This window comes from Curvivirga sp., from assembly GCF_965219885.1.
Taxonomy (GTDB): domain Bacteria; phylum Pseudomonadota; class Alphaproteobacteria; order UBA8366; family Aestuariispiraceae; genus Curvivirga.
On the sequence record NZ_CBDCOT010000009.1, the window covers coordinates 5,001 to 62,671 of the forward strand.

Here is a 57,671-nt window from a genome sequence, read left to right on the forward strand (position 1 = left end):
CCAGACCTTAAGGCACGTTCCCACGCGTTACTAACCCGTCCGCCGCTCTCCAGTACCCGAAAATACCTTCTCGCTCGACTTGCATGTGTTAGGCCTGCCGCCAGCGTTCGTTCTGAGCCAGGATCAAACTCTAAGGTTCATGCAGAGCCTAAACTCCAACATAAACGCTCAATCCCAAATTCATTAACGTACATGTATGTTTTGTCTAAGATACACGGTCAATGCTTTCGGCCAAAACAACCTTAACACTCCTGCAACCAAACCAGTCACAGCCCGCGTATCCCTTCCTGTCTTATTCTATTTTCAAATAACAAACCAAAACCGCAAGAAAAACAACCTAACCTCATCGCTTCAGCTAAGCTACTGTTTTATCTCTCTTTTTTGATCCGCCCCAGTGTCACTCTTTAGTGTGTGCCCCCGTGGCGTGGGGCGGTTTATAGGCCTATCTACCCAACCACGCAACCCCTTTTTACAAACTTTTTTAAGTTTTTTTGAAAAAAATATAAAAACCGCAGAAAACTGCGCCTTTATAACTCATCTTTTTTGCATTCTTATTTGCCACACCGCTATGGGAGCACCCAAACGGTACAGCTTACCAAGAAAATGTCTTAAATTTTATGAATCACATCGATGAATTCTAAATTATCTAGAGTATTTTCGTATTCTTCCCTCCTTCTGATTCATATAATGTGGGTTTAAATCGTATTTTCAAAAAAATGGTACTAGGTAATAGTGAATATGAAGCTCTTAGCGAAAACAATAGAACTGATCACAAATGACCCTGTGAGAATGGAAGCACTTAAGATCCATCAATCCCTTCATCTAAACGATAGCTGGATTGGAGCAGGCTTTATAAGAAATAAGATCTGGGACCATATGCATGGATTTACAGATTATCATTATAAGAGTGATATTGATGTTCTTTATTTCGATCCAACATGTAATCTGAATGAACAAGAACTCGAGATACGATTAAATAAAACAACATTCGATATCACCTTTAGCTTGGGAGATTGGTCGATTAAGAATCAAGCTGTCATGCATAAGCGAAATAAAGATCTACCTTATACAGATACAGAAGATGCAATGCGCTATTGGGTAGAGACCTGCACATCAATCGGCATACGTCTAAACAAACAAAACCAACTGGAGATCATTGCGCCTTTTGGACTAGAAGATATCTATAACCTTATCCTGAGACCAACGCACAAATTTAAATCTAAACTAAACTTTGTTTTCATCAATAGAGTATCAAAGAAGAATTGGCAGCGTTACTGGCCGAAACTGACAGTTATAAACTAATAAGCCCGATCCATTGGACCGGGCTTATTAGAAATTATGCTTTTGCCTTTTCACTATCATCAGGCAGGTCATGATAGGCTTCGTCATAATCGACCGCCACACCATATTGAGGATCTTCAATGACGGATACTTCAATCATATCTCCCGCCTTATTAAGCAAGTGTCGGCAGTCTTCGCTTAAATGACGCAGGTGAAGTGTTTTACCCTCTTGTTGATAACGTTCTGCCAGCGCATCAATTGCTTGCAGGCCTGAATGGTCCCATACGCGCGATCCTTTAAAGTCAATAATCACATCTTCAGGATCATTCTTAGGATCAAACAAACCGTTGAAACTTGTCACACTACTAAAGAATAAAGGACCAAAGAGATGGTATTCTTTAGAGCCTTGCTCGTTAATCTCTTCACGTGCCGACATATGCTTTGCACTATTCCATGCATAAACCAATGCAGAAACTATGACACCAACAATTACCGCGACAGCCAAATCACTAATCACGGTTACTGCTGTTACAAGAACAATTACAAAAGCATCTGACTTCGGTATCTTGGTCATGATCTTAAGTGAATTCCAGGCAAATGTGCCAATCACGACCATAAACATCACACCGACCAGCGCAGCTAATGGGATTTGTTCAATCAACCCGGACGCAAATAAGATAAATGCTAATAGGAATAACGCAGCCACCGTACCGGCAATACGCGTCCGACCGCCAGACTTCACATTAATCATGGATTGACCGATCATAGCGCAACCGCCCATACCACCAAAAAAACCAGTCACAAGGTTGGAGGCACCTTGGGCCACACATTCTTTACTTGCCCCGCCATGAGATTCTGTAATTTCGGACACGAGATTAAGTGTCAAAAGTGATTCAATCAAACCAACCGCGGCAAGGATCACCGAATAAGGAAGAATGATCCATAAGGTTTCTAAAGTAAAAGGTATCATGGGAATATGGAAATCTGGAAGATCTCCTGCGATTTGTGCCATATCACCCACGCGTGGAACTGGTAGGTCTCCAAAAATCACAATAAGAGAAACAACAAGGATAGCAGCCAAAGGTGCCGGAATAAATTTCACATATTTACCCGCAGCCCAAATGATTGCCATCGTTAATGCAACCAATGCCAACATCAAGGTCATTGTATCACCAGCCATCCAGTCCATTAGACCAGTAGCTGTATCTTTCACTTTAAACTGCGTCATCTGGGCAAGGAAGATAACAATCGCCAAACCATTCACAAAGCCAAGCATAACAGGATGCGGCACCATCCGAATAAACTTACCCAAACGCAGTATACCAAAGGTGATCTGTAAGATACCCATCAAAACCACTGCAGCAAAAAGATATTCAACACCGTGTGTCGCCACCAAGGACACCATCACAACAGCCAGAGCGCCGGTAGCCCCGGAAATCATTCCCGGACGACCACCAAAAACGGCCGTAATCAAACCGACAATAAAGGCGGCATACAGACCAACCAAAGGATGAACTTGCGCAACAAAAGCAAAAGCAACAGCTTCCGGCACCAATGCCAACGCAACGGTTAACCCGGCAAGTACTTCTGTTTTTATGCGAACGGGTAAGGATAACGAATCGTTATCCGGTATACCGAGAATATTTTCTTTCACTGCAATAATCCTATCTGTGATCGCGCCATATATCGTGGCAAGAGACCTATCTTATATCCCCATAAGTATAGGTTTGATCATGAATTTAATTGGCGCGGTTATAGAGGAGCAATTTATAAAAAGCTAGCAAAATTCAAAGAAACTTATGTTAACTTAATCATGACGCGATGGTCTCATTACTATATAATGCCTATATAATAATAAGATTAGGATGATAAACCTTTGCACAACGACCTGAAAAACTTAATTGAACTCAGTACTCTTAGTGGCAAGTTAAAAGATGCCTATGAGTATTGGTGCAATCAAAATAAGTCAGATAAACTTCCCCATCGCAAAGCTATTGATCCGTTAGAGATTGTTCGTATTCTGCCTAATGTGGAGTTACTTCGTATCTTAAGAAATACGAAAGGTGAAATCATTGATTTCCAGTATGACCTAATTGGTGAAACAATTGATCACCACACGTGCAGTAACAGACATCACCAACATTTGTCAGAGATACCCCACCAAAATGAAACAACAAATCTCTTTCAATGTATGAGAGTCGCAGGAAACACCCATCGTGCAATTGCGCTTAGTATGGAGTATATGGGGCATGACCCTAGGATTGATCACGCACAAGGCATTATTCTACCCTTAGGTGGAGACACAGCAGAGGCAGAAAGCATTTTAATGGCTGTTGTATTTATCGAAAAAGCCGATTTCCCTTCATCAACAGAATAATCTTCTCCTTATAACCGTACTTAACTAATTTCTTTTTAAAATTTCTTTTGATTTTAATCGAATTTCAAGATACCTAACCTGTACCAATAAAGATTGGAAAAACATAAGCTGGAGCATGAAACAATGACACAACCGTCATTAGACGAATTACGTAAACGTATTGATGAGATTGATGATAATATTCACGATCTAATCATGGAACGTGCGGAAGTTGTGTCTAACGTTGCTGCAGCTAAAGGTATAAAGGCAAACGAATTACCTATTCGTCCTGCGCGTGAGGCAGATATGTTACGCCGCCTGAAAGCACGTCATAAAGGGCCGTTCCCCTTCGTTTCATTAGCACGCATGTGGCAAGAAATGATTGCGGCTTTCACACAAATTCAAAATAGCTATTCAATTGCGGTTTATGTAGATGAAAACCATCAGGCGATATGGGATATGGCGCGCGACCAATTTGGTGCACAAACCCCTCTTACCGCACATGGCAGTATTCGCGATACATTAAATCGTGTGTTTGAAGGTACGTCCGGTGTCGCGGTACTTCCCAAACCAACAGAGAAAAACTCCCTTGATTGGTGGACAGGTTTACTTGTGCCTAATGCACCAAAGATTATCGGACATTTACCTTTCTCTGGGACTGGATCATTACGTGGTGAAGTTGAAGAGGTATTCGCTGTCGCAGATATCCCTCTAGCCCCGACAGGTGATGATTGCACAATGCTTGTTGTTGAGACAGGTGAACAATTAAGTCGCGATGGGTTACAGGCATATCTTAAAGCTGCGGGATTACAGCCGTTTCTTGATACAGTATCTGTTGGTACTGCCTCAGAAGGTTGGTTACATCTTGTTGAGCTCGACGGCTTTATCGAATCTAACCACCCAGCAATTGAAAAATTGGAAATTCGCGATTCCGTAATGCGTACCCATATCATTGGGTATTATGCGAAAGCTGTTCTTTAGGCTTAGCCCTTCTCTATTTTCATATGAAAGAGATTTTAGGAACGGGCTTGTCGATCAAGCCCGCAAATCTACTTGTCTTTCATCATTTTCAACCCTAACCTCTAAACCAATTTAAAACACTCATAAGATGGAGTATTCAAAATGCCATTAGTTGCACGTCCTGGAATTGCCGATTGTCCGCTTTATGTGCCTGGAAGCCATGAAGTTGAAGGCATTGCAGAACCAGTTGTCCTGTCTGCTAACGAAAATCCGTTAGGCCCAAGTGACAAGGCAGTGGCTGCTTATCAAGCTGCCGCGACACAACTCCATCGATATCCCGAAGGTGGCGCCGTAGAATTACGTGATGCTATCGGTAAACGGTTTGGCCTAAATCCTGAACAAATCACATGTGGTGCAGGTTCTGATGAAATTCTGACATTCCTCACACGTATCTTTGCGGGCCCGGGTGATGAAGTCTTATATTCTCAGCACGGCTTTTTGATGTATCCAATCAATGCGAAACAAGTGGGCGCCACACCGGTACAAGCACCTGAAAGTAATTTGCGTACAGATGTTCAAGCCGTACTGGATAGCATCAATGAAAAAACCAAAATTGTTTTCATCGCCAATCCAAATAATCCGACTGGCTCCTATCTTACCACTGAAGAAATGAAGACTTTGGTTGAAGGTGTACCAGAAAATGTATTGTTGGTCTTGGATTCTGCCTATGCAGAATATGTGGAACGTAATGATTATTCTGATGGATCTCAGTTTGTAGAGAAGTATCCCAATGTTGTCATGACACGTACATTCTCCAAAATCTTTGGATTGGCTGCTGTTCGTCTTGGTTGGTGTTATGCATCACCAGAAGTTACCGATTTACTAAATCGTTTGCGTGGCCCATTTAATACAACTGCACCATCACAAGCAGCAGGTGTTGCGGCTGTGGAAGATCTTTCACATACAGATGATGCACGTGCACATAATAACGTTTGGCTTCCTAAGTTGACAAATGAGTTGGAAAAACTAGGCGCAATTGTGCCCCCATCCGTTTGTAACTTCTTACTCGCAGGATTTGGAGATGCTGACACAACACAAGCGGCTTATGACTATATGCATAAAAACGGTGTGATCACACGAATGATGGGGGGATATGGGTTACCAGAATATATCCGTATCACCATCGGTACGGAAAAAGAAAACAAGCTGCTTTTGGACGTATTACGTAACTTCAAAGGCTAATAAAAGATTAGTTCTACAAGAAAGGGCGAGAAAATGACTTCGCCAATGTTTGAAAAAGTGACCTTTATCGGTCTGGGCCTGATTGGGTCCTCTATGGCGCGCGCGATGAAGCGTGATAACCTTGCGGGGCATATTGTAGGTTCTGCGCGCAGCGAAGAAACTCGTAATAAATCTCTTGAATTGGGGTTCATTGATTCTGCGGAAGCTGATCCAGCCAAAGCAGTTGAAGATGCTGACTTAGTTGTACTTTGTGCACCTCTGGGCGCAAATGCAAAAATCGCAGAAGCAATGGCACCTGGTTTAAAAAGAGGGGCTATTGTAACGGATGTTGGTTCTTCCAAAATGAAAGTAATAGAAGATGTAGAACCTCATTTACCCGAAGGAGTTCATTTGGTGCCGGGACATCCAATTGCGGGTACGGAAAATTCAGGCCCTGCGTCAGGTTTCGCTGAGCTATTTGATGGTCGTTACTGTCTTATCACCCCTGCCGATAGCACAGATAGAGCCGCGTTTCGCAAAGTTGTATCTATGTGGAAAGAAATCGGAGCCATTGTAGATGTAATGAGTCCTAAACATCATGATCGTGTCTTGGCGATAACATCACATTTACCACATTTGATTGCTTACACAATCGTCGGAACCGCTGCGGATCTGGAAGGGCATCTTGAAAAAGAAGATGCTGATATTGAAGAGATGGTGGAAACAAATGAAGTTGTTAGGTTCTCTGGTTCTGGTTTCCGTGACTTTACCCGTATCGCCGGCTCTGACCCAGTTATGTGGCGTGACGTTTTCCTAGCCAATAAAGATGCGGTCCTGGAGATGCTTGGACGTTTCACCGAAGATTTAGTCGCCCTTCAACGTGCTATTCGCTGGAATGATGCAGATCAGCTAGAAGACTGGTTCACCCGAACGCGTAAAATCCGCCGAGAAGTGGTGGAGCAACCAGCGAGGTCTCCCTATGTGGATTGGCAAGGTGGACACCGTGTTGGGCCCGGTTCGGAAGATTAAATCAACATATTAATAATCAATTTAGTCGCACTCCTAAGTCAAAGAAGAGTGCGACTGAATTACTTAACCACTGCAATCTTCCTGCAAATTTAATCTTTGAATAATAGAATTAGCCTTATCACGATATGCAACGCCGTCATGCTGTATTGAAAATCCAATATGCAGGGTGAGCTCATTCAAAGGTTCTTCCAACACACTTAATCCATCAACATGTTGAGAACCCAGTTTTTGAAATTCAATAAACTCTTTTTCAGAATAAATAATAAAGTCCAATCGATCATTCTTTAAAAGCTCAAACAAACTTTCATCCTTAGCTTTGGTAATAGGCGGAATTAAGCCCGTCTCAACCCATTCATTAATTCTCTTCCCGACATAATATCCTAATCCCATACCCAATCTTTTGCTTCGTAGTTGGTTTGAATCTTGCCAATCAAACTTTCTTTTATCTGTCGTAATAAAAATTCGGCGTTCACAAAATACAGGCAAGGTAAAAGCGAGATATTCCTGACGGTCCGAACGATTGGCACTTAACAAAACACCATGGGTAGTACCATTTTTCGCGTGCTGAAGAACCCTTTTGAAAGGTAGCAGTGAAATTTTCAAGTCCTTATCAATTTCTGAAAATATCTTAAAGGCTTTATCGACTGCTATACCGTGAATACCATTAGCATCCTGCATAACATACGGCATCCAAACATTTGCACCTAACCTTAGAACATCATTCGCATATGCCGAAGAAGTTAAAAAAAGTGCAAAAAGCGTAATTTGGATTTGAGTAAATATCTTTTTCATCAAGTCGAACTAACATTTCATTTATTTTATATTAGACAACCCTAAATATATATCAAGAAATATTAGATCAATCTACAATCGGTCCTAATTTTGCCAACCTTAATGGACCAAGATAATACTCACCATCCACAAAACTCATAGGAACTGAGAAAAACTCTCTGACCTTACCGTTTAGTTTATTTTCGACTGGTACTGAGAAAAACTGAATACTTCCAGCAGCAAGCCCAGCGACATTACGATCTAGAACACCCTTTTTCCCTAATCCAGATAAGAAATCAGGTAAACCAGTCGTATTCGTATCTAATTTCCCTGTTAACTGTAAATCTTGGTCCAATGCAAGTTTGCCATGACCATCCATAAAGAGTTCTGCCCACCTGATCGCTGCCATAGAGATATCCAAATATCCTTGACCTTGCTGCCATGTTGTTAAACGTTCAACTGTATTGCCGTTTAATGCCAATGGACCATATGCATTTAGTTGGATTTCTATATTATCCAATGTATCAGCCAAAGGCGTCATACTACCTTGCTTGAACCTGACATCCTTGGCTGTGAACACGATCTTGTCCAAGTCGGCTAAATCAAAGTGTGAGTTATCGCTTTCTTGTGAGAGCTGACCGACAACAAAAGAAACAGGATTGATCATGCTAGCGGCAAGTGACATCTCTTGAGCAACTAAAAGAGGAGTCTCAATTTCACCTGTCTCAGGATAGACAACAATATTTTTTAACTTCAACTTTAAACGAGATGGAAATCCCATCGTCCGCTGACTTTCGTAACGAACATCTAAACCATGGTCTTTCAATCTCACTATTTCCTGGTCGAGTGTGGTCACAACCTTAAGCGCAGACCAATACCAAAAAAAGGCATAGGCAGAAAATAGAACAGCAAGAATTATCAAGCTAATTCGGATCAGCTTCTTCTGGGACAAGGACGTCCCTCCTTAACAATTAAAATAAGTTAGTCGAACAATGCGTCGATTTCATCCTGAGAAATACTTGCACCCGGTAATGCAGGACCATGTAGGCGATCGCCTTCTGGATGCTGTTCAGACTCTGCTTCAGGTGTAAGCTCAGCAAACAGCTCTTTACCACCCCAGATTTCCATCATGCCATGAATACGTTCATCAATGAAATTCATCGTATTCACAACTTTGGTGATCCGTTGTCCGGTGATGTCTTGGAAGTTACAGGATTCAAAGATTTTAATCACACGTTCTGCAATCTCATCCAGAACTTCAATTTGTGAGTCATCATTAATTTCTATACGAAGTCGATCAGCAAGAGTTTCAATCGTCTCAGCGGCTTCAATAATACCATCAGTCGCAACTTCGGTATCACTTACAACAGCAGATAATTCCATACTAGCAACATGAATTTTATCGTCATTTTGTGTATCGGCACGTAAAGCAGCGATTTCAACTTTCGTCGCTTCAATCGCATCAGAAAGTTCCTTCAGATCATTTCTTAGATTATTAGCGTCAATAATTTGCTGTTTATAGTCATCCATCACTTCTTTTGTTGGCGCAACTTCTTCTTGCTGTTTTTCAATTGTAATGGATTGAATATTTGACATTTCCTCACGTAAGGAGCGCATTTCCTTCAACAGGATCGCAAAACGTGCATCTTCATCAGCTACATCTTCCGGCTTAAACATAGTTCCACGTTTAGCTGATGAATTTGCAGCCTCACGCATAGTCTTTTCAATTCGGAACATTTTCTTTTGATTATTGTTATTCACGTTTAAGCTCCTTTAGTAGATGCAATGCCCCAATAAATCCTTTGGGAGCTCTAGTATGCCTTAAGAAGCAAATAGTTAAAATACATTTTTAATTTAATTTTACTTATACAACCAAAGATGAATACATTACTCTGCCAGCAATAGCTCAATTTGTGCTTTCAACGCTTCATATTCAGGAGCATCCTTGCCGACACTGTTTAAAGCACGATTAAACAATAATTCCGCTTTCTCTTTTTCCCCAATACTTAAAGAAGCCATGCCACTAAACCATAATGCCTCTGCATTTTCAGGGTCAATCTGTAAGATACTTCCCATTGCCTGAAGTACATCAGCAGTAGGGCGTCCACCATTTACTTCCATCAGCGCATTTGCCTTTTCAAGTAACAGAGTAATGCTTTCTCCCTCCAAACGAAGAAGATTATCATAAGCTTCAATAACCTGTTCTTCACGTTGCAACACAGTCGCTGCACGTGCCAAGCGCTGCCACCCTTCAAGATCATCTGGGTTATCCGCTAATTTTTCTGCTAGTCCATCAACCATGCCAGTGATCATGTCATCGCGTTCTTCTGCACTCATGCCACTCACATCAACACCAGCAGGTGCATTTGCGAAAGGTGCTTCTGTATTAAGTTCTGCCAGCTGATCTGAAATATCAATACCCGCAGCTTCTGCCATACGCATCGTTTCTAGATGAACAGCCGCTGTCCAACCCGCTTGTTCAGGTGCGTTTTTGATAAGATCGATCAAGATATTTAATGCTTTCCTTGGATCGCCCTTTTGATATTCAAATTGTGCAAGATAAAATACAGGTCTTGGATCATCTGCATCTAGAGACGCAGCCTCTTCGAAAAGTGCCTTTAACTGTTCATCAATATTACCATTTGCAGCTAATGCTTGCGCCTCACCATAAGCAGCAAGAACCCCAGGTGCGTAACGATCTACGCGCACCGCTTCCGCATAAGAAAATACCGCTTCATTCGGTTTACCAGCCTGCATTTGAAGAAGAGCTAAATCCAACCAAGCATCTAGCAGATCAGGATTTTCTTCTGCCTGACGCTTTGCATTGGCAATAGCAGTATCCATACCAGGATTTTGCTCAGCTAAACGTGCGGCTTCTCTTTCTCCTTCACGTTCCGCATAAGGAAAACTTGGCATGCCCGGATTTCCCAAATTCAAATAGGTAACGATAGATGCTGCAGCGACAATACCAATAAAGCTAGTAGCCATGATGATACGTAAAGATTTAGAAATATCTTTCTTACGGGCTGCCTCTTGATTGTCAGCATCCGATTGCAAGATACGACGTGCAATTTCTACGCGAGCGGCTTCCGCTTCTTCCGCTGTTAAATCACCCCGTATCTCTTCACGTTTTACTTCTTCAAGCTGGCTTTTATAAACCGCGGCATCATACTCCGCCACGCTCGCCTCTGTTTGAACGGATGATTTACACAATAAAGGCCAAACCATCACAACCATAATGATCAAGGTAAATAGGACCGCAACAATCAAAAATTCAGTCATAATTATTGATCACCTTCTTCACCAAGAATTTCTTTTAAGCGTTTTTCTTCTGCGGCAGATAATTTGCCCTTTTGAACTTCCTCAACGATCTCTGGGACAGAACTGCGTCCACGATACCAAAGCACCACAGCCAAAGTCCCTAACAAGAAGATAATGAGTGGACCGACCCAAAGGATAAGAGTTTGAATATTCATCGGCGGATCGAGCAATACGTAATTACCATAACGCGCAACGATAAATTCCAAAACCTCATCATTGCTATCACCAGCAACCAAGCGTTCGCGTACAATAATGCGTAAATCCCTTGCAAGGTCAGCGTCAGAATCATCAATCGATTGATTTTGGCAAACAAGACAGCGTAAATCTTCTGAAATCACACGAGCGCGTTCTTCAAGTAAAGGGTCATCCAGAATCTCATCTGGTTGTACAGCTTGCACTGAAAACGGCAAAAGCAACAGTGACAATATCATTATGAATTTACGGATACTCATTGGCTTAGCTCTTTCACCAGTGGTAAAATATCATCTTCCAAATGGCGTAACTGGATTGGACCGACATGACGGAAGCGGATAATGCCTTCCTGATCCACCACATAGGTTTCCGGTACACCATATACACCTAAATCAATGCCGCCACGCCCATCACGATCTATACCAATCGCCATATAGGGATCACCAAGTTCCTCCAACCAATTGCGTGCATCTTTTGGCTTATCTTTATAATTAAGCCCAATAACATTCAGGCCTTCTTTCTCCGCCAGACGCGTGATCATCGGATGTTCCGCACGACATGGTACACACCATGATGCAAAGACATTCACAACACTGATCTGACCTTTGAGATCAGCGGTCTTCAATCCCGGTTTATTTGGCTGTAAAGGCGCTAAGTTCATTTCAGGGAATGGTTTACCAATCAGCGCAGAGGGAACAAATTCTGTCCCAACTTCACTTGCACGTTGTAATCCAAAAACAAAATAAATTGCTAAACCAGCAAATAAAACAAGCGGAAGGATGAAAGGAAGACGACGCATCATATCTAAAAAACCCTATTCTGCTGCCTGAGTTTGCGAAGGAGATGTTGTACTTTCTTTTGCCTGACTTCGTTTAGGTGCACCAACACGCAAACGGCGATCACTAAGTGACATAAATCCACCCACCATTAACAAGGCACATCCCAACCATAACCAAGGTACCAAAGGCTTATGATAAACACGTGTCACATATGCACCATTTGCACCGTCACCACTGATAACCACATAAAGATCTGACCAAAGGTTACTTTCAATTGCAGCTTCTGTCGTTTCACGACCTGTAGCAAAATATCTGCGTTTTTCCGGAAAGAATTGCCAGATAGCTTTATCATCTTTGCGGGCTGTATAGACGCCTTGAACCGCTGCATAGTTTGGGCCTTGTACCTCACGAACCCCTTCGAAAGTGATTTTGTAATCTGCAATTTCAATCACATCACCCTGACGCGTGCTATTTACAACTTCCAAGGTCAACATGCTTGCACCTGTTGCACCAGCCACAATCAAGGCGACACCAAAATGGGCAATGGACATGCCCCATGCGGCCCGTGGCAACTTCCATAAACGACGCCATGTGCCAGATAGCCCTGCTTTTGGCCAACCTGCACGTTTCATCATTTCCGCAATTGTTGCCAAAGCCAGCCATGTAGCAACGGCCAGACCAATCAACGCATAAGCATCACGTCCCCATACAGCCACACCAGCGAGAACGCTTACGGCCACAGTAATCAGGAACACAAAACGCATACGTTGGATCACACCAAATAAATCACCGCGTTTCCAACTTAAGAAAGGCCCAATCCCCAATGCAATCAACAAAGGAATCATCAATGGCACAAAGGTCGCATTGAAATATGGCGGACCAACGGACACTTTATCTCCACCTGCAACTTCAAGGAATAATGGATAAAGCGTACCAAGGAATACGGTCGCCGCAGCTGCGCTTAACAACAAATTATTTAATACCAAAGCACCTTCACGACTAATGGGGCGGAACATCCCTCCGCCTTTCATATCTGGGGCGCGCCAAGCATATAAAGCAAAACTACCACCAATCGCCACAACTAGAAGCAAAAGGATAAATACACCACGCTCAGGATCATTGGCAAAAGCGTGAACAGAATTCAAAACCCCGGATCGAACTAGGAAAGTACCAATCAGACTTAAGGAGAAAGTCACAATCGCAAGCAAGATGGTCCAGCTTTTCAACGTATCGCGTTTTTCAACAACGATCGCAGAATGAAGCAACGCTGTTGCAGATAACCACGGCATAAAAGAGGCATTTTCAACAGGGTCCCAATACCAGAAACCGCCCCAGCCAAGTTCGTAATAAGCCCACCAACTTCCCAAAGCAATTCCGGCCGTCAAGAAAATCCAAGCAAGCAATGTCCAAGGACGTACCCAGCGCGCCCAAGCCGCATCTACTTTACCTTCAATCAACGCAGCAACCGCAAAACTAAAGGAAATCGAACAGCCTACATATCCTAAATACAAGAATGGTGGATGGATCGCTAATCCCGGGTCTTGCAACAACGGGTTCAGATCATTGCCTTCCAATGGGACAGGAAAGAGGCGTAAAAAAGGATTTGAGGTAAAAAGCATGAAAAGCAAAAAACCAACGCTAATCATAGCTTGAACTGAAAGAGTACGTGATTTCAAGCCCGGTGGTAAATCACGTCCAAAAACACTCACCAAAAAACCAAATAATGCAAGAATACTTACCCATAGTAAGAGAGACCCTTCATGGTTCCCCCAAACACCAGAGATTTTATAAAGTAATGGTTTTAAGCTGTGAGAGTTTTCCGCAACATTCTGAACAGAAAAATCACTAATCAAATAGGCAAAAGTCAAAGCACCAAACGCAAAGGCAACACACAAGAATTGTGCAACTGCGGTCGGAGCAGCTAGATCACGTGCCCAATCCCGCCCAGTCTGAGCCCCCCATAACGGCACTATAGATTGAAGAGTTGCGACAAAAAGCGCAAGAATAAGCGCGAAATGACCAAGTTCTGCGACCATATTTTAATTACCGTCCTCTTCCGTATGTTTCCATGTACCAGCACGTTTCATAGCTTCTACAGCTTCGGGCGGCATATAGTTCTCATCATGCTTGGCTAAAACTTCGCTCGCAATAAATCGACCTTCGCTATTCAAGGCACCAAGCGCAACAATGCCTTGCCCCTCACGAAACAAATCCGGCAATATCCCCTTGAAAGCAACTTGAACATCCGCATTATTGTCTGTCACAATAAACAGGTTAGTCACGCCATCATTAGCTAAACTAACACTGTCCTCCTTAACCAGACCGCCTAAGCGAAAATTCTGGCCAGGCTCAACACCTTGTTCAACAATTTCTGTCGGCCCATAGAAGAAAACAATATTATCTTCAAAGGCTAACAAGGCCAAAGCCACAGAAACACCAAGCATTGCCAAACCGGCAAAGACAACGGTCATACGTGCCCGTTTGCGGGTACGTGCGCGGGACATACTCATGAGGTTAAACCTCTTCTTCCTTCTCACTAGCAGCAGATGATTGTGCTGCTTTCTTTTTATTCTTTTTCATGGATTTCAACAAAGCGAGTTCGGCCTCGTTCTGGCGCCAGATAACAATCGATTGTATTAACAAACCAATCATCATCACCGCAGCCAATCCATAGACAGGCCAGATATAGGAAGCATATCCACCCATATCAAGGAATGAAGTCAAACTTGTTTCATTCATTAGCCTTCTCCTAAAATGCGGATGGTACGAATACGTGCTGCTGCAAATTCAGCGCGCAGACGGATCACCAATAACATCAGGTAAAATAAGGTAAATGCACCCATCATGATGAAGAGAGGTGTCAACATACCAGAATCAATAGTTGGGCCATCCAACCGGATAATACTTGCTGGTTGATGAAGGGTATTCCACCAATCCACAGAAAACTTGATAATTGGTAAATTCACCACACCAACCAAAGCCAAAATAGCGGCAGGTTTCACACCACGTTGAGGATCATCAAAGGCGTTTAGTAACGCAATATATCCCATATATAGGAAAAACATGATTAATACGCTGGTTAAACGCGCATCCCATACCCACCATGTGCCCCACATTGGCTTGCCCCAAAAGGCACCACTTGCAAGACAAAGGAAGGTAAATGCGGCCCCAATTGGTGCACTGGATCGTGCAATCAGATCTGCCAATGGATGTTTCCATATCAAGCTACTTGCCGCACAAGAAGCCATCACACCATAAATCATGACCGCCATATAGGCCGCAGGTACATGCACATACATAATGCGCACAGTATGGCCTTGCTGATAATCCTCAGGTGAGTTCAGCAGACTGTAATACAGGCCTGCAGTTAGCAGCCCGATAAAGCCAATGCAAAATACCGGAAACAAGGCATTTGCAACTTTCATGAATTTTGTAGGGTTCGCGAATTTATGCATGGCTCTTCTTATACTCAATCCTGAAGGATAGACAATTCATATCCTATCGATTCACCGCTTTTTGATCTAGCGCATGTTTTTTGAAACATTCTTATTATTTATTTGTAACTGCCTGTCTTACTGCTGCTGCGGCTGCCCAAGGTGCTAGAGGGATTGCCCCTGCTAACAGCGCTGCCAGAATTAACAAATGTGGTCGTATTGGAAAACTATTCAAGGCCGCATCAATCACAGTCACACCAAAAATTAAAACTGGGATAAATAAAGGCAAAACCAGTAATGCCATCAACAGCCCCGCCCGACGTGCACCAAGCGCAAGCGCGGCGCCAACGGCACCGATTAAACTTAATGTTGGCGTTCCTAATAACAAACCATACATTAACGCGGGGATACCTGACATATCCATATTCAGCATGATAGCAATGACAGGTGCCAGAATGACTAAAGGTAAAGTGGCACTCAACCAATGAGCCAGTGTTTTTGCCAAGGCTAAAATTATAAAAGGTTGTGGTCCTAGTAACATAACTTCCAAAGACCCATCCTCGTAGTCATGTGCAAAAATACGATCCAAGGACAGTAGGATAGAAAGCAACGCCAACACCCAAACAACACCAGAAGCAATGCGGCCGAGAATGGCGGGGTCCGGTCCAACACCTAGTGGGAATAATGCAGCAGCAATCACAAAGAAGACAAGAATCATATATAGATCCGTACTTTGACGAAAGCCCATCACCAGATCTCGCTTAAGCAGAGAGAGGAAAGCTTTAAACATCTAAGCCCTCCGCCTCAGCTTGTTTAGCAAGCATCGCCTGAGTTTCAGAAAACTCTGCCATATCAAGCTGTTTTACGTCAGGCACATCAATCCCAACATGTGTAGAAAGCAAAACAATCCCATCATCTGCGCGGTGTTGAGCAATTTTGTTTTCAAGTAGCTTGCAGCTTTCAATATCTAATCCAACAGTTGGTTCATCAAGTAACCAAATGGGTTTATCTTCTAAAAATAATCGAGCCAAAGTTAAACGACGACGCTGTCCACTTGAAAGCACACGTCCCTGTAAATCGGAAATAGCAGTTAAATCCATTGCCTCCATTGCAACAGGAACTTTTTCTTCCGCCCCATATAGTGCTGCCCAATATGTAAGATTCTCTCGCACTGTGAGGGGCGCTTTGATAGGATTTGCATGACCGATATATGTCATCATTTCTTCGACAGTATAATCCTCACCCAAATTCACGTCGCCGGAAAAAGCCGGAATAAGGCCTGCTAACACACGAAGCAAGCTGGATTTTCCACTCCCATTCGGGCCATGCAATACCATCGCCTCTCCCGCTTTTAATTCAAAAGAGAGAGACGAAAAAATAAGGCTATGCCCCCGAAGGCACGCCAGATCATGCACCTTAAAAACTGTCATAGGAATTGATTATACCAAGCCTGCCATTTCGCCAAGAAAGAAAGCTATTTCAAACGGTAGAAACGCAAAGATTTGACCTAAAACAAATTTATTATGAGTTACTTTTCAAGACTTTTTGAATAGCTTCAATTGTTTCATCAATAGATTTCGGCAGTAAATTATCATAAGCATGTAATGCATAGATAGGGGTTGGATCGGAGTTAGAAGTTTCATGTAAAGGGACTAAGTCCCCTGCCCTAACATCGTCTAATACGCCAATATTCGGCAGCAACGCAATTCCTAAACCTTGCTTGGCAAACGCCGTAACAGTTTCAATCGTATTCCCATGTAAACGCGGTTTAAATTCTAAACTTACTTCTTCCTGATCTCCTCCAAGTTTAACAAGATGTTCAACAATCTGCGTTTCCCGACTATGTGCGATATAGGGAAGAGATTTTAGCCAATCAATAAATTCAGGCGTTCGTTTGTCCGGCGCATGCGCCAATAAGCTAGGTGCGATATATAAAACATCATATAATTCGCCGATACGCCTCGCACGCAGGTCACTATCCGGTAATGTTCCGACAGTAATTGATAGATCAATACCTTCTGCCACCAAGTTTAATCGCTTATCATCTGCAATTACATTTGGTGTTAAATCCGGATATAGTTTTAAAAGCCGTGAAATAGCGGGAACAATAATTGGCGTAATAAAGGCATGAGGTGCAGTAATCGTCAGTGGGCCAGATGGCGTCGCCCCGAAAGCTTCCATCTCTGTTTTTGCTATTTGTGATAAAGCCAGTATCTCTTTACACTTCTGATAGTAACGTTCCCCCGCCGGTGTTAACGAAAAACGGCGTGTCGTACGCACCGCCAATTTTACATTCAATTGTTCTTCCAGACGTTTCAAATTCTGGCTGACCGCAGATTTAGCTATACTCAATTCATCCGCTGCACCTGTGATACTACCTGCCTCAACCAAGGTCACAAATGTTAAAGGTAATGTAGAAAGCATGTTTTATTGTTCTCTAAATATTAATAGTATTTTAATTTTTACATTGTTTTTCAAAACAATTAAAGCGCCTAAATATAACAGCAAAGAAAGATGAAACCTGTAACTCTTGCCTTTATGGAGCAATATCATGAAATTATTCACAAGCGCTTTACTAGCTTCAACATTGATTTTCAGTATCGCTACGCCTGCATCCGCACAAGATGCTACTGCCCGCGCTACAAATGAATATGAGTTAAGCCTAGCAGTCGCAACCGCAAGTCGCGCATGGCGCGACGCTTTCAATGCTGGTGATGCAGCTGCGGCAGCTGCCCTTTATGAAGAAGATGCTGTTATGGTCGCGAAACCTTTTGGAACCTTCAGGGGTCGCGAAGAAATTCAGGCTTTCTGGACCAACTTGGTTGAGAAAGGCTTTGACGATGTTATCTATTTTAACACTGTGACAAAAGTGGATCGTGACTTACTTTCTGCACAGGTGGCAGCCCAATGGAAAATGAATAACGCTAAAGGCATCATCACCAATGAACATTGGGTTTTACAACCTGATGGCACAGCCCTTTTACGAGAAGACCATTTCGAAGTTACGCAATAAACAAATGATAAAGGCGCTAGATATATGTTCTAGCGCCTTTGATTATACTCTAGGACAAATCTAATCCCATTTGCCAAAAGCCAACTTCCAGTCGAGTAGCATTTCGGAAAATCTTTGCGAGTTCTGCTTCACGATCTTTAGATAAATGATCACCAGCCAATTCATCTAAATAAGTAATCATGTCATCGACTGCGGCTAAATATTCTTTACCAGAATACATTTCCACCCAATCCGCATAGGGGTTGTTATTTGGCGTTAATTGTTCGGATGCCAATCGTCTTCCAATTTCGGCATATCCAATCGCACAAGGTGCCAGTGCCACATAAAGTTCCAACAAACCACCGGACATACCACATTCCATCACATAACGGGTATAAGCCATATTCGCAGTAGATTCTTCCAGATCATCCAATTCATCCTCATGAATGCCCCATTCAGCGCAATATTTTAGATGAAGCCCTAGTTCCATATCGACAATGGCAGAGACACCTTCTTGCGCCCGCTTAATATCAGACAATTTGGTACTTTTATAAGCAGCCAAAGCATGACAACGGGCAAAGTGGATCAGGAAGATGTAATCCTGCTTCAAGTAATGTTGAAAGCATTCTTTTGGTAAACTGCCCTTACCAAGCTGTTCCACAAAATCATGGTGCGTGTAAGCTGCCCAGTCATCAGGACAGCTTTCTTTTAGGCGTTGAAACAATCCCATGATTTATTTCTCCGCAAAAATATCAACAGCATATGTTTCAAGAGCAGGTGTTTCTTTAATCATACCATTTTCAATCATAAATTCAGCAAAGCGCGTATAGCGACCATGATCCAATGCAGCTGGACGCAAGGCAAAACGCGGCATTGTATCAACCCATGCACGACGATTTAATTCATTATCCAATGCTTTATCTGTCGCAATGAACATATCCAACGATTTCGCGTTATTGTTCAGCATGTAATTGGTCGCATCCTGCAGCGCCAACATGAACTTCGCCAATTTCTCTTCACCAACGCGATCAGATTTAGCTACCAAGATCAATTCGTCATATGCAGGTACACCTTCGTCTTCCACATAGAAAGCACGTCCCGGACGCTTTTCAATATCCATCTGATTTAATTCAAAGTTACGAAAAGCACCAATAACCGCATCAACTTGTCCTGCGAAAAGAGAGGGTGACAAAGAAAAATTCACATTGATCAACTCAATATCTTTCAACGTCAATCCATGTTGGTCCAACATTGCAGAAAGCAATGTATCTTCAAACCCACCGACTGAGAAACCAACCTTACGCCCCTTCAAATCTGCAATAGATTTAATCGGGCTATCTTCCAAAACAACCAAGGAGTTTAACGGGGTTGCTACGAGCGTACCGATACGAACAAGCGGCAAACCTTCCGCCACTTGCACATGTAATTGTGGTTGGTAAGAAACAGCGAGATCAGCTTGTCCTGCCGCAACCAGCTTAGGAGGGAGCGAAGGATCTGATGGTGCAATCAACTCAACATCCAAACCATATTTTTCAAAGAAACCGGCTTCTTTCGCGATGACCAAAGTTGCGTGATCCGGGTTTACAAACCAATCTAATAATACGGTTACTTTATCTGCAGCCATCGCTGATCCAGATAGAAAAACAGCAAAGCTTGCTGCGAGGAAAGCACGAAGTTTTAATTTCATTATTTTATCCTTAAACCTTATGAGGATGATGCCAGCGTGTTAATCTGGCGAGAGATTTATCAATTACGTAATAGAAAAGAACCGCAAAAACGGCGATGACGAGAAGCGCTGCAAACATCAGATCCACCTGCATGCGTGCATTGGCATGAAGCATTAAAAAACCAAGACCTTTTGAGGAACCGACCCATTCCCCGACAATGGCACCAATCGGGGCTACTGCCGCAGCAACACGCATACCCGTTGCCAGTTTTGGTAAAGCTGCCGGAATTTGAATATGACGTAAAATAGCGGTTTTCTTGCCACCCATTACTTTCGCTATGTCCAACCAATCTTTGGCCGTTTGCTGCAACCCATCATAAAATGCAGATGTTACAGGGAAATAGATGATCAAGGTAGCCATCGCGACCTTTGATGCCAAACCATATCCCAGCCAAAGCACTAGAATTGGTGCTAGCGCAAATACTGGAATAGCTTGCGAAATGACTAAAACAGGCATGAGCCAATGTCGCAAAGGCTTAAACCAAATCAGTAACATAGCACTGAGGCATCCCAGTATCGTTCCCAAAAGCATGCCCATTATGATTTCGAAGAAAGTGATAAAGCTATGTTCCAAAATAAGCTCAGCATTATCTTTCAATGCAAAGAGAACCCTCATCGGCCCAGGTAAAATATAACTTGGTACTGATGTAAAACTTACAACAGCTTGCCAAATGACGCACAATCCGATTGGAATTAAAACAAAACGAAGGGCTTTATTCATGTTTGAACCCTTTCAGCTTTTGATAATACTCCCATAAGGTCAGGATAGAGTTCGTCCACTTCCCGATCCCCAACTTGTCGCGGGGCATTTGTTGCAAGTCGCATTTCAGGTAAAAGTTTTGCCGGACGGCCTTCTAAAACATAAATCACGTCACCAAGACGTAGAGCCTCTAAGGGGTCATGTGTGACAAGCAATACGGTCCGCCCTTTTAGTAGGTCATATGTTAAGGCTTGTAATTCATGACGTGTAACAGCATCCAGCGCAGAAAAAGGTTCATCCATCAAGATTGTGGCGCGGTCTTCCATTAAAGTTCTTGCCAAGACGACCCGCTGCTGCATGCCACCTGAAAGTTGTGCTGGTTTATGCTTTATATAATCACCTAAACCCACTTTACTCAAAAGATCGCGTGCACGTTCCTCATCACGTTTATCGCCACGTAGAATACTCCCCAGCTGGACATTTTCCAAAACAGATAACCACGGCATCAAGAAGGCTTTTTGCCCCATATAGGCCACGTCGGAATTACCTGTATCAAATTCCACTTTGCCTTCAATCAGCCAGTCATCGTCAAGACTGGCAATCACACGTAGCAAACTACTTTTCCCCACCCCACTTTGCCCCAGCAAGCAAGACCACTTTCCTGCTTGCAAGGTTAAAGAGGATAAGTTCAAGATTTCCGTTTTCTGATATCTCAAACGAAAATTACTTAACCTAATATTTGGGGCTACTGTTGTCATTTCGCTACTGTTTTTAACGAGCTAAACCAAAAGGCGTACGGCTAACTTTTGCCCAATCATCGGCATTGGCCAGTGCATTACGATATGACTCCATCACTTTAGATGCCATAGGATCACCGGCTGCAAATTCATCAGTGATATTTTGGCTGGCTTCGCGTGCTTTGATCATGACCTCTTCCGGGAATTGACGTAACTTAACACCATGTTTTTCCGTCAGGTTCCGAAGGGCAATAGCATTTTCCCAATCAGATTCAGCTAGCGCGAAAGAGTTTTCCGCTTCACAAGCGCTTGTTACAATCGCCTGTAAATCCCCGGGTAGTTTTGAAAGTGCTTCTTGATTGACCAAACATTCTGCCGAACCATTTGGTTTATTGAAAGTTGGCCAATAGTAATAAGGTGCAGCCTTATAGAAACCAAAACCACGGTCACTCCAAGGTCCTAAAAACTCAACCGCATCCACAATCCCACTTTGTAAACCCGGGAAGATATCTGAAGGCGGCAAGAAAACTGGTGTTGCTCCTAACTCTTTAAAGATAGCACCACCTAACCCAACAGCGCGAACTTTCACACCAACCAGATCATCAAGGGAATTGATTTCTTTTTTGAACCATCCCCCCATTTGCATGCCTGTATTGCCGGCCATGAAAGGTTTGATGCCAAATTGTGCATATGTTTCATCCCATAACGCTTGGCCACCGCCATGATAAATCCAAGCCATATGTTCCAGCGCAGTTAAGCCAAATGGCATGGTTGTGAAAAACACAGCAGCTTTGGTTTTTCCCTGCCAGAAAAGAGACGCCGTATGTGCCATTTCAGCAGTACCTGCGCTTACCGCATCAAACACTTCCAATCCAGGCACCAATTCACCTGCTGCATAAAGTTTTACCGTTAAACGACCATCAGACATTTTAGTAATGCGGTCCGCCAAACGTTGAGCTGTAATTCCCACTCCCGGGGAATTCTTGGGCCAGCTTGTCACCATTTTCCATTCAATCTTTTCAGATGCTATGGCAGGCACCGAAATTGAAGACGCTGCCGCTATTGGCGCAGCAGTTGCAAGCGTCTTTAAAAAATTACGACGTGTCGGTAATTTATTTGTCATGTGTAAATCTCTTTATAGTATTTATTATTTAGACCAAAATTGATGAAAATGATGAACAGGCCCATGCCCCTGACCAACAGTTAACTGGTCAGCCGATTGGATCGCTTTTGCGAGATATTGATGTGCTTGGGATACGGCATCTTTCAAGTCCAATCCCTGTGCTAATAAAGCAGCGATTGATGCTGATAAAGTACAGCCGGTTCCATGGGTGTTACCTGTATGAACACGTTTAGAATGAAGTTCTTGAACGTCTCCGTTGGAATGCATTAACAAATCCACACATTCCTCCCCCGTTAAATGTCCGCCTTTCATCAAGACAGCACTAGCCCCCAGCGCCATCAAAGCTAAGCCGCATTTCTTCATACTTTCCGGATCTATTGGGGCGTCTTGCCCAAGTAGAACACCTGCTTCCGGTAAATTGGGGGTCATTAATGTTGCCAATGGCACAAGATGTCTTCTTAACGCTTCTATTGCATTGTCCTGCAGTAACTTATCTCCGCTTTTGGCCACCATTACAGGATCAAGAACAACAGGAATATTTGGTGCTTTTACCTTCAGTCGATCAGCAACGGCTTCGATAACATCGACTTGGGACAGCATACCAATTTTAATGGCATCTACCTTCAAATCATCTAGAACAGTATCTATCTGACAGGCGATGAAATCGGCGGGTACATCATAGATGGCTCGCACCTCAGTCGTGTTTTGCGCAGTTAATGCAGTGATAACAGAAGCCCCATAAGTACCTAGAGCAGACATGGCTTTCAAATCAGCCTGAATACCAGCTCCACCGCCACTATCTGACCCTGCAATGGTTAAGGCGATTGCGGTTTTATTTGTCATTTTTCTATTCCTTTTTGGAAAAACGGGTCAATCTTTTGTCTTAGCCGTTGAGTCGCTTTCATTGGGTCAACCTGCCCACATATGGCAGAAACCACTGCTAATCCATTTACACCAGTTGCAGCGACCGCTTCACAATTGCTCTCATCAATACCTGCAATAGCAGTAGTTGGCAGATCGCCATTAGCCCTAGAAACTTTGAGCATGTCCAATAACCCATTCACACCAAGTGGGGTGTCAGGATTAACTTTACTTTCAGTGGGAAATACTCCACCTATTCCCAAGTAATCCAACAACTCAATTGGTGCAGCTTTGATATGAGATTCATTTTTAACGGTTAGACCAACAATCGCGCTATCCCCCAACAACATACGTGCTTGCTGGATTGCTTCATCACTTTGACCTAGATGCACTCCATCCGCTTTAGCCTTTTTTGCAACATCGGGACGATCATTTACCAAAACTGGAATCTGAAACTCTTTCGCTACGTTCATCAATGAAACAACATTCTGAACTTGTGTGTCTGTATCACTATGTTTGTCACGATATTGTATAAGGGTAATACCGCCTTCCAACGCCTGTCTCACGACTTCCAACATCGGATAATGTACACAGTTTTCTGGTCCGATAACCAAATACAAACGTGGATCAAAGCTCTTACCCATTGATAGAACCTCTTTTATAAAAACTGTAAAGTTGATCAATAAATATTGTTTGGAAACCAGCTGGGCCTGCAGAATGGAGAGCCGCAAATTCGCCAGCCTTAGCGATCATTTCCAATGCAGCACAAACAGCTTCGAACCGATTGTCACTTACCCCTAAATAGGTTGCTATTACTGCAGTACCGGCGCAACCAAGTCCGGTCACATGGGCCATCATTTCATGCCCTCCCGTTATTGGCGCATAAAGCGTTTCCCCATTTGGATCCAAGGCAAAAACTTCATCGACTTTCCCAGTGATGGCGATAACAGCATCTGTCATTTCCAACAACTCATCGACAGGTATATTCAGTGCGGCTATTTCTAGTGAATTCGCACGTATCAAAGCTGGCTTGAAAGACAGAAGTTCTTTTGCAAATGCAAGACGTTTAGGTGCACGATTAATGAGTACAGGATCAAGTATCCATGGGATATTTTGCTCATTCGCAGTTTCGACAGCCCTTAGAATGGCTTCCTTTCGATTGGCATCTAATGTCCCTAAATTCACTAATAAGGCATGCGCGCTCGACGTGAAATCAGTCACTTCATCCGGATCAATCGTCATACTTGGCGTAGCCCCAACCGCGAGCAACGCATTCGCAGTCAAATTCTGAACCACAGAATTGGTCAGACAATGCACTTTCGGCGATTCTACTTTGATTTGCCTCAGCAAATATTCCAGTTCTTTTTCAAACAAATTCAGGCTCCGCCATTATCGAAAGACAGGCGGTGTGAATAAAATCAGACTGGACATGAAATATGTATTTTTGCTGACTCAATCCCTACGCCGGTCTTAACCAGATCAGGTTCTACGGGTCAGCATCCTTTGACACCTCTCAGCCTTTGCACCAAGGCACCCCGTTGAGATACATCTGGATAATAATCTTTCTTATTTTTTTTTTCAACAAATAAAAACGGCTACCGGTAAGGGGGACCAGTAGCCGTCAAATACGATCTTTGGTTGATCGTGGTGAGTTTGACAAATGGATCAATATCAAACTCTTCTTCAGGAGCGAGGTTCTGCTGAGGGGGATAAGAACCTCTTATGAGAGGGGAAGTCTCAATAAACTAGATATTGGAAGTCCTATCTGTTTTTCCAAGAGTTGAAATAAGGCAATTTCAAGGCATTCAGATTTATGCGAATTCTACAAAAAGAAAGGCCGCTGGTATGAAAACCAACGGCCTTGATTGCATATAGGTGATCTTTAGGATCACAAGAGTTTGTATGGATCGAATCAAACTCTTTTCAGGGTGAGGTTCCGCTGAGGGGAATAAGAACCTCTTATGAGAGGGGAAATCTCAATGACTATGATATTGGTATCGAAACATGTCTTTCCAAGGCCTTAATTAAGGCAATTTCATGGCATATTTCCCATTGTTTCTTGACAAGAACACAGGTTAATAATAATCACTCGCATTACAGAAAGTTGAGATGTATCTTATTCACCAGAGATGATGAACTTGTTAAAAAGTATTGATATGAAAGACATTTTGCAAATTATACGCAATAATAAATTGATATCTTTCTCAATATTTCTTGTCGTTTCATGCGGGTTTCTGGTCTCTATTATCGCCTATCAAAGCATCCAGAAACAAATTATCAAGGAAGATCGATCTTCATTTATTCGAGATGCAGAATTTTATCTAAAAACTGTAGAGAAAAGATTTCATACAGCCGAAAGCTTTATTGAGTCCATTGATCGCTTGATCCAAATGGCTCCCAATTTGTCCCGTAAGGACTTTGCACGCTTCAACAATCCTGAAGATTTATATGAACTAGGAATACAAGCCGTTGCATGGTCACCCGTTGTAAAACATTCAGATCGTAGCTCATTTGTTAAGCAGGTTCGGGAAACAGGTCTATTTGACTTTGATATTCGTGACCCTGGAGAAGACTATAATCCATCTGCAGCAGTTAGGTTTAAATATGCGCCGATCGTTTATGTAGAACCGGTTCATCATAGCGGACATATCCAAGGACTTGATTTATTTGCCCAAGCCAAAAAAGATAGGGAATTAAACATCGCTATTGATGAAGGACATTTAATGATGTCCGATATCAAACCACTGACGATCAGCGATACAGCAGAGTACGGCTTTTGGTTACATATGCCTATATATGTTGCTCTTTCAAATCATCCCAGTATTCAAGAAAGACGGCAAAAACTTGTCGGATTTGCATCCGTTGCAGTCTTAACAAATGATCTATTAACACCACCTTCACTCAATTCGGATACCGGGTTTGGTTTTCAGGTAACTATTGATCAAGGTATTTATATGCAAACCTTCGCAACGCATCCTGTTGAAAGAATGCACTTGCGTGAAGACGTAATGTGGCAAACCGTCTTAGATTTTGCACAAAACCATATTACTTTTGCTTTCCAAAGAACAGAAGCAAAGGGCCTATCTGGGCGAGATTTTTTAGCATCTGTCGTACTTTTAATTGGGTTAACTGCAACTGTCCTTTTAACCAGCTACCTCATCACTAGTTTAATCCGAACACGTCGTATTGAAACGCAAATTCAAAACCGCACCAAGGATCTAAAACTTAGCAATCAGATGCTACAAGATGAAATCATACGGCGGGAGAAAGCAACAACAGAACAAAACCGCGCAGAAGTAAGATACCAGCGTATCTTTGAAAATGCTGTAGAAGGTATTTTCGCAATGGGAGCGAATGGAGATATCTTAAATGCCAATCCGTCCTTTGCGGAGATATTTGGTTTCAAAGATATAGATGACTTTAAGTCACAAGCAGTAAACTTTAACCGCCTGCTTCATGCAACCGATCGACGCAAGTTACAGTCCGTTCTATTACGAGACAAAAATTTGGTGAATATGGAATGTAGAGCTACTAACCATGAGGGTAGCCATCTCTTCTTGTCAGTCAATGCAACATATGTAACCGAAGATACAGATGTTATGATTGAGGGGACCGTTGTCGATATTACCAATCGTAAACTTACCGAAGCAAAGCTGAATGACTTTGCCTATCTAGATCCACTCACCAATTGCCTGAACCGACGTGCTTTTAATGAAATGTTGGAAAACAGATTTGAAAAAGCACAGAGATTTAAAGATTGGGCCTTTGCGTTACTCTTTATCGATCTTGATCATTTCAAGATGATCAACGACACACAGGGGCATGATGTAGGCGATATGGTCATTCAAGAAGTTGCGGAACGATTACGAAATGCAATTCGGGAATCTGCCTCAATAGCCCGCCTTGGCGGAGATGAATTTGCGATTCTGTTTAATAACATTAAAACATCAGAGCAAATTCATGAAATCTCAGAACGTATTCTAAAACAACTCGCCAGACCATTTGAAACAAAGGAACGTCCATTTCTTACTTCTGGTAGTGTCGGCATAGCTTTGGCCCATGGTAATGACGTTAAAGACCCTGCCCAATTAATGCGCAATGCGGATCTTGCCATGTATCAGGCAAAGAAAGCTGGTCGTAATCAAAGTATTATCTATAGCGATGATTTTCATCTTGAGGCAGATGAACAATTAAAACTTCAAAATGCATTACGCAAAGCCGTAACTGCAAATGAATTGGATATGGTTTACCAACCGGTTATTAATATGAAATCCGGTAAATTGATTGCCACAGAAGCACTTTTACGTTGGTTCAACCCCACATTTGGCCAAGTATCCCCGGATCAATTCATTCCAATGGCTGAACAAATAGGTTTGATTTCTGAGATCGGCGCTTGGGGAATTGATCATATATTGTCCGACATGCAAAAGATAAAACAAATTGATAAACTCGCTCATATTCGAATGAATATTAACTTATCTCCGATACAATTATGCCAACCTGAATTCTGCGATTTTTTAATTTCAAAATGTAAGGAACATGACATACAACGCAGCAGTATTGCATTAGAATTAACCGAAACGGCAATGGTGGCAGAACATATGAATATAGACCATTATTTATCAGTTCTGTCAGAGGCAGGCTTTAGAGTATTGGTTGATGATTTCGGAACAGGCTATGCCTCTCTTAACCAACTGACAGTGACAAAATGGGATGGCATCAAAATTGATCGAAATTTTGTTGAAGGTCTAGAAATTGACGACAATAAATTCGCCATTACCTGTGCCGTTTTAAGTATGGCAGAAACGATTGGATATGAAGTCACGGCCGAAGGAATAGAAACCGAAGGGCAACGTGATCTTTTGGTCAATATGGGATGTCATATTGGACAAGGTTACCTGTTTGGCAAACCAATGTCTGTTACACAAATCATCGAAAATGCAGAAAATAATTTTGAATATACCAAACCAAAACTCGCGCCTCTATTCAGGAAAAACATGTAAATTTTGCGGCTTATAAAAGCAAAAAAGCCGCATTAAGCGGCTTTTTCTTTCAGTTTTAAATGACAGAATTGTTATTCATAACTTCGTTGATCATCAATTACTTTACCATCATTTGGTAAGCTTCCAATTTCTGCGAACTCGATCACACCACGCAATTTAATTTCTGTACGAACAGCATCTTCCAAAGCTGCTTTTAGTTGATCTGATGCCTTTGACGTTTCTACCTTCACAGTCATCACGTCCGCATTATCTACCAATGTTATTTCAAGGCGCATTTTTTCAACTTCATCATGCGCTTTCACCACCCTATTCACTTGGGCAGGATCTACAAACATACCTTTTACTTTGGTACGTTGATCGGCGCGCCCCATCCATCCTTTAATACGTTTATTGGTACGCCCAGTAGGGCAACTCCCATCCATGACTGCAGACATATCCCCGGTCCCGAAACGGATTAGCGGATAATCTGTATTGGTGAGCATGGTAACAATAATTTCACCGACTTCCCCATCAGTAACAGGTTCTCCCGTACCCGGGCGCACGATTTCAAGGATTACATTCTCATCAACGACCATGCCTTCTTTGGCTGATGTTTCATATGATACCAAACCTAGATCCGCAGTACCAAAACATTGAACGACCTCAATACCACGCGCTTCATATTCTTCACGCATAGAAGGGAAAAGCGGTCCGCCAGATACCAAGGCTTTCTTAAGAGAAGATACATCCGCCCCTAATTCAACGGCCTTATCTAAAATGACTTTTAAGAAGTCAGGTGTTCCGACATAAGCGGAAATACCAAAATGTTGAATAGCTGCGACTTGAGCATCCGTTTGCCCAACCCCGCCTGGATACACAGCACATCCAACTGCCTTAGCCGCAGTTTCAAACATATGGCCCGCAGGGGTGTGATGATAAGAAAAACAATTTAAGACGATATCCCCTTTGCGCAAACCTGCTGCATACGCAGCACGTCCCATTCGCCACCAATCATCCGTGTGCCCTTCCGGGTCAGCAATCGGGCCTGGTGACATAAAGACGCGCAGCAAATCGCTTGTGGCCGTTGCATTCAAACCACCGAAAGGCGGATTATCTTGCTGGGCCTGAAGTAGATCTGACTTACGAGTTAAAGGTAGTGAAGCCAAATCCGACAAACTATCAACGCTATCGACATCAACATCCGCCAGCGCCTTGGCATAATGCGCAGAATTCGCTTTTGCATGGGCGAGTTGCTTTTTCAATAAAGCAAGTTGATCTGCTTCGCGTGTAGCTTCATCACGTGTTTCCAAAGCATCAAAAAAATCAGTCATATCTTAACTTTAACCCCAAATTTAAAAACAATAGATATTAAACCATCAAACACAGAGACAAAATAGGAGGCCGAAGCCTCCCAAAGTTTGCACAATTTATAACCAACGTTTACGGCGTTTATAATGTTTCACTTCACGGAAGTTCTTTCGACCTTCCTTCGCCATACCGAGATAGAATTCTTTTACGTCTTCGTTATTACGAAGCTCTTCGGCTTCACCATCCATAACCACGCGACCACCTTCAAGGATATATCCATAATGGGCATAACGTAGAGCCACATTGGTATTTTGCTCTGCTAATAAGAAGGTCACGCCTTCATCTTCATTTAGCTTTTTAACAATCGCAAAGATTTGCTCTACCAATTGTGGCGCCAACCCCATAGATGGTTCATCTAATAAAATCAGTTCTGGCTTCGCCATCATTGCACGACCAATAGCAACCATTTGCTGTTCGCCGCCAGATGTATAACCAGCTTGCGATTTACGGCGTTCCCAAAGACGCGGAAAATAGTCATAAACCATTTGAAGATCACGTTTGATCTCAGCCCCGTTTCCACGGGTATAAGCACCAGAAAGCAAATTTTCTTCAACAGTTAAATGTTCAAAACAATGTCGGCCTTCCATCACTTGAACCACACCGGATTTCACCAAGTCATTTGCAGTTTTGTCATGAACAACTTGACCATTCAACTCGATACTACCCTTGGTAACATCCCCGCGTTCAGCACGTAGAAGATTTGAAATAGATTTCAATGTTGTTGATTTACCGGCACCGTTAGCACCAAGCAGGGCAACAATCTTACCCTTAGGGACTTCCAGAGAGACCCCCTTCAAAACCAGAATTACATGATCATAAATGACTTCGATATTATTCACCTGCAATAGAGGGGTTGTCATTGATCTCTCCTTTAGTCGTTTTGCCAATTTGGCAATCTTCAGTCTAGTATTTCGGTATGATTGACCCTACAGGGGAAGGGTCAATCATGTGCCGAATGTGATTAGCTACAGCTGCGAGGTGAAATACCTTGCTCTTTTGCATAAGCAGCAGCATCAGACTCAATCAATGGACGAGTCATCGCTGTGTCAGCTGGGATCCAATCTGTAACGATTTTATATTCGGAACCTGTCCATTCTTGGATCAAAACAGCAGGGTTCTGACCTTCATGGTTAGCACAAGTTACTTTTACTGGCGGCAATAGGCCCGTCATACCCATAGCATCGACATCCGCAGCGTCTAGATCTAATTGCTCCATCGCTTTTTGCATGTCTTCACCAGAAATATCCGCTTTACCAGACATTTCCTGAGCCAATTTGATTGTCTCATGAATATATGCCGCATTCACAACAGCACGGTTATACAATACTGTACCAGCTTTGGAGCCATCACCAGATGCTTTACCTGCGTCATAAACATATTTCTTCATGTCATCATATAACGGGTAATCCATGCCAACACCGTTAAAGGTCGCAGCGCGATATCCTTTGGCACGTTTACCTGTTGGTGCAGCAACTTCTTCACCAGCAGACCACCAGTTACCGATAAATTTGCTCATATCGTAACGGATATTTGTTGCTTCTTTAACAGCTGTTTCACGCATCGCGCCCCAACCCCACATTACAATGTAATCAGGTTTTGTTTTGCGAATTTGCAACCAGATAGATTTCTGTTCTGTCATGGAAGCTGGCGCTACTGGATATTTGTCATAAGTGAAGCCGTATTTTTCTACCAATTTGTCCAAGGTTGGAATTGGTTCCTTACCATATGGATGGTCAAGATAGATATACGCAACACGTTTGCCTTTTAGCTGATCCATACCACCGAGCTCACCGCCCATGAAGTTGAAGATCGCTGTTGCTTGGTTCCAATATGTAGATGGGAAGTTAAAGACATATGGGAATACAGTACCATCAGCCGCAGTTGTACGACCATAGCCCATTGTTAATAAAGGAATCTTATCCGCTGTCATTTTCTCAATCAACGCATAAGCGATACCTGTGGAATATGGACCATATACCAAAGCGCCTTCTTTTGTACGATCATAACATTCTACACCACGGTCTGTTTTGTAGCCTGTTTCGCATTCTTCAACTTTAACTTTCAAGCCGCCAATGCCGCCATCGCGTTCGTTGATCATGGTGAAATAGTCAGCAAAACCATCTGCTAAAGGAATACCGCCAGATGCGTAAGGACCTGTACGATATACCAAGGATGGGACATTCAGTTCAGCTGCATTCGCCGCGAAAGACGCGATACTCATAGCCGCTGCACCAGCCAACATACCAAGAGCTTTTAATTTCATAATTTATAGCCTCCAGTTACATTCTTATTGTTCAAGTTCTAAGTTTACTTCATGTCCAAGGTTACTTCTTAAAAAGACGATCCTCAGATCAATTGAATTGCTGGGTCATTCTAACCCAATTTTTATCAGGTGACCTCCCCCTTAATAAGGGAAAGGCCATCTGCGTAATTTTTCCTTTGCGATCTGCCACAAACGCGCAAGACCATGCGGTTCAACAATTAGGAAGAATACGATTAACGCGCCAAAGATCATGATCTCCATATGGGAAATCACATCTGACGTTAAGTTTAACCCAATCCATTGTGGTGCATTATTCAAGAAAATCGGCAACAACACGATAAAGGCTGCGCCCAAGAAAGATCCAAGAATACTACCCAATCCACCAATAATCACCATAAACAAGATCTGGAACGAACGGTTAATATCGTAGGCACCAGGCTCTACGGTGTTAATAAAGCAGAAAGCCCATAATGCACCGGCAACACCACAGTAGAAGCTGGAAATCGCAAATGCACTTAACTTTGCTTTTAGCGGATCAATACCAATGATTTCAGCCGCAATATCCATATCACGGATCGCCATCCAACCACGGCCCATTTTACAACGTGCCAAGTTACGTGCTGCGAGACCTAGAATGATAGCAAAACCTAGTACAAATAAATAACGCGCTTCGGTTGTTGCTTCCGCACCAGAGATCAACACGCCAAAGAATTCCATTGGTGGGATCGAAGGTACACCAGAGATGGAATAGTTCACAAACCAATCTACATGTGTAAATAACCAAAGTAAGAAGAATTGCGCGGCCAATGTGGTCACAGCCAAATAGAAGCCTTTAATGCGCAAACTTGGCAAACCAAATAAAACACCTGCGAAAGCCGCACTTAAACCACCAATAATGATAGCGACAGGGGCCCCTAGAAACGCAAGGTTTGTTGCAACCTTATAAGCCATATAGGCCCCAGTTGCCATAAAGGCACCTGTTCCAAGAGACAATTGTCCTGCATAACCTGTTAGAATGTTCAGCCCCAATGCAGCAATGGAAAGAACCAATACCGGGATCAACAAAGACCCTAACCAGTAATCATTTCCAATCATCGGGACAACGATGACACCAAAGGCGATTAAGCCAATAACGAAATAACGGTCAAGTTTGATAGACAGAATGCTCTGATCAGCCGCATAACTTGTCTTAAAATCACCTGCTTCACGATAAAACATGGTTCATTAAACCCTTTCGATAATCTTTTCGCCAAACAGGCCTTGTGGACGGAAGAAAAGGAAGATCAGTGCCAATACATAAGCAAACCATTCCTCAATCGCGCCACCATAGGCAGCACCCCAAAATACTTCCGCAACTTTTTCACCTGCACCAATGATCAACCCACCGATAATAGCACCCGGAATGGATGTGAAACCGCCAAGGATCAGAACAGGTAAAGCTTTCAATGCAATTGTAGAGAGAGAGAATTGAACCCCTAACTTTGATCCCCACATAATACCAGCAACCAGTGCAACCAAACCCGCAACGGCCCAAACGACAATCCAGATATGGTTCAATGGGATACCAACAGACAATGCGGCCTGATGATCATCTGCCACCGCACGCAAGGCACGTCCAGTACGCGTATATTGGAAGAACAAGCTTAATGCGATCACTAAAGACCCGGCGACTGCAGCTGCAAATACTTCGGATTGTTGGATCAAAATATCACCTACAAACCAGACATCATCTGGCAAACCGATATTCAACGGACGTACATCACCGCCCCAAATCATTTCCCCTAAACCTTCAAGGAAATAAGCAATACCGATGGTTGCCATAAAGAGAATGATATGTTCCTGGTTCACAAGATTTCGAAGGACAACACGTTCAATCGCAAATGCCAAGGCTACCATAATTAAAATGGTTGCAATCAAGGCCACCACAATCGGCAAGCCAGCATCAATCAATCCAACAAAATTCAAAGCAGCAAATAAAACCATCACGCCTTGAGCAAAATTGAAAACCCCCGATGCTTTAAAGATCAATACGAAACCAAGTGCGACAAGCGAGTACATAATGCCAGACATGAGACCACCAAGGATCACCTCTGCCAAGAATTCCGGTGCTGTCCACATCTCAACGAAGGGAGTAACAAAGATCGAATACAAAAATTCCATAATACCTACTCCTTAGTGAGACACGCCAAGATAAGCATCAATCACGTCTTGATTACTGCTTACCTCATCAGGGCTGCCATCTGCCAATTTACGACCATAGTCCAAAACAACCACGCGGTCTGATAAATCCATCACGACCCCCATATCATGTTCAATCAGGGCAATGGTGGTTCCAAACTGCTCATTCACATCAATAATGTAACGGGACATGTCCTCTTTTTCTTCAAGGTTCATCCCTGCCATCGGCTCATCAAGAAGTAGCAATTCTGGCTCCATCGCCAAAGCACGTGCTAACTCTACCCGTTTTTGCAACCCATATGGTAGGCGCCCAACTGGTGTTTTACGAATGGCTTCGATTTCAAGGAAGTCGATGATTTCTTCTACCTTTTCACGATGTTCCAACTCTTCACGCTTCGCACGGCCAATATAAAGTGCCTGTTCGATAAAGCTTGAATGCATCTTCAGATAACGACCTGTCATGATATTGTCCAAGGTGGACATACCTTTAAACAAAGCGATATTCTGGAAAGTACGTGCAATACCACTTTTGGCCGCTAACGCCGGACGCATAGGTGTGTAATCTTTGCCTTTAAAGCGAACATGACCAACTTGTGGCTGATAAAAGCCGTTAATCACATTCAACATAGAAGATTTGCCAGCGCCATTGGGGCCAATAATAGAACGAATTTCACCTTTATTGATGTTGAAACTGATATCTGTAAGGGCTTTTACACCACCGAAACTTAGATCGATGTTATTTACAGAAAGTAGCTCTTCACCAATACGGCTATTTGTATTTGTTTCTGTCATTTTTACTCTTTCACCCCTTCTTATTCTGCGGCTGCAGCCATGGCAGTTGCATTAAAAGGGAATGTATCCGCATCCATGATCTGAACATCCGCTGAGATCGACCCTTTACGTCCATCCTCATAGGTTACTTCAGTCTCAATATGACAAGATGTTTTGTCTGAATATAAGGCATCGATAAGTGGCTCATAACGTTCTGCCACAAATTTACGACGCACTTTTGAGGTACGCGTCAATTCGCCATCATCCGCATCCAGCGCTTTATGCAGCACCAAGAAGCGTTTGATTTGGGAACCAGCAACACGTTCTTCAGTTGATAAAGAACGGTTCACGGCTTCCACATGTTCCTTCATGATCTTATAAACTTCAGGATGCGCGGCCAGTTCTTGATAGGAAGCGTAAGCAATGTTGTTACGTTCCGCCCAGTTACCGACAGCTTCCAAGTCAAAGTTAATGAAGGCCGCGCAATAATCACGGTCATGACCAAAGGCCACAGCCTCTTTAATATTCGGGAAGAATTTAAGTTTATTTTCAATATATTTCGGCGCCATCATGGTACCGTCATTAAGTTTACCGACATCCTTCGCACGATCGATAATCTTAATATGACCATCCTCGTCAAAGAACCCAGCATCACCTGTATGAACCCAGCCATCAGCTTGTTTGGTTTCTGCAGTAGATTCAGGATTTTTATAATATTCCATGAAAGTACCTGGACCGCGATACATAATCTCGCCATTGTCTTCTACTTTCACTTCCACATCTGGTGCAGGCACACCGACAGTATCTGCTTTAATTTCACCATTTGGCTGGATCGCAACAAATACGGATGCTTCCGTCATACCATAAAGCTGTTTTAGGTTGATGCCTAAGGAACGATAAAATTCAAAAATCTCAGGACCAATTGCTTCACCCGCAGTATAGCCAAGGCGAATCCGGCTTAAACCCAACGCATTTTTCAATGGTGCATATACCAAAGTATTACCTATCGCATATTTAATACGATCCATCAGGCCAACTGGCTTACCATCAAGAATATCAACGCCTGTCTTACGTGCATGATCCATAAAATAATGGAACATCTTACGTTTGATTTTGGACGCATCTTCCATACGGATCATCACCGTGGTCAATGTGCTTTCGAAAATACGAGGAGGTGCAAAGTAATAGGTAGGCCCCAACTCCCACAAATCATTCAATACAGTATCCGTGCTTTCGGGACAGGACACACAAAAGCCAGCGACCAAAGATTGGGCATAAGAGAAAATATGATCCCCCACCCATGCCATAGGTAAATATGCCAGAACTTCATCAGTTTCATTAAGGCCTTCAAGATCAACCGCATTACGCGCAGTAATCAGAATATTGTTATGACTTAACACAACCCCTTTTGGCTTACCTGTCGTACCGGATGTATAAAGCATGATGGAAGCTTTTTCAGCCTTGGTCGCATCGATCATTCGATCCGCCCAAGCCAAATCCTTTTTCACAACCTGCTTACCTGCATCAACGACGTTCACATAATCATGCAAATTTTCTTCGTTATAATCACGAAGCCCGCGCGGATCATCAAAGATAATTTGTTTTAAAGTCGGTACATTTTCTTGCACAGAAAGGATCTTGTCGGTCTGTTCCTGATCTTCTGTCACGACAAAAGTTACTTCAGCATTATCCAAAATATATTGAAGTTCTTCTGCCACACCATCTGCATATACTGGAACCGGAATTGCGCCAAGAAATTGGGCTGCTGCCATCGTCCAATAAAGACGTGGACGGTTAGAACCTACGATACCGATATGGTCCCCTGCTTTAAGCCCTAGTTTATCAAGTCCAGCTGCATAAGCTTTTACTTCTTCATATACTTCGGCCCAAGTCCAACTTTGCCAAATACCGTGGTCTTTTTCACGGATAGCCGGGCGCTTAGCACGTATCTCCGCGTTATGCCGCAGCAACTTTGGAAATGTATCGAGCTTATTCGTCTCAGTCATACTTCTCCGCATGCCTCTCTGTTCAATTGGTCAAATCCAAATTCAGGAAGCGATAGGCTTGAAGTAGCTACAGATTCTTTAAAAAGGGCCTTTTGGGCGCACTTATCCCCTCATTTTTGAAGGGATTTTCCCACGGGGTAAACCAAGTATTATTTTGTCCCCACCACGCCGTTTTTTGATAAATTTATCTTTTAAAAACGAACCTTTTTATTAAACGCAATCTACTTTCACCTACAAATAACTGTCTGATTGTTCAGATCTTTTTGATTTGCAGGCTATGCCTCCCTATAGTGTGGTCCACGCAAATAGGCCACCCTATTTTATTCTTCACAAATGCTACAACCTTATTAAACTTACGCCAAGAAAATATTACAAAATTTCCGACTTTTTATTATTTTTTGATATTAGTTGCACCATACGCTTGCGTACGGTAATAACTTATGCACAATAAGGGTGTCAATACGCAACCGTATGGAAAATGAATTTTGATAGAAAATAACTCTAAAAAAACTGCTCGCAAAAAATCGATTTCTAAAAAATCATCGGCAAAAAAAACGCGCAGTAAAACAGCTACAACCAAGCGTGCACCTAAGCTTGGCAGGCAGGAATGGATCGAAGCAGCTTTCCGTACTTTGGTAGAAAGTGGCGTCACCTCAATTCATGTAGAAACTTTGGCGAAAAGACTTGGAGTCACTAAAGGAAGTTTCTATTGGCATTTTAAAGATCGAACAGAATTACTAGAAGCCGTCCTTGAAAAATGGAAAGAACAATTTGTTATTGCCCGTGTGGAAACAATGGGCGGCGACACAGACGCACAGCTTTTAAACCTTTTAAACATCGTCCCACGGCAAAAAGGATCTTATCAAAGAGGTGGGTCCATGGAATTGGCCATGCGTAGCTGGGCACGCACAGATAACGAAGCTATGAGCGCGGTTGTAAATGTAGACCGAACACGTGTGGATTTTGTTGAAAGCCTTCTGGAACCTCGCGGCCACACAGGAATTGAGAAAGAAGCACGTGCCTTTTTGATTTATTCCTATCTGATGTGCCAAGGTATTTTTAGTTTCGATCGTGACGATGACATATTAGATCGCATTCATCATAAAGTTTTAGATTTTTTATTGCAGCCACCGATGCAAAAAGATGAGGATTAGGCTTCCATGTCTGTTGAGGAGATTTCTATTCAAGATGAAATCATCACGCTTGAAAATGGCGTAAACATTGCGATTCGCTGGTATACACCTGACACATGGTCCCATACAGAAACTAAGGAAGATATTGTCTTACTGCATGAAGCACTTGGCTGCATTGGGATGTGGCGAGATTTCCCACAAAAACTTGCAAATGCAACTGGTCGGCGCGTCATGGCCTATGACCGTGAGGGATATGGTGGGTCATCACCGCTTAGCAAGGAACGTAATCCCGATTACCTGCATCAATATGGGCAAGAAGAATGCCCGGAAGTATTGGAAAAAGCAGGCATAACGAACCCTATTTTATTTGGTCATTCTGACGGTGGTAGCATCGCTTTGCTATATGCAGCAAAATTCAATCCAAAAGCAGTTATAACCGAAGCAGGCCATGTTTTCGTTGAAGACATAACGGTGAAAGGCATTGCAGAAGCCAAATTTGTCTGGGCTCATACAGATTTGGAAAAACGACTTTCAAAATATCATGGCGAAAAAACAGCAACTTTATTTGATGCTTGGGCAGTGACCTGGCTCTCTTACGACTTCATGCGATGGAATATGGAAGAAGATACAAAGTCTATCACTTGCCCCACCTTGATCCTTCAAGGGGCAGAAGATGAATATGGATCTGAGAAACAAGTCGAATCCATACTCACCCATGTGAAAGGACCAACAAAAGCCTGTATGATTCCAGATTGCAAACATATTCCTCATCTCCAAAAACAAGATGAAGTTTTAAATCAATGCGTTAATTTTATTAAAAAATTGTAAGATAAATCATATAAAAGTTTCATTTACCGTTTATCAGCAAAAGAGTAACGTCTTGTGCAGCTTTCTCATATGTACATCCCTCGAATATCTTGCTAGGATTCATTTATGAGAATCGGCACTATACCCTTAATTAAAGATAGTCGTGGCATACAGGTTTGCTTGGTATCCACTACCAAGAACCCCGCTCTATACACCTTCCCTAAAGGTGCGATGGAAGCTGGCGAATCTCAAAATGATACCGCTTTAAGAGAATTGCTGGAAGAAGCAGGTATGCATGGTAAACTCATTTCAACTAAAAATTCTATTTTCCTCCCAAGCGACTTAGATACCACGAAAGATATCATCTATTATTTCGTTGAAGTTACTCGTATCGATTCCATGTGGGAAGAGAAACATACTCGCAAACGCATACAGGTTTATTTAGATGAATTGGAAAACACTCCCTTGAATGACAAGGCCATTTTTGTGGTCAATCAGCTGAGGAAAATGGGAATATTTCAAACAAAGATTTCGACTAAAACTACCTTAAAGAAATTCTTGAAAAACTGCCTACCCAAAATCGATCGAAAGAAAGCAGGCAAGGCTAAGTAGATTGCAACTGAAACATATAAAAGAAAAGCGCCCCTCTGATTAAGCGCTCTTTTACTTTATAAACTCTAAATCACAAGCTCGCTGTTAACATCCGAAACCCCTTATTGAGGTCACCTCGAAACTTCTGCCCTTTATTTGCGGGAGCAGTTACATCTAGGACAGATAAACTATAATGATTGTCCTTTAATTGCGCTCGAAGAGCATCCAAATAACTATTGTAAGTCTCCTCATCATCTTCCAGCCCTTCACGAATTGCAGCGATTCGACTCAAACCGGCCTGAGGATTATCTTTCACCTCCTGAATATCCCATTTTGCCATGCCAGACTGATCACGATATTTTTTCATCGTTGTCAGGCTCCTATTCACCTGTCCCTGTCCGATATCGTCTAAGTCCTGCATCTCGATAGTTTGATTGGTACGGTTTGCTGCCTTTTGACGATGTTCTTTAAAACGTTCTTGCTTCAAACGAAGTTTACGCTCTCTTTCAAGACGAGCTAAAACTTCAGGAGACGGCCCTTGAGAGGGTTTCACTCCGCGAACCTCACCTCCCCCAGTTTCCCTATCTGCCTTTTGGCCTAAATCCCGACCACCACTCGGTTCCGGATCCGGTCCCATACCTGGCTGTCTACCCATATTTTTCTCCTTTGACAATTAAATACATAGAATATATAGTGAACAAATTAAAAATATTCAACAAAAATTCACATTTGTTCTATTTCGCTGTTTTAATCTTGCAGAAAACGGCAGAAATCCTTATATCCATCGCTGATAAATTTGGGCTATTGATCTTTTTGAAAGATTTCCCACATTTAAAATCAGGATTTATTAACATTTAATCAACTAACCAGAGGAATAAGAATGACAGATACGCATCAGAAAACTGGCGGCGAAACCATGCGCTTTGAAGCGGAAGTGGGACGCTTGTTAGATATTGTTGCAAACGCCCTTTACAGTGAACGTGAAATCTTCCTGCGCGAACTAATCTCAAACGCTGCAGATGCCTGTGACCGTTTACGTTATGACGCCCTGTCTGACGAAACTCTTTTGGAAGGTAATAGTGACTTTGCCATCCAACTTTCCTATAACAAAGAAGCAAAAACCTTAACCATTGCCGATTCCGGATCAGGCATGTCACGTGATGAGTTAATCGGTAATTTAGGTACGATTGCACGTTCCGGCACATCGCGCTTTATGGAAAAGCTTAGTGGTGATGCAAAAAAAGATACGAATTTAATTGGTCAATTTGGCGTAGGATTTTATTCAGCCTATATGGTCGCCAATTGGGTATCTGTAGAAAGCCGTCGTGCAGGTGAAAAAATCGGCCACCGCTGGGAAAGCGATGGCAAAGGTGAATTCACGATCACTGAAATTGAGCGTGTAGCGCGTGGAACAGCAATCACGCTCCATATAAAAGATGACGCATTGGAATTCCTGGAAGAGATGCGCATCAAACATATCGTGTCTACTTACTCCAATCACATTCCCTTCCCTATCAAACTGGAAAGCATGAAACGCGTTGGCGAAGGTGATGAAGCAAAAGACGAATTAAGTATCGATCAAATTAATGATGGCTCAGCGATTTGGACAAAAAACAAATCCGATGTAACAGAAGAACAATATAAAGAATTCTATCATCATGTTTCACATGCGTATGACGATCCATGGTCAACCCTACATTTCCGTGCAGAAGGTATGATCGAATATTCAGGTTTGATTTATATCCCGACTATGCGTCCATTTGATTTATTCAACCCGGAACGCATGTCCAAACTGAAACTCTATGTAAAGCGTGTCTTTATCACAGATGAATGCGATGATTTATTACCAAAACATCTTCGCTTCCTACGTGGTGTGATTGATAGCGAAGATCTACCGCTAAACATCTCTCGTGAAATGTTGCAAAATAATCCTATCCTTTCAAAAATCCGCGCCGGCATTACAAAGAAAGTGATGGGTGAATTAGAGAAACGCGCCGAAAATGATACAGAATCTTATAATGAATTCTGGGCAAATTTCGGCATGGTTTTAAAAGAAGGCCTGTATGAAGTCGGTAATGACCATCAGCAACTTTTGAAAGTTGCCCGTTTCCACTCTACAGAAGATGATAAGTTAGTGTCTCTATCTGATTATGTGGCGCGAATGAAAGAAGGCCAAGATGCCATTTATTACATCGCGGGGGAAGATAAAGACGCTTTAGCACGTAGCCCTCAACTTGAAGGTTTTAAAGCAAAAGGTGTTGAAGTCTTATATATGACAGACCCTGTTGATGAATTCTGGTTGCCAAGTATTGGTGAGTTTGATGGAAAACAGTTTAAGTCTGTAACCCGTGCAAGCTCTGATCTTTCTGAAATCAAAGCTGCACCAGATGCGGAAGACAAAGCAGAAGATAAAAAAGAAGCTGCTGACGAAGATGCAATGAGTTCTTTTATCACAGCAGTTAAAGAAGCTTTGGGCGAAACTGTCGCAGACGTGAAATCAACAGACCGTCTCACAAGCAGTGCAGTTTGTTTAGTTGCTGATGAAAACGGGATGGATATGAACTTGGAACGTTTGCTAAAACAACACAAACAACTAGAACAAGCTAGTGTACGCATTATGGAAGTGAACCCGACCCATAGCCTGATCAAATCTATGGCAAAAGCTGTGAAAGGCGGAGCGGACATCACGGATGCATCCTTACTACTTCTGGATCAAGCTCGTATTCTGGAAGGTGAATCCCTACCGGACCCAACTGGTTTTGCCCACCGAATGAGCTTATTCATGGAAAAAGGGCTATAAAGATAAAGGCGGGATACTTTCCCGCCTTTTTATCATCCGATAAAAGACGGAAAGCCAATCTGGTCAAAATCAAAACATGCTAGAAAGATCTGCGTCTCGCCATCCAATTCAAATGGCAAAATCAATCTTTGATATGAAATAAATTCTCTACTCTTATCTCTGAAATCTCCCACATCAAGTAGAGGTAATTGACTTGTGCGAGCCTGTTCATATCCCTCCAACACAAATAGTTCGTCATGCCGCCCGAAGAAGCCTTCTATCGTCTCTCCAGTAAAATCTTTATCAATAGCATAAACAAGAGCTGTTCCCACTAAACGATAACGATAGTCTCCCCCACCATTCACTGCTTCAAGTATCGCTAAATAGGGTAAAGCTTCAGCCCCAATTTCAAGCGGGTCTATTTGAGATTTTTGTGGGACATGCTTATCCCCCTTCCATCTCAACCATAGTTGATATAGACGCCGATGCCTTTGAGACTTTAATTCTTCTATGCTCAACAAGGGATATCCCGAATATCTTTGAATGATGGTAATTTTGCGCACAACCAATTGATATATATTCTAATACCTCCTTTATTAGCCCGCAATGATTGATTTAGGAGGAAACACAAGTATAATATCAACCTACCCATTTGAGTTATATTATATGAATAAATATCGAATTGCAGTCGCAGATAAAAACCCCCTCGTATTGAGTGGTCTTGAGACACTTTTTAAAAACGATGATCGTTTCACTTTAACTGGCACCGCCCGTACAGGTGCCGAGTTTATTGGGCTGGCAGCACAAAACAAATTTGATATTGGGATAACCGGTTGGGAAATGCCTGGGCTTGACGGCCGCGCCATTTTAGATGCAATTGGTGAATTTGAATATCACCCGAAGATTGTAATTTATACTGGCGTGCCTAATCCACGCATTATTCGAGAAGCTATGCTAAATGGCGCTGCGGGCTTTTGCGCAAAAGGCGATAGTACAGAACAACTAATTACCACTGTTGCATCAGTTGCCGCAGGCCAAATGGTTTTTCCGTATTTCGACCTTAAAAAATTACAAGACGATCCCTGGGAAAGCCTCACACGTCGTGAATTAGATTTATTAGACTATCTAAAAACAGGGCAATCCAACCAGCAGATTGCAAATTACTTAGGCCTATCTGTAAACACAATTAAGTTTCACCTAAAGAATTTATATACCAAGCTTGGCGTAAAAAATCGCGCACAAGCGGTGGCTGTATCATTATCTCGCAAATCAAATCACTAGCCTTAGGGGTAGTATATTTACCACCCTTAAGATTTAATTTTCTATCTCGCTGAGTGTAGGCACTTAATGAAGCAATCGTTATAGTTTTAATCAACAAAGTAAAAAGCTTTAACGAATTACAGCCCTCAGGCTTATCTTTGCGGGAGATAGAAAATGACATTGAAAGTAGCAATTAACGGTTTTGGCCGTATTGGACGCCTAGCATTACGCGCCGCTATTGAGAATGGATACATCTCTTCGGGTGACCTTGAATTCGTTGCGATCAACGACCTTGGTCCGGTGGAAATCAACGCCTTGCTCTTCCAAAATGACTCCGTTCACGGCCCACATCTTCAACATGTTACACATGGAGATGATTGGATTGATGTTGGCACAGGTAAAATCAAAATGACTGCCGAAGCTAATCCATCGAATTTGCCATGGAAAGAATTAGGCGTAGATTTGGTTATGGAATGCACCGGACGCTTCACCAATAAGGATGCGGCCTCTGCACATCTGACAGCTGGGGCTAAACGCGTCCTTGTCTCTGCACCATGCAGTGATGCAGATTCTACCATTGTTTACGGTGTAAACGAAAGCGACTTAAAAGCGCAACATACAGTTATATCAAACGCATCCTGCACCACAAACTGTCTGGCACCTGTTGCCAAAATTCTTAATGACAGCATCGGCATTGAGAAAGGTTTTATGACCACAGTACATGCTTATACAGGCGATCAAAATCTACATGATGGACTTCACAAAGATCCACGCAGAGCACGCGCCGCTATGGGCTCAATGATCCCGACCACTACAGGCGCAGCACGTGCCGTTGGTTTAGTTCTGCCTGAACTTGCGGGAAAACTAGATGGAACATCCATTCGTGTCCCAACACCTAACGTGTCTATGGTTGATCTTACCTTCACTTCTAAGCGTGACACATCCGAAGAAGAAGTTAATCAACTTCTATCTGGTGCGGCATCTAATGAAATGAAGCGTATCTTACAGGCAACAGATCTACCGCTTGTATCCATTGACATGAACCACAATTCAGCAAGCTCCATCGCTGATTTAAGTGGCACCAAGGTTATTGAAGGTAATCTCGTTCGTATTATGAGTTGGTATGACAATGAATGGGGTTTTGCGAACCGTATGTGTGATACAGCAACATGCATCGCAGCTTTAGATCAAAAGTCTCAAGACAAAGCGGCTTAAATATTTAAGCTGCCCAAAAGTTTCCCTTAATCGCCTCACAGGGAAAAACCAAAAGGCCATCGGTTCCGTTTCCGATGGCCTTTTTACATACATATAGATGTAATTACATTTGATATTTAATGAATGGTGTCTCTTTAGCCACCTTATCATATAAACGTCGACCAGCCTCATTAAAGTGCTGCGTCAGCCAGTAAGTTTGGCTACATCCAAGTCTTTGAGCCTCTTCATGGACGGCCTCAATTAAATGTCGCCCAACGCGCTTTCCCCGGCTTTCAGTTTTCGTATAAAGATCTACTAAGTAACAACGCGGCTCTGCCCCCCATGTATGATCATGAAGTAAATAGGTTGTGAAACCAATCAATTGCCCATCATCATCTTCATAAACCAAACACCAAGGCCCAGTTTCCTTTGGATGCATCAATCGATCCCAGGTGTTATCTGTCGTTGCTGATAGATCCACTTCATAATATGCCTGATACCCCTTCCAAAGTGGATCCCAAGCCGTACGATCTTCAACACGTGCAGGTCTAATTTTCATTAAAGGTCTCCCCTGTGAGACCCAAAGCAGATATCGGGTATATTAAGGTTCCCGACGTTTACCCTCTGCCTTCAGGTCTGCAAGATATTGTTCCCAGCGCACTTCATATTCTTCACCAAGTTGATAAAGATAGCGCCAACTATACAAACCACTGTCATGCATGTCGTCGAAGATAATTTTAATCGCATAATTGCCAATAGGTTCTATATTCATAATTCCTACAAATTTTCTTCCGGCAATCAGTTTCTTAGGTCCGACACCATGCCCTTGCACTTCGGCGCTTGGACTTTCCACACGTAAATATTCGGCAGGTAACTTAAAAATTTTACCATTCTCAAAACTAACTTCGAGACATTTTTCCTGTGTATGAAGATGTATTTCTTCAGGCTTTACGGGTGTTGAATATTTATCTTCAGTCATAAAATTAAAACTTAAAGATCATCCACATGTACGGCTTCATCAGCTAACATGATCGGAATACCATCACGGATAGGATATGCAAGCTTCGTTTGTTCAGAAATCAACAATTGCCGCTCCTTATCATAACTCAAAGGGCTACGTGTACCGGGCTCCACCAAAATCTCTAATAGCTTTGGGTCAATTTCTGCATGCGTAGACATATTTTTATCCTAAATCTTCTTCAACGAATATGTGGTTACATATCAGTTAGTTTGTGTGAAAACCACCATTTTCATCATTATGCAAAAGGGCCATTTCCAATAATGTGATTAACATTGCAGCTCGTTCCTGCAAAGTGCCAGTTTCCAGCAATGCTTGCTTCTCAACAGGTCCAAAAGGACAGATCATTGCTAAAGCATCAATCAAGATTTCCACTTGTGTTTTTTCAAGCAATCTTAGATCTACATTCATATTATTAAGAGTTAAATAACGTTCAAGCAAAGACATGAGATGTGGCTTATCTATTGAAATTGTCCGAGCTTCAGTTAAATCATCCCTAAATCTGCCCCAATCGACGATAGCCTCTCTATACCCACGATCAGAAATAGCTTCTTCCATTAAGGTAAAGCGACAAACACCCCGCAATTGAATAACAAACCGACCATCCGAAGTTTCTTCAAAATTGGTTACGCGTCCCATACAGCCCACATTAAATAAAGGGGCAACACCAGATACGATCTGAGTACGCATTTCGGTTTCATCTGGGTCACGTGGCTGGATCATCCCCAACATGCGACCTTTAGACAGAACATCTTCAAACATATTGAGATAACGATCTTCGAAGATATTCAATGGTAAAATTTGCCCCGGCAGCATCAGTACATTTGGCAACGGAAATATCGCCAATTTAGTGGGTAATTCGTCAAATGCCGGGTCAAATCGTCCCATTCGTCTCTCAATTCTTTTAAACAGAAAACATCAAAGATGATAACTTCTTACGGCTTGCAATGACAAGTGGATCGGCATGACCAATTGCTTCAAAGAATTTCAACAACTGTACGCGTGCCGCACCTTCATTCCATTCACGATCTTTTGAGAAAATTTCCAGCAACAAATTCATTGCACCTTCATTATCACCTGTTGCATAGGTCGCAAGGGCCAAGTCAAAACGCGCCTGATGGTCATCTGCGTTAGCTTCCACAGCTCTTTTCAAATTCTCAATCTCACCGACGGCTTCTGCAGCCTCCAAGGCAACAGCGATTGCTTTCTTGACCTTTTCAAAGGCAGGGTCATCCTGCACTTCAACAGGCAAACCTTCCATCAGACCTTGCGCACCTTCAACAGATCCCATCTTCAAATAGCAGTCAGCTAACGCTGCAGTTGCCCCGATGTGATTAGGTGCATGTTGCAAGACTTGAGTATAAATCTCAGCAGCTCCAGCAATCTGACCTTCGGTCATCAATTGGTCCGCATGTTCCATAGCACCTTCAACCGGATCCCCCATATCACCACCACCAGCTTGCGCCATTTTTTGCACAAAAGCATCAATCTGACTTGGCGGTTGCATGCCCATAAAACCATCAACTGGTTGACCACCCGCAAACGCAAACACTGCTGGAATGGACTGTACCTGTAACTGACCTGCGATCCCCGGGTTTTCATCAATGTTGATTTTCACCATTTTAACTTTACCGCCTGCACGCTGTACCGCGGCCTCTAAAGCAGGGCCTAATTGCTTGCATGGCCCACACCAAGGCGCCCAAAAATCAACGATAACAGGTTGCTGCATACTTGCTTCCATCACATCCTGACGGAAAGCTGCATCGCTACTATCTTTAATCAACTCATCACCAGCATTCAGATTATTTTGCATCATCGGATTTTCCATCTTTTTTCTCTTTCTTGGGATACTTAATCTGCGGCTTCTTGCGCAGCTAATTCATCTGCTAGTGCCTTAAAATCCACCATCATAGGATCATAACCTTCTGCCTTAAGAAAAGTCATCAAGGCAGAAGGTGTCACAGCTGTTGTACGATCATTACGCAAAGGATGACCATTAATAAGCTCTTCTTCCATCAAAGCTGTATCTAAAACCATGCTAACACGTTTTTCTGTATCATTTATCACAGAAAAAGCTGTTACAGATCCTGGAATTACACCAAGTACGTCCATCAACAAGTCCGCATTACCAAATGATAAATTTCCCGACGCGCCAAGAACATGACGTAGTTGCTTTAAATTTATAGGACAATCTTCATCCACTGTCGCTAACCACAGGTTCTTTTTCTTATCACGTAAGAATAGATTTTTTGTATGACCACCTGGCAAATCATCACGGTGAGATTTTGACTCTTCAACCGTAAACGCAGCTTCATGTTCCACTGTGCGATAGTTAATTCCCAACTCATCCAGGCGCGCATATAATTCCTGATCTGTTTTCGGCATCTTTACATCCCATCTCCGAAGATAAAATTCAGCGCCAAATAGATAACTATTTTAACCTCTAATTGCAATAAGACAGCCTAGTATAACTATTGTTTTCTGCGACTTTTCATAGAATGCTCTAAAAAAATGAAACTTTTTTGAAAAAGGGGCTTGCCTTGTCCGTGATCATGCGTATTATCCGCCGCACTTGAGGACAACAATTTGTTCCAAGTCGCCAATTGCGGGCGTAGCTCAGGGGTAGAGCGCAACCTTGCCAAGGTTGATGTCGTGAGTTCGAATCTCATCGCCCGCTCCATGGAAAACCCGTCGGACATCTGTCGGGTTTTTCTTATTAAATCGATCATGATCCTTACCCATTTGATGATGATCTTTGTTGCGGGCGTAGCTCAGGGGTAGAGCGCAACCTTGCCAAGGTTGATGTCGTGAGTTCGAATCTCATCGCCCGCTCCATGAAAAACCCGTCGGACATCCGACGGGTTTTTCTCTTCTAATCTTGAAAATATAAGTCTAGTCTCTACTTATTCTTTCTTCTGGTGTTGCTGTAAAATCGTATCAACCAATAAATTCATTTCATTTTTTGTGATTTTATGATGGCGCGTGAACATAAATGCCGCCTGTCCGAATAAAAGAGAAATGACCGCCAAACCAACAAAGTAAGCTGAAGAAAAACCTGCCCAGATATGCGGTTCAAAAGCACCTGTTGTAAAACGGTGATATATAAAGAAGATTCCTAAAGATACGCCAATGATACCAAAGAACAACGCGATAAATGCAAAAGCGGTAAATGGGCGATGACTAATAATAGTAGACCCAATAATTGAACTTGTCTGCTTTGCATATCGCCAAAGATTACTGGCAACTCGTGATTTACCAAACTCTCTTTCACCACGAATTTCCAAGGGTACTTCTACAATTGAAAAACCATTGAACACCGTCTGCAAAATAGCCTCATGCGTATAAGTGAAATTTCCAAGCAGTGAAAGCGTTCGTATAATATCCTTGCTATACGCTCTAAATCCGCAAGAGACATCATAGAATTTCTGTCCCGTCAAAACACTTACCAAACTTGAAATCCTATAGTTGCCCCATTTTTTGATTGCAGGCATTTTAGGGTGCAGTTTCTTATCTTTAAAACGTGAAGCGGTTGTCATATCTGCCTCACCCGACAATACCGGTGCTAGCAGTTCAGGAATATCATGTGGATTGAATTGGCCGTCACCATCCATATTCAACATAAAATCGTAATCATGGACCCTGGCATAATTCAAACCTGTGCGGAAGGCAGCACCCACACCTTTATTACGCGGATGGCTGACATAATATGCCCCAGCTTTTTCAACTTCCTTCACAGATGCATCAGTGGATCCATCATCAACTACCAAAACATCAATACGATCAATCCCGTTAATGGTATTTGGAATTGCTGAGATCACAGTTGCAATAGTCTTTTCCTCATTCAAACAAGGTATCACAACCAGAAGAGATTTCACTGACATGTTTTTGTTCCCAATTTTCGCAGCTTTTATAGTGCGATTATATACAATTTCTTAGTTAACCCCAGTATCTTCAGCCCAAATACCAAAGACCAGAAGTGACCACAAAAAATAATGATGTGATTGCTGATGATTCTTATGAGCTTTCCATAGCTCCCTAACACCGTCTGGTTTGAGCCAAGGCGCAAAACGATCAGCTTCATGATAAAAGAACTTATTGGCTAGATCATACAACTCATCTACCAGAATCTTAGCAATAGGTACATTGAAGCCGCGTTTCTTCCCGTGAATCAACTCGGTCGAGCTTGTCATTTTTTCTAAACTCTTTCTAAGCGCTAACTTGTCTGGCCCCTTCATCGATGTAAGCAGACTATGATCCAAACTGCCTGCCAATTCCATAATCCGTTTGTCCAAAAATGGAACCCGGACTTCTAAAGAATGCGCCATACTAATGCGATCACTTTTAACCAACATGTCACTTGGAAGATAGTATTGTTGATCCCCCAACATCCATCTATCTATTTCGGTTGAAGCCTGACTACTGCTTATGGCAGCATTATAATCAGCCATAGGATCCTTAGAGATCAGCCCAGCCATTTCAGCGCCATATATAGCAGGTAGCTGATACTCAAATAAATAACGACGCCATTGAGCATGTTGCAGTCCACTGCCATATTGATATCCAAGCATAAAACGCCCGACTTTTTCTGCGAGAGGAATACGCCCATCCCTCGCATTATTTCTTTGCATTGCAAATTCACCAATCATTTTGGCAATTGACGTCGGGAATATACCATTCATAGCGCTTGCAATTCGAGAAGCTCTATAGGTTGGATATCCAGCGAAAAATTCGTCTCCACCTTCACCACTCAACGCGACAGTAACATGCTGCTTAATAGTCTTGCAGAGTTTGTATAGGGCAAAGCCCGAAGAATCTGATAATTGTGCATCAGTCGCATGCGCAATAGCACGTACAATATCTTCCGGTTTCTCATCATTTTGGATTTGAATAATATGGTGCTCTAATCCAGTTTCTTTCGCGACAATGCTAGCACCGCCACTTTCATCGAATGATTTTGAAGAAAAACTCGCCGTAAAAAGCGGCACATCAAACCCTTGCGCACTATATGACATCAAAGATGAATCAATGCCTGCACTTTGCATTATTCCAATAGGAACATCAGAAATCATCATATCAGCCACAACAGTCTTCAATGTTGCCGATATACGTTCGCTTGCTTCATCAAGAGAGGAGATTTTAGCCTCACGACTTGGCTGCCAAAAACGTACCTCACTTAAAACTTGACCATTTACATCATAGCGTCGGATCGTCCCGGGCAGAAGCTGACTCACACCTTCCAACGTCGATCGATCAGGCCCTACATAACCATTCGTAAAATAACTATGCAAATTCTCTGCGTTCAAACGAAATTTGTGATCTGAAAGTGTCAAAAAGGACTTAATCTCGCTCGCAAAATATACAGTTGTATCCAGTTGATAAATGTATAGTGGCTTAATACCGGCAGCATCCCTTGCGAGAGTTAATTCTTTATTTTTACGATCCCAAATCGCAACTGCAAACATTCCTTCTAACTTATCAAAAAGCGCATCACCCCAAAGCTTAAAACCAATTGGTAGAATTTCAGTATCACATTGCGTTTTAAACTGATAACCAGTCTCTTTCGTAATCTCCGCTCTCAATGACTTAAAGTTATAGATCTCACCATTATAGGTAACCACATATTCTTCATCTGAATCCGCCATCGGCTGATGACCGGCTTCTGAAATATCTAATATAGATAAACGACGATGCCCTAATGCGACGGGGCCGTCCAAATATTGGCCATGACCGTCCGGCCCACGATGCGCGAGCGCAGTCGTCATTCCACGAAGTATTGCTTCTGAATTCTTAAGGCCTTCAGAAAACAGAAAACCCGCGATCCCACACATTAAGTCATTCCCCTAAATCAAAATGATGACAGATTTCTCATTTCCCTTTGCATAGTCATTTCACAGGAAACAAGCAATTACTTATTGACTGTTTTATAGAGTTTAGTTTAGTTGTGGGTCTGTTTTTGAAGCAAATCTAACCCTTCAAAATTATAAGTAAATTAAGAGACAAAAGACGATGCTGCAACATGTTGCCTATTTAGTAGGCTTTTCTTTTTTATTGGCTTTAGGCCAATTATGCTTCAAGTCTGCAGCAAACCATCTCAATCAAAATAGTGATCTACCTATTGTAGAGGCTCTTCTTTCCAATTTTTGGCTTTGGGGCGCTTTCGCTCTTTATGGTATGTCCTCATTACTCTGGGTTTTTATATTAAGAGTTGTACCACTCAATTTAGCATATCCATTTGTAGCCATCGGATTTATTCTAGTACCTCTTGGCGGATGGTATTTTTTCTCTGAACATGTGAACTCTTGGTACATTCTAGGTGCAGGGTTTATCATCCTTGGCTTACTTATCATTACACTAAAAGCACAGGTTTAAAGGCTCAACATTATGCGAAACACTGAAATCAAACTGAATTGTGTGAACGGCATTTGGTATGCAGAAGACATCAATTCTGGATATTGGGGAAAGGCATCATCTCCAGACGAAGCTGTGGCTAATATTGAACAACAAAGAACAAATTATGCTGAATTCCAAAAAGAAAGTGGATTTAAACCTGTTAGTTCAATCAAACCGCAATTTATTTTGAGTCAATTTCTTAAAAGCATCTGGCCTTCAGTTAGACTACTTATTGTATTGAGCATGGCAAGCATTCCTCTGCATTTGGCAATTAAGACAGGTATCAAAGAAGGTGGATCTTCAATAAAGAATGCGATAGATGGTGAAGGTATTTGGGGTCGTATAGACAAAGTAATACTTAAGCTTGGGGATCCAAAGTTTGAGCTTTCAAAGGAAGAAGCTCAACAACTTCATGAAGCAATAGAACGTATTAAAGATCGATACAATTTGCTGACGAATGAGCAAACAAAAGAAGCAACGTCTGAAGAATAGCAGTTCCGCAAAGCGAAACAGAGAAATGATACGTCTTGGAAATATTAAATTTTGGCATCTTGCTGTTGTCTTAGCGTTAGCGATCCTTGCGACAACCCCTAAATATAAAGATATCGGTTGTCTGGAAAAAATAACACTCGCAAATTATGTTAATTTTTCTTTTAATTGTGATTCACCAGAATTAACAAATAGGCAGCTTGCACCTCATAAATTCTTCACAGAATATCATAACTGGAAAGGTCGTCCTGTTTATTTCACATATGGACTGGTTGTAGGATATGCGCTTTCCGGCCCCACAGCATTTATCAAACCCTTAATTTCAATTGAAGACTCATTGGGCATAGGTCGCGCGGCACATATTTCAAAAGTACTAAATTTTTATCTCGCATATTTTATACTCAATATAAGTATTGTCTTCATGTGCTGCTGGTGTGCCATTAGAATTAGTGGACTGCAAACTACAAGTTATACCGCCGCCGCTTTGACTCTTGTTATTGCTAGCCTAGACGTTGTAGAAGCAGGTACATTTCTGCTTCACACCGTTATTATGAATCTACCCGTCGCTATAGGCGCGTGTTTTTATTGTATCTTGGGGGCACAATTTAAGCTGCTATCTAGATTCTCATACATTAGTTTGGGGCTATTTATAGGGTTATCTATTCTAGTTTATCCGGCCTTCGCCATTCTGGTACCCGCCTTTTTTTGTGGCCTTGCTTATGGGATATTTGTATTAAAAAGTCAGCGCAATATTTCTATTAAATTACTATTATGGAACATTGTCCTATTTATTGGCTTATCTTTAATCCCGGTGCTGTTCTGGACAAATTTAAATCAATACATCTTTGAAACCAGCACCTATCTAACTTTGGATAAAGGGCAATTTAAGTGGTTACCAGAAGCTCTTAAACAAGATAATTGGTTAGAATTAATATTTACCCGAGCGGAAAAATTCCTCTTCAGAGTCTATCTTACAACAAAAATTGAAGTCATATCTGCCCTATTCGCATTTCTAGGCATATTAGTTTGGGCTATTTACAAAAACAGAACATTACGATCGCCTTTTAGTGACCTACCGTTATTCGCGCTGCTTATTTCTATTTTAGGCGTTTTATCTTTTAATTTTCTTCAGGGGTATTACGCACCTCGGATGCATTATTGTATTGCAGCTTTGCTCTATATCGCTGTTATGAGATTCGCTGTATTGCAAAAAAGCGATAAAGCTGTAGTTCCTCTCTTTCTAGGCATTTCTGTTGTACATTTTTATGATGCGATTTTCTATTTCACGATAACTGGGGATTAATTTAACTTCATCAATAGCTTAGAATTGGAAAAACAAGAAACCTCAAACAAAATAGGCGCCCAAAGGCGCCCATAAAGTTAATCTCAACCTTAGTATAATCAGTCGAGACCCAGGAAATTTTCCAAATCCGACATTTCCGCCGGAAAGGCAAAGCCAATTTCATGATCCAACATATCAATTTTGGTTTCATTTGTTGAAACTGTACATAATGTAACTTGTTTGACTGATGTTGCGAGCGCTTGCCATATTTCTCGCGATCGGCGTATAGCTTCTGATACGCCCCATAATTCCATCGTGGCCCCACCGCTGTATCGGATCTCAACAAACCCGGCGCGGTAAAGATCCCCATGCACATGCATTTTTTCAACTGAACAAGGTGTATTTTCTTGATCAAGTTTAGGAATTTCTTGTTGCACCACATTATCAGGCGTGATCCAACAACCATATTCAACATGAGAGTCCACTAAAGACATAAACCTTCCCCAAAATTGCCAATCATAGGAAGTTCATAGGACGCCCCCCAGCCCTTCCATTTTTTTTCGCACAGCCATATGCGAAATGTCCTTGAAAAGTATTATGCCTACTTTTTTAATAGAATGCAACTATATCAGAATATCATAATAGTAACGATATTTATATAACATCGAGACGACCGAATACTATTGCACAGCCTAACACCTGCTTTGAAAAATCGTTATAAACAATCTTTTGCAGCATTGATCTTTCACATTTATAAGTATTTTCTGAAAAAAGAACCGAAGTGTAAAAAAAGCTATGCTTTATTAATGACATAGTAAAAAAAAGCAGTTAAGATTCTTTTAGTGTCAATTTATCACTACCCTTTTTGCGCCCGAATTTTAAGAATTCGTGCCAAATTATAAAAAGATTAAAACAAAACCATTGATGAAAGAGTGCTCATAAAACCACAGGTTTCGCAGACCTCAATTCTTTGGAACAAATTTGTCGATTAATTAGAAAAACTCGGCAATGGCAGGACAGGGACTTCGCAGGTCTACGCTTTCATCTGACATAAAGCGGGAGATAAGCGCATGTCAAAACAGCTGGAAACTCGTAAAGAAGAGCTGTTAGAAAAAGTATCCGGATTTGTATCAAAACGGATGTCAGGGGCAAAAGGCAAAGCGGCCCAAGACTTCATTGACCACTATTACATGAATGTCCCGCCATCTGACATGGACGAGCGTGATCCCGAAGATCTATATGGTGCAGCAATTTCCATGTGGACATGGGGGCAAACCCGCAAAGAGGGCGAAGCCAAAATCCGCGTATATAATCCACGCATGGAACAACACGGTTGGCATTCAACCCATACAGTGATTGAAATTGTCAACGATGACATGCCCTTCCTTGTTGATTCTGTCGCCATGGAATTATCCCGTCAAAACCTTGGTGTGCATTTGGTTGTTCATCCCGTTTTTTGTGCAGAACGAGATACTTCCGGGAAATTACAAAAACTGACTTACGGTAAGAACCCGAAAGGAAGTATTCGTGAATCCTATATGTCTCTTGAAGTGGATGAGCAAACCTCAGAGGAAGCCCTTACAGAGATTGAAAAAGGTTTAAACACTGTTCTTGAAGATGTGCGTGCCGCAGTAGAAGATTGGCCGTCCATGCGTGAAAAAGCTAAAGAGCAAGTGGCTACATTTGCAAAGAAACCGCCAAAAGGTGTCAGCAAAGAAGAGTTTGATGAACTCAAAGATTATATGCAATGGATTCATGATGATAATTTCACCTTCCTTGGTTACACAGAGATGTCTTATGGAAGTGGAAAGAACTATCTTGAACCTGTTAAAGGAAGCGGCCTAGGTCTTTTACGAGACCCACAATTTACAATCATCGAAGGCTTAACAGATTCTGGTAAACTATCAGCCGACATTCGTAAATATATCGATTCCTTAGGCGTGGCGCGCACGATGAAAGCCAGCCGTCGGTCGACTGTCCATCGTCGTGTTTATATGGATACGATCGCAATCAAAATTTACGACAGCAAAGGTAAAGCAACAGGGGAACGCATTTTTGCAGGTTTATTTACCTCCGAGGCTTATAACCAATCCCCCCGTGAAATCCCGTTATTGCGTCGAAAAGTAAAAGCTGTCGTTGATCGCTTGGATCTCTCACAAACCAGCAGTCATATGACCAAAGCAATCTTGCATGTGGTCGAAAACTATCCACGTGATGAGCTTTTTCAGATTTCAGAAGATGAACTAGCCCAAACGGTTTTGGGTATTGTCTATCTTCAGGAACGTCAACGCATCGCCCTTTTCACACGCCAAGACGCATTTGAACGCTTCATGTCTGCGATCGTTTATGTTCCAAAAGATCGCTTCTCTTCTGCCTTACGCAAAAAAATAGGAGAAGTCTTAAGTAGATGTTATGAGGGACAAGTTTCCGCACATTATACCTATATGACCGATGAACCTTTGTGCCGTGTCCATTTTATCATTGGGACCACACCAGGTGAAGTTCCTGAGGTATCAGTACGCGATGTTGAGACACGGGTTATCGAAGCAGGACGTACATGGGAAGACAAACTACGCCAAGCATTAATTGAAAGCGAAGGCGAAGAACGTGGTCTGTACTTACATCGTCGTTATGCAGATGCCTTTCCTGCATCTTACAAAGATAACCAAGCTGTTCAAACCGCGATATACGATCTTGGTAAGATTGAAACCCAGTTGGAAAAGAAAGAGATAGAGGTTAGCCTCTATCATCCGATTGAAGCGGAAGATCATCAACTTCGTTTTAAGGTCTTCAATTATAATGGCCCTGTGATTTTATCAGAAATCATGCCGATGCTCGAAAATATGGGTCTAAAGGTATTAGAAGAAGCACCTTATGAAATTCGACCCGCTAATGCTGATAGTTATACAGTTGTTCATGACTTTGTATTAGAGACAGCAGACAAGCAGCCTGTTAATTACAGTGCAATTCGTGAAAGTTTCCATGTAAGCTTTAAACATATTTGGTCAGGTCAGGTTGAAAATGATGCCTATAACCGTTTAGTTCTGACTGCGGGGTTAGATTGGCAAGATGTTGTGATTATTCGTGCTTATTCCAAGTATTTACGACAAGCACGAATCCCATTCTCCCAAGCCTATATGGAAGAAACACTGGCTAACAATGCTGAACTAGCCGGATTGATTGCCAAATTATTCCATATTCGGTTTGATCCGGCCCTCCAAAGCGATATGTCCGAAAAAGTCGAAGGGGACATGGTCAAGTTGATCTCTTCCAAATTGGACTTGGTTGAAAATCTGGATGAAGATCGTATTCTTCGCCGCTTCCTTAACATCGTACAATCAACATTGCGTACCAGCTTCTTCCAGAAAGAAGACGATGGTAATCCGAAATCTTATGTTTCCTTCAAACTGGCTGCACGTGAGATAGAAGATTTACCACAACCTGCACCGCTTAGAGAGATTTTTGTATATTCTCCGCGTTTTGAAGCTGTGCATTTACGTTTTGGCATGGTTGCACGCGGGGGGTTACGTTGGTCAGATCGTCGTGAAGATTTCCGTACAGAGATCCTTGGCCTCGTAAAAGCCCAACAGGTTAAAAATGCCGTAATCGTCCCAGTAGGATCAAAAGGTGGTTTTGTTCTAAAGAAAGCACCACCGATGTCAGATCGCGCCGCTTTC

Annotated in this window: 57 protein-coding genes, 2 tRNA genes, 1 rRNA gene and 1 riboswitch (2 of these 61 cut by a window edge); of the genes, 19 read left to right on the top strand and 41 right to left on the bottom strand. The window is 42.3% G+C overall.

Translation table 11 applies throughout. The features are described 5' to 3' along the window. Nucleotides 1-139, bottom strand: a 16S ribosomal RNA gene (locus ACOQOA_RS05540); it reaches 1,356 nt to the left of the window's first position. 599 nt (nucleotides 140-738) lie between these two features. Here ACOQOA_RS05540 and ACOQOA_RS05545 point away from each other — a divergent pair. After that, nucleotides 739-1,302: a nucleotidyltransferase family protein gene (locus ACOQOA_RS05545; RefSeq protein ID WP_420547654.1), complete on the top strand. Its 564-nt coding sequence runs from the start codon at nucleotides 739-741 to the stop codon at nucleotides 1,300-1,302. A gap of 34 nt (nucleotides 1,303-1,336) precedes the next feature. Here ACOQOA_RS05545 and ACOQOA_RS05550 read toward each other — a convergent pair whose 3' ends face one another. Continuing rightward, nucleotides 1,337-2,935: a SulP family inorganic anion transporter gene (locus tag ACOQOA_RS05550; RefSeq protein WP_420547655.1), complete on the bottom strand. Its 1,599-nt coding sequence runs from the start codon at nucleotides 2,933-2,935 to the stop codon at nucleotides 1,337-1,339. 222 nt (nucleotides 2,936-3,157) lie between these two features. On the opposite strand from ACOQOA_RS05550, the gene ACOQOA_RS05555 reads away from it, so the two are divergent. From ACOQOA_RS05555 to ACOQOA_RS05570, 4 genes are all read left to right on the top strand, one after another. Next, complete coding sequence (locus ACOQOA_RS05555) at nucleotides 3,158-3,658, top strand: PAS domain-containing protein (RefSeq protein WP_420547656.1); 501 nt, start codon at nucleotides 3,158-3,160, stop codon at nucleotides 3,656-3,658. Nucleotides 3,659-3,781: 123 nt separating this feature from the next. Beyond that, nucleotides 3,782-4,618 carry a chorismate mutase gene (gene pheA / locus ACOQOA_RS05560; protein ID WP_420547657.1) on the top strand — a complete coding sequence of 279 codons (837 nt, stop codon included), beginning with the start codon at nucleotides 3,782-3,784 and terminating at the stop codon, nucleotides 4,616-4,618. 141 nt (nucleotides 4,619-4,759) lie between these two features. Then, entirely contained in the window at nucleotides 4,760-5,839 is a 1,080-nt protein-coding gene (hisC, locus tag ACOQOA_RS05565) for a histidinol-phosphate transaminase (protein ID WP_420547658.1), read from the top strand. Between the two features lie 33 nt (nucleotides 5,840-5,872). Next, the gene (locus tag ACOQOA_RS05570; protein ID WP_420547659.1) at nucleotides 5,873-6,847 is read left to right on the top strand and encodes a prephenate/arogenate dehydrogenase family protein; all 975 of its coding nucleotides are present in this window, start codon (nucleotides 5,873-5,875) and stop codon (nucleotides 6,845-6,847) included. A gap of 63 nt (nucleotides 6,848-6,910) precedes the next feature. Here ACOQOA_RS05570 and ACOQOA_RS05575 read toward each other — a convergent pair whose 3' ends face one another. From ACOQOA_RS05575 to ACOQOA_RS05635, 13 genes are all read right to left on the bottom strand, one after another. Continuing rightward, the gene (locus ACOQOA_RS05575; protein WP_420547660.1) at nucleotides 6,911-7,639 is read right to left on the bottom strand and encodes a substrate-binding periplasmic protein; all 729 of its coding nucleotides are present in this window, start codon (nucleotides 7,637-7,639) and stop codon (nucleotides 6,911-6,913) included. A 67-nt stretch (nucleotides 7,640-7,706) separates the two neighbouring features. Further along, on the bottom strand, nucleotides 7,707-8,570 hold the full coding sequence (locus ACOQOA_RS05580; protein ID WP_420547661.1) for a DUF2125 domain-containing protein: 864 nt from the start codon (nucleotides 8,568-8,570) through the stop codon (nucleotides 7,707-7,709). A gap of 29 nt (nucleotides 8,571-8,599) precedes the next feature. Beyond that, nucleotides 8,600-9,379, bottom strand: a complete 780-nt coding sequence (locus tag ACOQOA_RS05585) for a hypothetical protein (RefSeq protein ID WP_420547662.1) — start codon at nucleotides 9,377-9,379, stop codon at nucleotides 8,600-8,602. A 126-nt stretch (nucleotides 9,380-9,505) separates the two neighbouring features. After that, complete coding sequence (ccmI, locus tag ACOQOA_RS05590; RefSeq protein WP_420547663.1) at nucleotides 9,506-10,900, bottom strand: c-type cytochrome biogenesis protein CcmI; 1,395 nt, start codon at nucleotides 10,898-10,900, stop codon at nucleotides 9,506-9,508. Between the two features lie 2 nt (nucleotides 10,901-10,902). Continuing rightward, nucleotides 10,903-11,391, bottom strand: coding sequence for a cytochrome c-type biogenesis protein (locus ACOQOA_RS05595; protein WP_420547664.1), 489 nt, complete (start codon nucleotides 11,389-11,391; stop codon nucleotides 10,903-10,905). Then, complete coding sequence (locus ACOQOA_RS05600) at nucleotides 11,388-11,933, bottom strand: DsbE family thiol:disulfide interchange protein (protein WP_420547665.1); 546 nt, start codon at nucleotides 11,931-11,933, stop codon at nucleotides 11,388-11,390. Before ACOQOA_RS05600 ends, ACOQOA_RS05595 begins: the two co-directional genes overlap by 4 nt. A gap of 12 nt (nucleotides 11,934-11,945) precedes the next feature. Then, nucleotides 11,946-13,946, bottom strand: coding sequence for a heme lyase CcmF/NrfE family subunit (locus ACOQOA_RS05605; RefSeq protein ID WP_420547666.1), 2,001 nt, complete (start codon nucleotides 13,944-13,946; stop codon nucleotides 11,946-11,948). Nucleotides 13,947-13,949: 3 nt separating this feature from the next. Next, nucleotides 13,950-14,420, bottom strand: a complete 471-nt coding sequence (gene ccmE, locus ACOQOA_RS05610) for a cytochrome c maturation protein CcmE (protein ID WP_420547667.1) — start codon at nucleotides 14,418-14,420, stop codon at nucleotides 13,950-13,952. 4 nt (nucleotides 14,421-14,424) lie between these two features. After that, nucleotides 14,425-14,649 (bottom strand): heme exporter protein CcmD, encoded by a 225-nt coding sequence (gene ccmD, locus ACOQOA_RS05615; RefSeq protein WP_420547668.1) that lies wholly within the window; start codon nucleotides 14,647-14,649, stop codon nucleotides 14,425-14,427. After that, entirely contained in the window at nucleotides 14,649-15,365 is a 717-nt protein-coding gene (locus ACOQOA_RS05620) for a heme ABC transporter permease (RefSeq protein WP_420547669.1), read from the bottom strand. Before ACOQOA_RS05620 ends, ccmD begins: the two co-directional genes overlap by 1 nt. Before the next feature lie 94 nt (nucleotides 15,366-15,459). Then, entirely contained in the window at nucleotides 15,460-16,134 is a 675-nt protein-coding gene (gene ccmB / locus ACOQOA_RS05625; RefSeq protein WP_420547670.1) for a heme exporter protein CcmB, read from the bottom strand. Then, nucleotides 16,127-16,774 carry a heme ABC exporter ATP-binding protein CcmA gene (ccmA, locus tag ACOQOA_RS05630; protein ID WP_420547671.1) on the bottom strand — a complete coding sequence of 216 codons (648 nt, stop codon included), beginning with the start codon at nucleotides 16,772-16,774 and terminating at the stop codon, nucleotides 16,127-16,129. The genes ccmB and ccmA overlap by 8 nt, the downstream gene beginning before the upstream one ends. Nucleotides 16,775-16,865: 91 nt before the next feature. Then, a complete protein-coding gene (locus ACOQOA_RS05635; protein WP_420547672.1) occupies nucleotides 16,866-17,768 on the bottom strand; it encodes a LysR family transcriptional regulator in 903 nt (300 codons plus the stop codon). Nucleotides 17,769-17,895: 127 nt separating this feature from the next. Here ACOQOA_RS05635 and ACOQOA_RS05640 point away from each other — a divergent pair, with 127 nt between their 5' ends. Beyond that, nucleotides 17,896-18,357, top strand: a complete 462-nt coding sequence (locus ACOQOA_RS05640; protein WP_420547673.1) for a nuclear transport factor 2 family protein — start codon at nucleotides 17,896-17,898, stop codon at nucleotides 18,355-18,357. Between the two features lie 49 nt (nucleotides 18,358-18,406). Here the strand turns inward: ACOQOA_RS05640 and tenA are convergent, their stop codons facing one another. The 8 genes from tenA to ACOQOA_RS05680 are packed head-to-tail and all read right to left on the bottom strand — an operon-like array spanning nucleotide 18,407 to nucleotide 24,857. Continuing rightward, on the bottom strand, nucleotides 18,407-19,066 hold the full coding sequence (gene tenA, locus ACOQOA_RS05645; RefSeq protein WP_420547674.1) for a thiaminase II: 660 nt from the start codon (nucleotides 19,064-19,066) through the stop codon (nucleotides 18,407-18,409). Between the two features lie 3 nt (nucleotides 19,067-19,069). Further along, a complete protein-coding gene (locus ACOQOA_RS05650; protein ID WP_420547675.1) occupies nucleotides 19,070-20,023 on the bottom strand; it encodes an ABC transporter substrate-binding protein in 954 nt (317 codons plus the stop codon). Between the two features lie 10 nt (nucleotides 20,024-20,033). Continuing rightward, nucleotides 20,034-20,783 (bottom strand): ABC transporter permease, encoded by a 750-nt coding sequence (locus tag ACOQOA_RS05655; protein WP_420547676.1) that lies wholly within the window; start codon nucleotides 20,781-20,783, stop codon nucleotides 20,034-20,036. Then, complete coding sequence (locus ACOQOA_RS05660) at nucleotides 20,780-21,520, bottom strand: ABC transporter ATP-binding protein (protein WP_420547677.1); 741 nt, start codon at nucleotides 21,518-21,520, stop codon at nucleotides 20,780-20,782. The genes ACOQOA_RS05655 and ACOQOA_RS05660 overlap by 4 nt, the downstream gene beginning before the upstream one ends. A gap of 13 nt (nucleotides 21,521-21,533) precedes the next feature. Then, on the bottom strand, nucleotides 21,534-22,622 hold the full coding sequence (locus ACOQOA_RS05665) for a TRAP transporter substrate-binding protein (protein ID WP_420547678.1): 1,089 nt from the start codon (nucleotides 22,620-22,622) through the stop codon (nucleotides 21,534-21,536). 24 nt (nucleotides 22,623-22,646) lie between these two features. Further along, complete coding sequence (gene thiD / locus ACOQOA_RS05670) at nucleotides 22,647-23,465, bottom strand: bifunctional hydroxymethylpyrimidine kinase/phosphomethylpyrimidine kinase (protein WP_420547679.1); 819 nt, start codon at nucleotides 23,463-23,465, stop codon at nucleotides 22,647-22,649. Beyond that, nucleotides 23,462-24,127: a thiamine phosphate synthase gene (thiE, locus tag ACOQOA_RS05675; protein ID WP_420547680.1), complete on the bottom strand. Its 666-nt coding sequence runs from the start codon at nucleotides 24,125-24,127 to the stop codon at nucleotides 23,462-23,464. The genes thiD and thiE overlap by 4 nt, the downstream gene beginning before the upstream one ends. Continuing rightward, a complete protein-coding gene (locus ACOQOA_RS05680; protein ID WP_420547681.1) occupies nucleotides 24,120-24,857 on the bottom strand; it encodes a hydroxyethylthiazole kinase in 738 nt (245 codons plus the stop codon). Before ACOQOA_RS05680 ends, thiE begins: the two co-directional genes overlap by 8 nt. 65 nt (nucleotides 24,858-24,922) lie before the next feature. Beyond that, nucleotides 24,923-25,031: riboswitch (TPP riboswitch) on the bottom strand. Between the two features lie 608 nt (nucleotides 25,032-25,639). On the opposite strand from ACOQOA_RS05680, the gene ACOQOA_RS05685 reads away from it, so the two are divergent. Further along, entirely contained in the window at nucleotides 25,640-28,486 is a 2,847-nt protein-coding gene (locus ACOQOA_RS05685) for a bifunctional diguanylate cyclase/phosphodiesterase (RefSeq protein ID WP_420547682.1), read from the top strand. Between the two features lie 71 nt (nucleotides 28,487-28,557). On the opposite strand, the gene ACOQOA_RS05690 is transcribed toward ACOQOA_RS05685, so the two are convergent. The 7 genes from ACOQOA_RS05690 to ACOQOA_RS05720 form a co-directional block, all read right to left on the bottom strand. Continuing rightward, nucleotides 28,558-29,796, bottom strand: a complete 1,239-nt coding sequence (locus ACOQOA_RS05690) for a phenylacetate--CoA ligase family protein (RefSeq protein WP_420547683.1) — start codon at nucleotides 29,794-29,796, stop codon at nucleotides 28,558-28,560. 96 nt (nucleotides 29,797-29,892) lie between these two features. After that, the gene (locus ACOQOA_RS05695) at nucleotides 29,893-30,693 is read right to left on the bottom strand and encodes an ABC transporter ATP-binding protein (RefSeq protein WP_420547684.1); all 801 of its coding nucleotides are present in this window, start codon (nucleotides 30,691-30,693) and stop codon (nucleotides 29,893-29,895) included. Nucleotides 30,694-30,794: 101 nt separating this feature from the next. Next, nucleotides 30,795-32,096, bottom strand: a complete 1,302-nt coding sequence (locus ACOQOA_RS05700; RefSeq protein ID WP_420547685.1) for an ABC transporter substrate-binding protein — start codon at nucleotides 32,094-32,096, stop codon at nucleotides 30,795-30,797. A gap of 141 nt (nucleotides 32,097-32,237) precedes the next feature. Then, nucleotides 32,238-33,314, bottom strand: coding sequence for a branched-chain amino acid ABC transporter permease (locus ACOQOA_RS05705; RefSeq protein WP_155154318.1), 1,077 nt, complete (start codon nucleotides 33,312-33,314; stop codon nucleotides 32,238-32,240). Nucleotides 33,315-33,320: 6 nt separating this feature from the next. Next, entirely contained in the window at nucleotides 33,321-34,256 is a 936-nt protein-coding gene (locus tag ACOQOA_RS05710; protein ID WP_420547686.1) for a branched-chain amino acid ABC transporter permease, read from the bottom strand. 12 nt (nucleotides 34,257-34,268) lie between these two features. Next, entirely contained in the window at nucleotides 34,269-35,066 is a 798-nt protein-coding gene (locus tag ACOQOA_RS05715) for an ABC transporter ATP-binding protein (protein WP_155154322.1), read from the bottom strand. Between the two features lie 20 nt (nucleotides 35,067-35,086). Beyond that, the gene (locus tag ACOQOA_RS05720; protein ID WP_420547687.1) at nucleotides 35,087-37,051 is read right to left on the bottom strand and encodes an AMP-dependent synthetase/ligase; all 1,965 of its coding nucleotides are present in this window, start codon (nucleotides 37,049-37,051) and stop codon (nucleotides 35,087-35,089) included. Nucleotides 37,052-37,536: 485 nt separating this feature from the next. On the opposite strand from ACOQOA_RS05720, the gene ACOQOA_RS05725 reads away from it, so the two are divergent. From ACOQOA_RS05725 to ACOQOA_RS05735, 3 genes are all read left to right on the top strand, one after another. After that, the gene (locus ACOQOA_RS05725; RefSeq protein ID WP_420547688.1) at nucleotides 37,537-38,205 is read left to right on the top strand and encodes a TetR/AcrR family transcriptional regulator; all 669 of its coding nucleotides are present in this window, start codon (nucleotides 37,537-37,539) and stop codon (nucleotides 38,203-38,205) included. Between the two features lie 6 nt (nucleotides 38,206-38,211). Then, entirely contained in the window at nucleotides 38,212-39,012 is an 801-nt protein-coding gene (locus tag ACOQOA_RS05730) for an alpha/beta fold hydrolase (RefSeq protein ID WP_420547689.1), read from the top strand. Nucleotides 39,013-39,117: 105 nt separating this feature from the next. Continuing rightward, complete coding sequence (locus tag ACOQOA_RS05735) at nucleotides 39,118-39,603, top strand: NUDIX domain-containing protein (protein WP_420547690.1); 486 nt, start codon at nucleotides 39,118-39,120, stop codon at nucleotides 39,601-39,603. A 70-nt stretch (nucleotides 39,604-39,673) separates the two neighbouring features. On the opposite strand, the gene ACOQOA_RS05740 is transcribed toward ACOQOA_RS05735, so the two are convergent. Next, a complete protein-coding gene (locus ACOQOA_RS05740) occupies nucleotides 39,674-40,237 on the bottom strand; it encodes a hypothetical protein (protein WP_420547691.1) in 564 nt (187 codons plus the stop codon). A gap of 225 nt (nucleotides 40,238-40,462) precedes the next feature. On the opposite strand from ACOQOA_RS05740, the gene htpG reads away from it, so the two are divergent. Then, a complete protein-coding gene (gene htpG / locus ACOQOA_RS05745) occupies nucleotides 40,463-42,382 on the top strand; it encodes a molecular chaperone HtpG (RefSeq protein ID WP_420547692.1) in 1,920 nt (639 codons plus the stop codon). A 32-nt stretch (nucleotides 42,383-42,414) separates the two neighbouring features. On the opposite strand, the gene ACOQOA_RS05750 is transcribed toward htpG, so the two are convergent. Then, nucleotides 42,415-42,879 carry a PAS domain-containing protein gene (locus ACOQOA_RS05750; protein WP_420547693.1) on the bottom strand — a complete coding sequence of 155 codons (465 nt, stop codon included), beginning with the start codon at nucleotides 42,877-42,879 and terminating at the stop codon, nucleotides 42,415-42,417. A 148-nt stretch (nucleotides 42,880-43,027) separates the two neighbouring features. On the opposite strand from ACOQOA_RS05750, the gene ACOQOA_RS05755 reads away from it, so the two are divergent. Continuing rightward, complete coding sequence (locus tag ACOQOA_RS05755) at nucleotides 43,028-43,642, top strand: LuxR C-terminal-related transcriptional regulator (RefSeq protein ID WP_420547694.1); 615 nt, start codon at nucleotides 43,028-43,030, stop codon at nucleotides 43,640-43,642. Nucleotides 43,643-43,795: 153 nt separating this feature from the next. Continuing rightward, nucleotides 43,796-44,836, top strand: a complete 1,041-nt coding sequence (gene gap, locus ACOQOA_RS05760; RefSeq protein ID WP_420547695.1) for a type I glyceraldehyde-3-phosphate dehydrogenase — start codon at nucleotides 43,796-43,798, stop codon at nucleotides 44,834-44,836. Between the two features lie 103 nt (nucleotides 44,837-44,939). Here the strand turns inward: gap and ACOQOA_RS05765 are convergent, their stop codons facing one another. Genes ACOQOA_RS05765 through ACOQOA_RS05790 form a run of 6 tightly spaced genes read right to left on the bottom strand, consistent with a single transcriptional unit; the run spans nucleotide 44,940 to nucleotide 48,218 of the window. Continuing rightward, on the bottom strand, nucleotides 44,940-45,374 hold the full coding sequence (locus ACOQOA_RS05765; RefSeq protein ID WP_420547696.1) for a GNAT family N-acetyltransferase: 435 nt from the start codon (nucleotides 45,372-45,374) through the stop codon (nucleotides 44,940-44,942). 42 nt (nucleotides 45,375-45,416) lie between these two features. Continuing rightward, entirely contained in the window at nucleotides 45,417-45,794 is a 378-nt protein-coding gene (locus tag ACOQOA_RS05770; RefSeq protein WP_420547697.1) for a gamma-butyrobetaine hydroxylase-like domain-containing protein, read from the bottom strand. A gap of 11 nt (nucleotides 45,795-45,805) precedes the next feature. After that, on the bottom strand, nucleotides 45,806-45,994 hold the full coding sequence (locus ACOQOA_RS05775) for a Trm112 family protein (RefSeq protein ID WP_420547698.1): 189 nt from the start codon (nucleotides 45,992-45,994) through the stop codon (nucleotides 45,806-45,808). A gap of 46 nt (nucleotides 45,995-46,040) precedes the next feature. After that, complete coding sequence (locus tag ACOQOA_RS05780) at nucleotides 46,041-46,721, bottom strand: LON peptidase substrate-binding domain-containing protein (protein ID WP_420547699.1); 681 nt, start codon at nucleotides 46,719-46,721, stop codon at nucleotides 46,041-46,043. 16 nt (nucleotides 46,722-46,737) lie between these two features. Then, entirely contained in the window at nucleotides 46,738-47,661 is a 924-nt protein-coding gene (gene trxA / locus ACOQOA_RS05785) for a thioredoxin (protein ID WP_420547700.1), read from the bottom strand. A 23-nt stretch (nucleotides 47,662-47,684) separates the two neighbouring features. Then, nucleotides 47,685-48,218, bottom strand: a complete 534-nt coding sequence (locus ACOQOA_RS05790; RefSeq protein ID WP_420547701.1) for a prolyl-tRNA synthetase associated domain-containing protein — start codon at nucleotides 48,216-48,218, stop codon at nucleotides 47,685-47,687. Nucleotides 48,219-48,438: 220 nt separating this feature from the next. Here ACOQOA_RS05790 and ACOQOA_RS05795 point away from each other — a divergent pair. Further along, nucleotides 48,439-48,513: transfer RNA gene (locus ACOQOA_RS05795), tRNA-Gly, on the top strand. A gap of 80 nt (nucleotides 48,514-48,593) precedes the next feature. Beyond that, nucleotides 48,594-48,668: transfer RNA gene (locus ACOQOA_RS05800), tRNA-Gly, on the top strand. A 68-nt stretch (nucleotides 48,669-48,736) separates the two neighbouring features. Here ACOQOA_RS05800 and ACOQOA_RS05805 read toward each other — a convergent pair. Continuing rightward, nucleotides 48,737-49,714 (bottom strand): glycosyltransferase family 2 protein, encoded by a 978-nt coding sequence (locus tag ACOQOA_RS05805; RefSeq protein WP_420547702.1) that lies wholly within the window; start codon nucleotides 49,712-49,714, stop codon nucleotides 48,737-48,739. 51 nt (nucleotides 49,715-49,765) lie between these two features. Continuing rightward, on the bottom strand, nucleotides 49,766-51,661 hold the full coding sequence (asnB, locus tag ACOQOA_RS05810) for an asparagine synthase (glutamine-hydrolyzing) (RefSeq protein ID WP_420547703.1): 1,896 nt from the start codon (nucleotides 51,659-51,661) through the stop codon (nucleotides 49,766-49,768). Nucleotides 51,662-51,839: 178 nt separating this feature from the next. On the opposite strand from asnB, the gene ACOQOA_RS05815 reads away from it, so the two are divergent. The 3 genes from ACOQOA_RS05815 to ACOQOA_RS05825 are packed head-to-tail and all read left to right on the top strand — an operon-like array spanning nucleotide 51,840 to nucleotide 54,015. Further along, nucleotides 51,840-52,202 carry a hypothetical protein gene (locus ACOQOA_RS05815; RefSeq protein WP_420547704.1) on the top strand — a complete coding sequence of 121 codons (363 nt, stop codon included), beginning with the start codon at nucleotides 51,840-51,842 and terminating at the stop codon, nucleotides 52,200-52,202. 12 nt (nucleotides 52,203-52,214) lie between these two features. Beyond that, entirely contained in the window at nucleotides 52,215-52,715 is a 501-nt protein-coding gene (locus tag ACOQOA_RS05820) for a hypothetical protein (RefSeq protein WP_420547705.1), read from the top strand. Further along, nucleotides 52,681-54,015 carry a hypothetical protein gene (locus ACOQOA_RS05825; RefSeq protein WP_420547706.1) on the top strand — a complete coding sequence of 445 codons (1,335 nt, stop codon included), beginning with the start codon at nucleotides 52,681-52,683 and terminating at the stop codon, nucleotides 54,013-54,015. Before ACOQOA_RS05820 ends, ACOQOA_RS05825 begins: the two co-directional genes overlap by 35 nt. Before the next feature lie 98 nt (nucleotides 54,016-54,113). On the opposite strand, the gene ACOQOA_RS05830 is transcribed toward ACOQOA_RS05825, so the two are convergent. Next, nucleotides 54,114-54,488, bottom strand: coding sequence for a hypothetical protein (locus ACOQOA_RS05830; protein ID WP_420547707.1), 375 nt, complete (start codon nucleotides 54,486-54,488; stop codon nucleotides 54,114-54,116). Between the two features lie 576 nt (nucleotides 54,489-55,064). Here ACOQOA_RS05830 and ACOQOA_RS05835 point away from each other — a divergent pair. Next, nucleotides 55,065-57,671 carry the 5' portion of an NAD-glutamate dehydrogenase gene (locus tag ACOQOA_RS05835; RefSeq protein ID WP_420547708.1) on the top strand. 2,220 nt of this gene lie beyond the right edge of the window, so the window shows 2,607 of its 4,827 coding nt (coding positions 1-2,607); its start codon is at nucleotides 55,065-55,067; its stop codon lies off the right edge, out of view.

Coding starts and splice junctions, on each gene's coding strand:
- ACOQOA_RS05545 (WP_420547654.1), top strand. CDS start 739: ATGAAGCTCTTAGCGAAAACAATAGAACTGATCACAAATGACCCTGTG.
- pheA (WP_420547657.1), top strand. CDS start 3,782: ATGACACAACCGTCATTAGACGAATTACGTAAACGTATTGATGAGATT.
- hisC (WP_420547658.1), top strand. CDS start 4,760: ATGCCATTAGTTGCACGTCCTGGAATTGCCGATTGTCCGCTTTATGTG.
- ACOQOA_RS05570 (WP_420547659.1), top strand. CDS start 5,873: ATGACTTCGCCAATGTTTGAAAAAGTGACCTTTATCGGTCTGGGCCTG.
- ACOQOA_RS05575 (WP_420547660.1), bottom strand. CDS start 7,639: ATGAAAAAGATATTTACTCAAATCCAAATTACGCTTTTTGCACTTTTT.
- ccmI (WP_420547663.1), bottom strand. CDS start 10,900: ATGACTGAATTTTTGATTGTTGCGGTCCTATTTACCTTGATCATTATG.
- ACOQOA_RS05595 (WP_420547664.1), bottom strand. CDS start 11,391: ATGAGTATCCGTAAATTCATAATGATATTGTCACTGTTGCTTTTGCCG.
- ACOQOA_RS05600 (WP_420547665.1), bottom strand. CDS start 11,933: ATGATGCGTCGTCTTCCTTTCATCCTTCCGCTTGTTTTATTTGCTGGT.
- ACOQOA_RS05605 (WP_420547666.1), bottom strand. CDS start 13,946: ATGGTCGCAGAACTTGGTCATTTCGCGCTTATTCTTGCGCTTTTTGTC.
- ccmE (WP_420547667.1), bottom strand. CDS start 14,420: ATGAGTATGTCCCGCGCACGTACCCGCAAACGGGCACGTATGACCGTT.
- ccmD (WP_420547668.1), bottom strand. CDS start 14,649: ATGAATGAAACAAGTTTGACTTCATTCCTTGATATGGGTGGATATGCT.
- ACOQOA_RS05620 (WP_420547669.1), bottom strand. CDS start 15,365: ATGCATAAATTCGCGAACCCTACAAAATTCATGAAAGTTGCAAATGCC.
- ccmB (WP_420547670.1), bottom strand. CDS start 16,134: ATGTTTAAAGCTTTCCTCTCTCTGCTTAAGCGAGATCTGGTGATGGGC.
- ccmA (WP_420547671.1), bottom strand. CDS start 16,774: ATGACAGTTTTTAAGGTGCATGATCTGGCGTGCCTTCGGGGGCATAGC.
- ACOQOA_RS05635 (WP_420547672.1), bottom strand. CDS start 17,768: ATGCTTTCTACATTACCTTTAACATTTGTGACCTTGGTTGAGGCAGGT.
- ACOQOA_RS05640 (WP_420547673.1), top strand. CDS start 17,896: ATGAAATTATTCACAAGCGCTTTACTAGCTTCAACATTGATTTTCAGT.
- tenA (WP_420547674.1), bottom strand. CDS start 19,066: ATGGGATTGTTTCAACGCCTAAAAGAAAGCTGTCCTGATGACTGGGCA.
- ACOQOA_RS05650 (WP_420547675.1), bottom strand. CDS start 20,023: ATGAAATTAAAACTTCGTGCTTTCCTCGCAGCAAGCTTTGCTGTTTTT.
- ACOQOA_RS05655 (WP_420547676.1), bottom strand. CDS start 20,783: ATGAATAAAGCCCTTCGTTTTGTTTTAATTCCAATCGGATTGTGCGTC.
- ACOQOA_RS05660 (WP_420547677.1), bottom strand. CDS start 21,520: ATGACAACAGTAGCCCCAAATATTAGGTTAAGTAATTTTCGTTTGAGA.
- ACOQOA_RS05665 (WP_420547678.1), bottom strand. CDS start 22,622: ATGACAAATAAATTACCGACACGTCGTAATTTTTTAAAGACGCTTGCA.
- thiD (WP_420547679.1), bottom strand. CDS start 23,465: ATGACAAATAAAACCGCAATCGCCTTAACCATTGCAGGGTCAGATAGT.
- thiE (WP_420547680.1), bottom strand. CDS start 24,127: ATGGGTAAGAGCTTTGATCCACGTTTGTATTTGGTTATCGGACCAGAA.
- ACOQOA_RS05685 (WP_420547682.1), top strand. CDS start 25,640: ATGAAAGACATTTTGCAAATTATACGCAATAATAAATTGATATCTTTC.
- ACOQOA_RS05690 (WP_420547683.1), bottom strand. CDS start 29,796: ATGACTGATTTTTTTGATGCTTTGGAAACACGTGATGAAGCTACACGC.
- ACOQOA_RS05695 (WP_420547684.1), bottom strand. CDS start 30,693: ATGACAACCCCTCTATTGCAGGTGAATAATATCGAAGTCATTTATGAT.
- ACOQOA_RS05700 (WP_420547685.1), bottom strand. CDS start 32,096: ATGAAATTAAAAGCTCTTGGTATGTTGGCTGGTGCAGCGGCTATGAGT.
- ACOQOA_RS05705 (WP_155154318.1), bottom strand. CDS start 33,314: ATGTTTTATCGTGAAGCAGGTGATTTTAAGACAAGTTATGCGGCTGAT.
- ACOQOA_RS05710 (WP_420547686.1), bottom strand. CDS start 34,256: ATGGAATTTTTGTATTCGATCTTTGTTACTCCCTTCGTTGAGATGTGG.
- ACOQOA_RS05715 (WP_155154322.1), bottom strand. CDS start 35,066: ATGACAGAAACAAATACAAATAGCCGTATTGGTGAAGAGCTACTTTCT.
- ACOQOA_RS05720 (WP_420547687.1), bottom strand. CDS start 37,051: ATGACTGAGACGAATAAGCTCGATACATTTCCAAAGTTGCTGCGGCAT.
- ACOQOA_RS05730 (WP_420547689.1), top strand. CDS start 38,212: ATGTCTGTTGAGGAGATTTCTATTCAAGATGAAATCATCACGCTTGAA.
- ACOQOA_RS05735 (WP_420547690.1), top strand. CDS start 39,118: ATGAGAATCGGCACTATACCCTTAATTAAAGATAGTCGTGGCATACAG.
- ACOQOA_RS05740 (WP_420547691.1), bottom strand. CDS start 40,237: ATGGGTAGACAGCCAGGTATGGGACCGGATCCGGAACCGAGTGGTGGT.
- htpG (WP_420547692.1), top strand. CDS start 40,463: ATGACAGATACGCATCAGAAAACTGGCGGCGAAACCATGCGCTTTGAA.
- ACOQOA_RS05755 (WP_420547694.1), top strand. CDS start 43,028: ATGAATAAATATCGAATTGCAGTCGCAGATAAAAACCCCCTCGTATTG.
- gap (WP_420547695.1), top strand. CDS start 43,796: ATGACATTGAAAGTAGCAATTAACGGTTTTGGCCGTATTGGACGCCTA.
- ACOQOA_RS05765 (WP_420547696.1), bottom strand. CDS start 45,374: ATGAAAATTAGACCTGCACGTGTTGAAGATCGTACGGCTTGGGATCCA.
- ACOQOA_RS05770 (WP_420547697.1), bottom strand. CDS start 45,794: ATGACTGAAGATAAATATTCAACACCCGTAAAGCCTGAAGAAATACAT.
- ACOQOA_RS05775 (WP_420547698.1), bottom strand. CDS start 45,994: ATGTCTACGCATGCAGAAATTGACCCAAAGCTATTAGAGATTTTGGTG.
- ACOQOA_RS05780 (WP_420547699.1), bottom strand. CDS start 46,721: ATGGGACGATTTGACCCGGCATTTGACGAATTACCCACTAAATTGGCG.
- trxA (WP_420547700.1), bottom strand. CDS start 47,661: ATGGAAAATCCGATGATGCAAAATAATCTGAATGCTGGTGATGAGTTG.
- ACOQOA_RS05790 (WP_420547701.1), bottom strand. CDS start 48,218: ATGCCGAAAACAGATCAGGAATTATATGCGCGCCTGGATGAGTTGGGA.
- ACOQOA_RS05805 (WP_420547702.1), bottom strand. CDS start 49,714: ATGTCAGTGAAATCTCTTCTGGTTGTGATACCTTGTTTGAATGAGGAA.
- asnB (WP_420547703.1), bottom strand. CDS start 51,661: ATGTGTGGGATCGCGGGTTTTCTGTTTTCTGAAGGCCTTAAGAATTCA.
- ACOQOA_RS05815 (WP_420547704.1), top strand. CDS start 51,840: ATGCTGCAACATGTTGCCTATTTAGTAGGCTTTTCTTTTTTATTGGCT.
- ACOQOA_RS05820 (WP_420547705.1), top strand. CDS start 52,215: ATGCGAAACACTGAAATCAAACTGAATTGTGTGAACGGCATTTGGTAT.
- ACOQOA_RS05825 (WP_420547706.1), top strand. CDS start 52,681: ATGAGCAAACAAAAGAAGCAACGTCTGAAGAATAGCAGTTCCGCAAAG.
- ACOQOA_RS05830 (WP_420547707.1), bottom strand. CDS start 54,488: ATGTCTTTAGTGGACTCTCATGTTGAATATGGTTGTTGGATCACGCCT.